The sequence below is a fragment of the Thermostichus sp. OS-CIW-29 genome (genome assembly GCF_054058195.1).
The window spans coordinates 1-50,570 of the sequence record NZ_JBSSAB010000024.1 but is presented as its reverse complement, the minus strand read 5'-3'; the positions used below and the strand labels follow the sequence as shown (position 1 = coordinate 50,570).

General features: G+C 58.5%; 42 protein-coding genes and 3 pseudogenes. 23 read left to right on the top strand and 22 right to left on the bottom strand.

The features are described 5' to 3' along the window. Window positions 1-185 precede the first annotated feature (185 nt). Window positions 186-1,328, top strand: coding sequence for an AI-2E family transporter (locus ACVWZJ_RS09540; protein WP_238376832.1), 1,143 nt, complete (start codon window positions 186-188; stop codon window positions 1,326-1,328). A gap of 245 nt (window positions 1,329-1,573) precedes the next feature. On the opposite strand, the gene ACVWZJ_RS09535 is transcribed toward ACVWZJ_RS09540, so the two are convergent. Continuing rightward, window positions 1,574-3,154, bottom strand: a complete 1,581-nt coding sequence (locus tag ACVWZJ_RS09535) for a hypothetical protein (RefSeq protein WP_457395916.1) — start codon at window positions 3,152-3,154, stop codon at window positions 1,574-1,576. 99 nt (window positions 3,155-3,253) lie between these two features. On the opposite strand from ACVWZJ_RS09535, the gene ccsB reads away from it, so the two are divergent. The 3 genes from ccsB (at window position 3,254) to tig (ending at window position 6,516) form a co-directional block, all read left to right on the top strand. Then, window positions 3,254-4,306 carry a c-type cytochrome biogenesis protein CcsB gene (ccsB, locus tag ACVWZJ_RS09530; protein ID WP_011431756.1) on the top strand — a complete coding sequence of 351 codons (1,053 nt, stop codon included), beginning with the start codon at window positions 3,254-3,256 and terminating at the stop codon, window positions 4,304-4,306. A gap of 84 nt (window positions 4,307-4,390) precedes the next feature. Next, window positions 4,391-4,774, top strand: a complete 384-nt coding sequence (locus ACVWZJ_RS09525; protein WP_011431755.1) for a LapA family protein — start codon at window positions 4,391-4,393, stop codon at window positions 4,772-4,774. 71 nt (window positions 4,775-4,845) lie between these two features. Further along, complete coding sequence (tig, locus tag ACVWZJ_RS09520; RefSeq protein WP_011431754.1) at window positions 4,846-6,516, top strand: trigger factor; 1,671 nt, start codon at window positions 4,846-4,848, stop codon at window positions 6,514-6,516. Between the two features lie 17 nt (window positions 6,517-6,533). Here the strand turns inward: tig and ACVWZJ_RS09515 are convergent, their stop codons facing one another. Beyond that, window positions 6,534-7,688: an RNA-guided endonuclease InsQ/TnpB family protein gene (locus ACVWZJ_RS09515; RefSeq protein ID WP_457395915.1), complete on the bottom strand. Its 1,155-nt coding sequence runs from the start codon at window positions 7,686-7,688 to the stop codon at window positions 6,534-6,536. Between the two features lie 280 nt (window positions 7,689-7,968). Between ACVWZJ_RS09515 and ACVWZJ_RS09510 the strand changes: the two genes are divergently transcribed. Next, a complete protein-coding gene (locus ACVWZJ_RS09510; protein WP_011431752.1) occupies window positions 7,969-9,468 on the top strand; it encodes a S41 family peptidase in 1,500 nt (499 codons plus the stop codon). Between the two features lie 211 nt (window positions 9,469-9,679). Next, entirely contained in the window at window positions 9,680-11,029 is a 1,350-nt protein-coding gene (locus tag ACVWZJ_RS09505) for an adenylosuccinate synthase (protein WP_011431751.1), read from the top strand. Window positions 11,030-11,307: 278 nt separating this feature from the next. Here ACVWZJ_RS09505 and ACVWZJ_RS09500 read toward each other — a convergent pair whose 3' ends face one another. Beyond that, window positions 11,308-11,907, bottom strand: coding sequence for a pseudouridine synthase (locus ACVWZJ_RS09500; protein ID WP_041436950.1), 600 nt, complete (start codon window positions 11,905-11,907; stop codon window positions 11,308-11,310). A 147-nt stretch (window positions 11,908-12,054) separates the two neighbouring features. Between ACVWZJ_RS09500 and ACVWZJ_RS09495 the strand changes: the two genes are divergently transcribed. Further along, window positions 12,055-12,468 carry a hypothetical protein gene (locus ACVWZJ_RS09495; protein WP_011431749.1) on the top strand — a complete coding sequence of 138 codons (414 nt, stop codon included), beginning with the start codon at window positions 12,055-12,057 and terminating at the stop codon, window positions 12,466-12,468. Window positions 12,469-12,534: 66 nt separating this feature from the next. On the opposite strand, the gene ACVWZJ_RS09490 is transcribed toward ACVWZJ_RS09495, so the two are convergent. The 8 genes and pseudogenes from ACVWZJ_RS09490 to ACVWZJ_RS09455 form a co-directional block, all read right to left on the bottom strand. Beyond that, window positions 12,535-15,087: a glycoside hydrolase family 10 protein gene (locus tag ACVWZJ_RS09490; RefSeq protein WP_011431748.1), complete on the bottom strand. Its 2,553-nt coding sequence runs from the start codon at window positions 15,085-15,087 to the stop codon at window positions 12,535-12,537. A 246-nt stretch (window positions 15,088-15,333) separates the two neighbouring features. Next, window positions 15,334-15,747: pseudogene (locus ACVWZJ_RS09485) on the bottom strand (RNA-guided endonuclease InsQ/TnpB family protein); the annotation flags it as partial. A gap of 75 nt (window positions 15,748-15,822) precedes the next feature. Then, window positions 15,823-16,576, bottom strand: a pseudogene (locus ACVWZJ_RS09480) (RNA-guided endonuclease InsQ/TnpB family protein); the annotation flags it as partial. Window positions 16,577-16,754: 178 nt separating this feature from the next. Then, entirely contained in the window at window positions 16,755-18,068 is a 1,314-nt protein-coding gene (gene hisD, locus ACVWZJ_RS09475) for a histidinol dehydrogenase (RefSeq protein ID WP_011431745.1), read from the bottom strand. Between the two features lie 247 nt (window positions 18,069-18,315). Next, window positions 18,316-19,059, bottom strand: coding sequence for a hypothetical protein (locus tag ACVWZJ_RS09470; protein WP_238376831.1), 744 nt, complete (start codon window positions 19,057-19,059; stop codon window positions 18,316-18,318). Between the two features lie 115 nt (window positions 19,060-19,174). Next, a complete protein-coding gene (locus ACVWZJ_RS09465; RefSeq protein WP_011431743.1) occupies window positions 19,175-20,359 on the bottom strand; it encodes an LL-diaminopimelate aminotransferase in 1,185 nt (394 codons plus the stop codon). Window positions 20,360-20,408: 49 nt separating this feature from the next. Further along, window positions 20,409-20,993: a TolB family protein gene (locus ACVWZJ_RS09460; RefSeq protein WP_457395914.1), complete on the bottom strand. Its 585-nt coding sequence runs from the start codon at window positions 20,991-20,993 to the stop codon at window positions 20,409-20,411. A 58-nt stretch (window positions 20,994-21,051) separates the two neighbouring features. Beyond that, window positions 21,052-21,336 (bottom strand): DUF427 domain-containing protein, encoded by a 285-nt coding sequence (locus ACVWZJ_RS09455; RefSeq protein ID WP_414328853.1) that lies wholly within the window; start codon window positions 21,334-21,336, stop codon window positions 21,052-21,054. A gap of 534 nt (window positions 21,337-21,870) precedes the next feature. Here ACVWZJ_RS09455 and ACVWZJ_RS09450 point away from each other — a divergent pair. From ACVWZJ_RS09450 to ACVWZJ_RS09410, 9 genes are all read left to right on the top strand, one after another. Further along, entirely contained in the window at window positions 21,871-23,280 is a 1,410-nt protein-coding gene (locus tag ACVWZJ_RS09450; protein WP_414328677.1) for a DUF697 domain-containing protein, read from the top strand. Between the two features lie 48 nt (window positions 23,281-23,328). Further along, entirely contained in the window at window positions 23,329-24,093 is a 765-nt protein-coding gene (locus ACVWZJ_RS09445; RefSeq protein WP_011431739.1) for a proteasome-type protease, read from the top strand. A gap of 52 nt (window positions 24,094-24,145) precedes the next feature. Beyond that, window positions 24,146-25,132 carry a glycine--tRNA ligase subunit alpha gene (gene glyQ, locus ACVWZJ_RS09440; RefSeq protein WP_414328660.1) on the top strand — a complete coding sequence of 329 codons (987 nt, stop codon included), beginning with the start codon at window positions 24,146-24,148 and terminating at the stop codon, window positions 25,130-25,132. A 150-nt stretch (window positions 25,133-25,282) separates the two neighbouring features. Further along, on the top strand, window positions 25,283-25,810 hold the full coding sequence (locus ACVWZJ_RS09435; protein ID WP_457395913.1) for a LabA-like NYN domain-containing protein: 528 nt from the start codon (window positions 25,283-25,285) through the stop codon (window positions 25,808-25,810). Between the two features lie 331 nt (window positions 25,811-26,141). Then, the gene (lepA, locus tag ACVWZJ_RS09430; protein ID WP_414328663.1) at window positions 26,142-27,953 is read left to right on the top strand and encodes a translation elongation factor 4; all 1,812 of its coding nucleotides are present in this window, start codon (window positions 26,142-26,144) and stop codon (window positions 27,951-27,953) included. Then, window positions 27,946-28,551, top strand: coding sequence for a bis(5'-nucleosyl)-tetraphosphatase (symmetrical) YqeK (gene yqeK, locus ACVWZJ_RS09425; protein ID WP_457395912.1), 606 nt, complete (start codon window positions 27,946-27,948; stop codon window positions 28,549-28,551). The genes lepA and yqeK overlap by 8 nt, the downstream gene beginning before the upstream one ends. 42 nt (window positions 28,552-28,593) lie before the next feature. After that, window positions 28,594-28,965 carry a ribosome silencing factor gene (gene rsfS, locus ACVWZJ_RS09420; RefSeq protein WP_011431734.1) on the top strand — a complete coding sequence of 124 codons (372 nt, stop codon included), beginning with the start codon at window positions 28,594-28,596 and terminating at the stop codon, window positions 28,963-28,965. 596 nt (window positions 28,966-29,561) lie between these two features. Further along, on the top strand, window positions 29,562-29,882 hold the full coding sequence (locus tag ACVWZJ_RS09415) for a hypothetical protein (protein WP_457395911.1): 321 nt from the start codon (window positions 29,562-29,564) through the stop codon (window positions 29,880-29,882). Between the two features lie 57 nt (window positions 29,883-29,939). Then, window positions 29,940-30,851 carry a histone deacetylase family protein gene (locus ACVWZJ_RS09410; protein ID WP_414406999.1) on the top strand — a complete coding sequence of 304 codons (912 nt, stop codon included), beginning with the start codon at window positions 29,940-29,942 and terminating at the stop codon, window positions 30,849-30,851. Here the strand turns inward: ACVWZJ_RS09410 and ACVWZJ_RS09405 are convergent. The 6 genes and pseudogenes from ACVWZJ_RS09405 to remA form a co-directional block, all read right to left on the bottom strand. Continuing rightward, window positions 30,848-31,999 (bottom strand): NAD-dependent epimerase/dehydratase family protein, encoded by a 1,152-nt coding sequence (locus ACVWZJ_RS09405; protein ID WP_457384670.1) that lies wholly within the window; start codon window positions 31,997-31,999, stop codon window positions 30,848-30,850. The two genes, ACVWZJ_RS09410 and ACVWZJ_RS09405, sit on opposite strands and share 4 nt — an antisense overlap. 93 nt (window positions 32,000-32,092) lie before the next feature. Beyond that, window positions 32,093-33,031 (bottom strand): fused MFS/spermidine synthase, encoded by a 939-nt coding sequence (locus ACVWZJ_RS09400; RefSeq protein WP_457395910.1) that lies wholly within the window; start codon window positions 33,029-33,031, stop codon window positions 32,093-32,095. Window positions 33,032-33,150: 119 nt separating this feature from the next. Continuing rightward, window positions 33,151-33,609, bottom strand: coding sequence for an adenosylmethionine decarboxylase (speD, locus tag ACVWZJ_RS09395; protein ID WP_414328672.1), 459 nt, complete (start codon window positions 33,607-33,609; stop codon window positions 33,151-33,153). A gap of 96 nt (window positions 33,610-33,705) precedes the next feature. Continuing rightward, window positions 33,706-35,016: pseudogene (locus ACVWZJ_RS09390) on the bottom strand (RNA-guided endonuclease InsQ/TnpB family protein). Window positions 35,017-35,226: 210 nt separating this feature from the next. Next, window positions 35,227-35,874 (bottom strand): guanylate kinase, encoded by a 648-nt coding sequence (gene gmk, locus ACVWZJ_RS09385; protein WP_369791759.1) that lies wholly within the window; start codon window positions 35,872-35,874, stop codon window positions 35,227-35,229. Window positions 35,875-35,974: 100 nt separating this feature from the next. Further along, entirely contained in the window at window positions 35,975-36,244 is a 270-nt protein-coding gene (remA, locus tag ACVWZJ_RS09380) for an extracellular matrix/biofilm regulator RemA (RefSeq protein WP_011431727.1), read from the bottom strand. A gap of 359 nt (window positions 36,245-36,603) precedes the next feature. Between remA and ACVWZJ_RS09375 the strand changes: the two genes are divergently transcribed. Further along, a complete protein-coding gene (locus ACVWZJ_RS09375) occupies window positions 36,604-37,620 on the top strand; it encodes a phosphotransferase enzyme family protein (protein ID WP_187147247.1) in 1,017 nt (338 codons plus the stop codon). A 239-nt stretch (window positions 37,621-37,859) separates the two neighbouring features. Here ACVWZJ_RS09375 and trmFO read toward each other — a convergent pair whose 3' ends face one another. Further along, window positions 37,860-39,239, bottom strand: coding sequence for an FADH(2)-oxidizing methylenetetrahydrofolate--tRNA-(uracil(54)-C(5))-methyltransferase TrmFO (gene trmFO / locus ACVWZJ_RS09370; protein ID WP_414329729.1), 1,380 nt, complete (start codon window positions 39,237-39,239; stop codon window positions 37,860-37,862). A 469-nt stretch (window positions 39,240-39,708) separates the two neighbouring features. Here trmFO and trpD point away from each other — a divergent pair, with 469 nt between their 5' ends. Further along, a complete protein-coding gene (trpD, locus tag ACVWZJ_RS09365; RefSeq protein ID WP_457395909.1) occupies window positions 39,709-40,740 on the top strand; it encodes an anthranilate phosphoribosyltransferase in 1,032 nt (343 codons plus the stop codon). 51 nt (window positions 40,741-40,791) lie between these two features. Here the strand turns inward: trpD and ACVWZJ_RS09360 are convergent, their stop codons facing one another. From ACVWZJ_RS09360 to ACVWZJ_RS09350, 3 genes are all read right to left on the bottom strand, one after another. Next, window positions 40,792-40,959 (bottom strand): hypothetical protein, encoded by a 168-nt coding sequence (locus ACVWZJ_RS09360; RefSeq protein ID WP_457395908.1) that lies wholly within the window; start codon window positions 40,957-40,959, stop codon window positions 40,792-40,794. Continuing rightward, window positions 40,946-41,068 carry a hypothetical protein gene (locus tag ACVWZJ_RS09355; RefSeq protein ID WP_457395907.1) on the bottom strand — a complete coding sequence of 41 codons (123 nt, stop codon included), beginning with the start codon at window positions 41,066-41,068 and terminating at the stop codon, window positions 40,946-40,948. The genes ACVWZJ_RS09360 and ACVWZJ_RS09355 overlap by 14 nt, the downstream gene beginning before the upstream one ends. A gap of 271 nt (window positions 41,069-41,339) precedes the next feature. Further along, window positions 41,340-41,711, bottom strand: a complete 372-nt coding sequence (locus ACVWZJ_RS09350; RefSeq protein ID WP_457384674.1) for a nitroreductase family protein — start codon at window positions 41,709-41,711, stop codon at window positions 41,340-41,342. A 275-nt stretch (window positions 41,712-41,986) separates the two neighbouring features. Here ACVWZJ_RS09350 and dapA point away from each other — a divergent pair, with 275 nt between their 5' ends. Next, entirely contained in the window at window positions 41,987-42,907 is a 921-nt protein-coding gene (dapA, locus tag ACVWZJ_RS09345) for a 4-hydroxy-tetrahydrodipicolinate synthase (RefSeq protein ID WP_414424319.1), read from the top strand. A 219-nt stretch (window positions 42,908-43,126) separates the two neighbouring features. Next, a complete protein-coding gene (locus ACVWZJ_RS09340) occupies window positions 43,127-44,962 on the top strand; it encodes a ribonuclease J (RefSeq protein ID WP_011431719.1) in 1,836 nt (611 codons plus the stop codon). A gap of 29 nt (window positions 44,963-44,991) precedes the next feature. Here the strand turns inward: ACVWZJ_RS09340 and ACVWZJ_RS09335 are convergent, their stop codons facing one another. Continuing rightward, window positions 44,992-45,993 (bottom strand): SGNH/GDSL hydrolase family protein, encoded by a 1,002-nt coding sequence (locus tag ACVWZJ_RS09335; protein WP_457395904.1) that lies wholly within the window; start codon window positions 45,991-45,993, stop codon window positions 44,992-44,994. 160 nt (window positions 45,994-46,153) lie between these two features. On the opposite strand from ACVWZJ_RS09335, the gene ACVWZJ_RS09330 reads away from it, so the two are divergent. The 3 genes from ACVWZJ_RS09330 (at window position 46,154) to purD (ending at window position 50,100) form a co-directional block, all read left to right on the top strand. Continuing rightward, window positions 46,154-47,443, top strand: a complete 1,290-nt coding sequence (locus ACVWZJ_RS09330) for an HD domain-containing protein (protein ID WP_457395902.1) — start codon at window positions 46,154-46,156, stop codon at window positions 47,441-47,443. A gap of 113 nt (window positions 47,444-47,556) precedes the next feature. Next, window positions 47,557-48,702, top strand: a complete 1,146-nt coding sequence (locus ACVWZJ_RS09325) for a glycosyltransferase (protein WP_457395900.1) — start codon at window positions 47,557-47,559, stop codon at window positions 48,700-48,702. Window positions 48,703-48,804: 102 nt separating this feature from the next. Next, window positions 48,805-50,100: a phosphoribosylamine--glycine ligase gene (gene purD / locus ACVWZJ_RS09320; RefSeq protein WP_011431715.1), complete on the top strand. Its 1,296-nt coding sequence runs from the start codon at window positions 48,805-48,807 to the stop codon at window positions 50,098-50,100. The last annotated feature ends 470 nt before the right edge of the window (window positions 50,101-50,570 follow it).

Sequence of the window (50,570 nt, the reverse complement as noted above, 5' to 3'; positions counted from 1 at the left end):
CTTGGCTCATAAGTTCATTGTACTTCATCAAAGCGCATTCCTCCCGACACCGACCCTACGGGTACAGTGCGGGGCTCCTGCGATTTCTAGCTGAAGGGACAGGATCGCGCATCCAGGGTTCTCGAATAGCGATGGGACTTGTCGGGATCCCATCTAGAATAGGCGACAACCGGGCGAGAGAGGAGGTGAGCTGGCGGGTGACCTTCGCCCAGTGGCTGGGGCTAGGGGCGCTGTTGGGCCTGCTAGTTCTGCTTTGGCAGATCCGGCAGATCCTGCTGTTGGTGTTCGCGGCCATTGTGTTGGCAGTAGCATTGGATACCTTGGCCCAGATCCCACAGCGCTACGGCTTTCGGCGTGGCCCCTCAATTGTCATCACCAGTTTGACGGTTTTGGTGGCCGCGATCTTGGTGGGGCTAATCGTGGTGCCCCCCCTGGCGGAGCAGTTGCGGTGGCTGTTTACCGATGGGGTGCCCGCCGGGATCGTGCAAGCGCAGCGGCTGTTCGAGAGCTTGATTCTCTCTTTGCCGACGGATATTGAGCTGCCGACGCTGCGGGAATTGGCCAATAGCTTGGTGCCCCAGGCCACCGAGTTGGTGCGACAGGTGCGCGACTTTTTCTCCGAGTCCTTCACTGCCTTTTTTGGCACCCTGCTCAACCTATTGTTTGTAATCATCCTCACCATTTTGTTGTTGGCGGATCCCCAAGCCTACAGTCGCGCTTTTGTCTCGGTTTTCCCGGCCTTTTACCGTCCCCGCATTCGCTACATCCTCAAGCGCTGTGAGCTGGCGCTGCGAGGGTGGCTGATGGGGATCCTCTTCACCAGCACCTTGGTGATGCTGCTGAGTGGGATCGGGCTGTGGATTTTGGGGGTGCCCCTGATCTTGGCCAATGCGGTGCTGGCGGGATTGTTCAACTTCATCCCCAATATCGGCCCCACCTTAAGCGTGGTAGCCCCCATGCTGGTAGCCCTCACGGATGCCCCTTGGAAGTCCTTGGCAGTGCTGGGGCTGTATATCCTGATCCAGCAGTTGGAAAGCAGCGTCTTCACCCCCATCGTTATGTCCCGACAGGTGTCGCTCCTGCCCGCCCTAACCCTAGTAGCTCAAGTTACTTCAGCCTTTTTCTTTGGGGTGCTGGGCCTGTTCCTGGCCGTGCCTTTGGCGGCAATCCTGCAGGTGTGGATTCAGGAGGTGCTAATTCGGGATGTCCTGGATCCCTGGCAGGGATCCCGATTGCGGCCCTTGCTCAGGTTGGAAAGTGGAGAGAATGGGATCCAGAGCTCCACCCAGGATCCCATCCCGCCGCCGCAATCGGTGCGAGATGGTTAAGGGAGCAATGCTCCTGACTTGGCTCAGCCACACCAGCCTAGCTACGCGACCAAGAGAGCAGAAAGCGGTTCTTGCCCTGAAGGACTTGACCGGTATAAAGGCCCCGCACCGCTATCGCGAGCGAGAATCCAACAAGCGGCAACCGTGCGCCCAGGCAGAGGGGCATTGGGAGAACAGTGAGACCTACGGCCCGCTGCGCGAAGGGCATTCTATCAACTTTCTATCAACTCAAGGACTCCGTCCCGCTATTGCTCACCTGGCAAGGCCGGACTGTGGAGTCCCGGCGGGAAAAGCCGCAACCCCTGCTGGCGCACTCGCCGCTCCTGGAAAGGGATAGGGGTCACGCGCGGCAAAGGCGTAGCCACAGGCTGGGGAGTTGAAGTGGGCACAGCTTGCGGAGAGGGCTCTGGGCTGGGCTCAGGCGTAAGCTCAGGTTCGGGAGTGGCTACTACGGGCGGTGGCGTTGGAACAGCCGGGATCCCCTCTGGTGTCGGACGGGGGCGGCCCAGTTGAAAGCGCGGCTGGCGACGAGGTGCAAGCGTGGGCGTCGCCTCTGGCGTTGGAGTCGGAGTGGGTGTGGGCGTGGGCGTCGGGCTGGGTGTTGGCGTCGGAGTAGGAGTGGGCGTGGGCGTCGGGCTGGGTGTTGGCGTCGGAGTAGGAGTGGGTGTGGGCGTCGGGCTGGGTGTTGGCGTCGGAGTAGGAGCGGGCGTGGGTGTCGGGCTGGGTGTTGGCGTCGGAGTAGGAGCGGGCGTGGGTGTCGGAGTTGGCGTTGGCGTCGGAGTAGGAGTGGGCGTCGGAGTAGGAGTGGGCGTGGGTTCTGGAGTCGGGGTGGGCTCCGGTGTCGGAGTTGGGGTAGGGGTGGGCTGGGGCTGGACGATGGCCAGGGCCTCTTCGGCTTTTAGCTCCCCCCGAACCAGCTTGGAGAGGGTGTCTTGGCCGCCAGGGGTGTAGGTGATCTCGCGGGCGGCGCTGTTGAACACATTGCGGATGGGATCCCCTTTGCTGTCCACCAGTTCCAGCACCATCACATTGCGACCGGGCCTGAAGCCCTTCAGATAAAAAGACTCCCAGCGATCCAGCAGGCCAGATTGGCCGTTGAGGGTGTAGCGGATCCGCCAGTCCCGTGGCAAGTCACTCAACAGGCTCTCCCGCACTGGGGCATTGGCCAGCCAGAAATCCACCAAGATTGGCTCGGCCCCGTAGCTGCCTGTGGGGCGGTTGTAGGTGAGCAGGGGCAGTTGCGGCTGTGGCACGTACTCGGGGGTGGGAGCTAGCACGTGGAAGCTAACCTGGGCATAGGCTTCAGAGTTTTTGAAGCTCTCGTGCCAGGGTTTGCCGGCAAACACCCGCAGAGTATGGGATCCCGGCTCCAAATCCTTGAAAACGAGGGGAGCATCGGCATCGTAATGGGCGATGTAGGGCCGGTTGTCCAGCACCACGTGCAGATGAGGGCCAAGACCCAATTGCGGATCTTTGAAAAGTGGGTACCCTTGCACCGCGAAGCGAACGGTTACCTGCCGCTCTGGCAACACCTCACCTGGCTTGGGGCTGAGGATCTGAACTTGCGGGCGACAATACTGCAAATGGGCATCCAGCTTGGCAATCTCCGGGGGAACCGGCACGCGCTCTAGCTGGGGAAGCTGTTCCTGCGGGGGTTTAGGCGGGGATCCCCCACAAGAGGCCAAAACGAGGGCGGTCAACAGACAGATCCACCATCTCAACAACCCCCACCTTCTCAACCTGGCATTTCCCGCGTGTTCTTGCATGAGCCTTACATCCCAATGCTCTTTGTATCCTGCCGAGCCGCAGACAAGCCATCCCCACATTACCAGCATGTGTCCTTTGGGGAAGATCCCTTCCCCCGCCCTAGAATGGGATCAACTGGCCTGGCTCAAGCCGGGTCGGAGACACTTTTGAGGTCGTGTATGGCTCTGTTGGCGATAACAGCTCTTGCGGGCATGGATCTGGCCCAGTGGCAAGCTCTGCTCAACAACGTGGCGTTTGCCATTTCTCTGGGGGCCATGCTGTTCTACTGGGGTGGGGCAGCTTTTCCCCAGATGCAGCTTTTGGCCGAATTGGGCCTAGCGGGGATGATCGGGGCAAACTTGACGATGGCCGCCCTGTTGACGGCCCGCTGGATCGATGCAGGCTACTTCCCCTTGAGTAATCTGTACGAGTCTTTGTTTTTCCTGGCCTGGGGGATCACCGCTTTGCACCTGCTGGCCCTCCACTGGAGCCGCAGCCGCTGGGTGGGGGTCATGACTGCCCCAGTTGTAACCGGGATCGTAGCCTTTGCTGCCTTGGTGCTGCCGGAAGATATGCAGGTAGCCCAGCCCCTCGTGCCGGCTTTGCAATCCAACTGGCTGATGATGCACGTGACTGTGATGTTGCTGGCCTACGCGGCGCTGCTGGTGGGATCCCTTCTCTCCATCAGCTTTCTCATCGTCACTCGCGGTCAGGAAGTGCATCTCAAGGGCAACTCCCTCGGCCTGCAATTTCGCCCTCCCCAACCCCAAACCCATCCCGAATGGGCGGAAGCCACCCTGCCTTCCCCGGCTTCAGAACTGGCCTACGCCGGCCTCCGCTCCCCCCGTCCTGCCCCCTCGTCGGCTGAACTCCCCCCCCAACCGGCCCCCGAAGGGATCCCCTGGCAACGGCTGAGCCTGGCAGAAATCTTGGACAACACCAGCTACCGGCTGATCGGGCTGGGGTTCCCCCTGCTCACCATCGGCATTATTGCCGGCGCCGTTTGGGCCAACGAAGCCTGGGGTACCTACTGGAGCTGGGATCCGAAAGAAACCTGGGCTTTAATTACCTGGTTGGTCTTTGCCGCCTATTTGCACGCCCGCATCACCAAAGGCTGGCAAGGCAGACGCCCCGCCCTCTTGGCCAGCTTGGGTTTTGGAGTGGTTTGGGTATGTTACCTGGGGGTCAACTTTCTGGGCAAAGGCTTACACAGTTATGGCTGGTTTTTCTGAGGGAATTTTTCTCAAAAACCGGCCCGAGTTTATGGGTATTCTGGTGCTGGCAAGCCGTAGTGGATCCCTTCGAGGAGAAAAACGATGCGACTGTTCAACTACCTGATCTTGTTTTCAGCCCTCCTGGCCATTGCCCTCTTTGCCATGCAAAACGCCACCCCGGTCACGGTTACTTTTGCCCCCGGCGTCAGCGTTGAAAGCCCTCTGGTGATGGAACTTCTGGCATCTGCCGGGATTGGGGCCGCCCTCGCCTGGCTGTATAGCCTCTGGATGCGCGTACAGTTCAGCATCGAAGCCCGGGAAAAAAATCGGCAACTGCAGGAGAAGGAGGTCACCATCACCGAACTCAAGGAAATGGTGGTGGAGCTGGAAGCCAAAGTGAAGCAACTGCCCCCCAGCAAGCGCGCCGAACCCCAAGAAGACATCCAGGACGTAAAAGAAGTGGCCACTGAGGGATCCCCTGCCTAGAATCTCCAGGTTGACCCACAGGCCGTTGAGGTAGAATTGAACTTCTGCTTGCCCACTAGCTCATACTTCCTATGCAGGTCACACAAGAAAAACGCCCTGGCAGCCGGGTTGGCCTCAAAATCGTGGTAGAAGCCGACCGGGTGAAGCGCTCCTACGAAAAAACCTTGCGTCAACTGGAGCAGAATATCCAAATTCCGGGATTCCGCAAGGGCAAGGCCCCCCGCAATCTTGTTGTGCGGCAGGTGGGCCGCGAGCGCATCCTGGCCAGTGCTGTCGATGACCTAATCAACGAGGCCATTCAACAGGCTTTCAAGGAAGCTCAGCTCACCCCCATCAGTCGGTTCGAGCTGGATGACGAGGTGGGGCAGCTCTTGGCTCAGTTCAACCCCGAAGCAGACTTCAGCTTCTCAGGATATGTTGAGGTGTACCCCGAAGCCCGCGTTGGCCAATACAAAGGGCTGACCGTTACGGCAACCCGTGTTGACGTCAAGCCTGAGCAAATTGACCAGCTCATCGACCGATGGCGGGATCAGCGGGCCACCCTCTTGCCGGTAGAAGATCGGCCTGCTCAGTTGGGGGATGTGGTGGTGATCGATTTTGCAGCCCGCGATGCAGAAGGCAATCCCCTCGACGAGATGACCACCCAGGACTTCCAGCTGGAACTCAAGGAAGACAACTTCATCCCCGGTTTTGTGGCGGGCATCGTGGGCATGCAGCTCGACGAAACCAAGGAGATCGCAGCCACCTTCCCCGACGACTACTTCAGAAAAGAGTTGGCCGGGAAAACGGTTACCTTCATCGTCTGCCTGAGGGAGATCAAGGCCAAAGAGCTGCCCGAATTGGATGATGCCTTTGTGCAAGAGATCAGCAGCTTCCAAACGGTAGCCGAGTTGCGGGAACACCTGCAAAAGCGCCTCGAACAGGATGCCCTGAGACAATCCGAGGAGAACCTGGAAACCGCCATCCTCAACGCCATCTTGGAGACTACTGAGGTGGATTTGCCGGAAACCCTCATCGAACAAGAAACGACACAACTGCTGGCCCAGAGTCTCCAGGCCCTGCGGCAGGAAGGCATCAAGCCGGGGGAGCTCCGTAAGTTCTTGTCCGAGTTGCCTCCCGAAACCCTCAACCAGTTGAAAGAGCGCCACCGACCCGAAGCCATCGACCGGCTGCGGCGCACCTTGGCCCTGAGCGCCATCGTTCGGCAAGAGCAAATTGCCGTAGGTTCCACGGAGTTGGACGTGGAGGTGGAAGAGGTGATGGCGGCCTATGCCCAGCAAGGCCAAAAGCTGGATCGGGAACGAGTACGCCAAGCCGTCTATGAAAGCTTGCTGACCAACAAGGTGATGGCTTGGCTGAAGTCTCAGACCACAGTCAACTGGGTCGATAGCGAGGGGAATCCAACCCAGGCGCCCACTTCTTTGGCAGGCTCGGAGGAGAAGGTTGAAGTGCCAGAGGCCGAGTTTGAGGCCGATGAGCCAGAAGCAGAGGTATCTGGGATCCCTGAGGCAGTTGAATCCTCATCAGAGACGGCTACGGGGGCGGAAACGGATGGAGAAGCTGCAGCTGCGGAAGCCGAGCCAGCTACAGAAAAGGCTGTAGAAGCATCCCCTGCTGAAACCGTCTCAGCCTCTGCGGCAGAGGCAACGCTCCCAGTTGAGGAGAAAGCGGCAGAGACCGCTACAGAGATCCCGGCAGCAGAAAAGCCCAAGCCAAGCAAAAAGGACAAAAAAGGCAAGTAAACTACCCGACACCCGCGCTACGCGCAGGGTGCGGGCTTTATCCCAATCCCCAGCGGCCCCAGAGGACAGCTAAGTTTCGGAATTTCAGGCGAGTTTACAGTCGCCCCAAGGAGAGAGATTACTTGAGCAGCGTTATGGTCAGCATCCCCTTCCCACCCGCAGTGTCCACACTTGAACGACTTACCATTGCGGTAGGACTTACCCCGCTCAGGGTGGATGTGCAGGCATTTGTGGCAGGTCTGACTGGTGTAGGCAGGCGGCACCAGCACCACAGGTACTCCAGCAATGGCAGCCTTGTAGGCTACAAACATCCTGAGCTGGTAGAACGCCCAGTTGTTAGTCCTGCGCCGCTCAGCCTTACTTCGAGACTTCTGATTCAGGCAATCTCTGATGCCTGTCAAGTCTTCAAAAGCCAGTGCCGCACCAATAGCCTGGGCATCCCTGACCAAGGTTTTGCTGATGTTATGGTTCAGCCATGTCTGGTAGCGCCGTTCTCTCCCAGAGAGCCTTCTCAGCAGCCTCCTAGAGCTGCGAGTGCGTTTGGATTGAACCTTGGCGCGTACACGGCTGAACCGGTCACGGACGGCCTGGATGTGTTCTCCACTCCAAGAGCGTCCATTGCTAGCGGTGGCGATATCTCGCCTGCCCAAGTCAACTCCGATTACCTTGGGAGTTTTGCCGGTTAGGGGAGTATCCAGCTCAACAGCAATGTTGATGTAGTAGTCCCCTTGCTTGGTCTTGGACAGAGTAGCGCTGGTGGGCGTTTGCCCCCGCAGCAAAGCGATTTGATAACCGCCAATCTTGAGCTTGAGCCAAACCCGTCCGCTCATCAGGGTCACGCCCACGGCCTGGTCGGACTCTCGGTACTTAAAAGTACGAGCGTCCAAAGTCAGACTGGTGGGGCGGAACCTGTGGACTTGCTTCACCGCCTTGGCGTTGCTAATCACCCGACGGAGCGCCTGACAGACGTGGTTGGCTTTCAGCCCCGTTGCTGCTCTTACCGGTCGATAGACCAAGTGGTGCAGCTTAGCGGTGTTCCAGCAGTTCTTTTGTTTGGCGGTGTCGAGAATCTGGTTGCAAGCATTCGCAAAGCCCTGCAAAGTGCGGTCAATTTCTTGACGCAACTCTTGTGGGACTATCAGCTTGCAACGTACAGAGATAGTCTGGCTCATGGGATTATTGTAGTTTATCCAGACTTTTGACCGGCAAACCTATATAGAGGAGGGCTTTCCTCCCGACACCAAGCCTGCGGCTATGGTGCGGGCCTCCAGCCCGAAAATTTGGTGAATGCGCTGGGGATTTTCTGGCTGAGGGCATTTCCTTCAAAAGCAAGGGGGCGCAGCCCCTAGTGTTCCAAGTCGCAAAAAATAGATATCTACCACTGCTGGCAGTGGCAAAGGGGAGCGTTTAGGGTTTATCCTATTCGCAACATCTGCGAGAGGGCAGGCTGCCATGAAGGGATTTGCGCGCGTACTTGGGGCTTGGGGGATCCTCACCCTGATCGCCGGGATCTCGCCCGGCAGCGCTGTGGGCCAATCGGCCTTGCCTCCTGTGCCCATCATGCCCTCGGATCCCCAAGGTTCGTTTCCCGATCCAGGGATCCCGGCAGCCCCTTCCCCTCCCCGTGAGCCGGTCGGGCTGGATCTCCGCCATCTAGTGGGATTGTTCATCAACGAGTCCTTGGGTGCAGGCAACCAAGCTGCCGCAGTCAGTTACAACGACCTCTACACCCGCCTGTTGGCCCGAAGCTACGGGGATCCCCGCCCCCCCATTGAGGTGGAGTACGAGTTCATTCAAGAGATCCTGCGGGAGTATGGGGATCCCGCCGATCGTTTCTGGGATCCGCAAGCTTTTAAGGACTTGCTCAACCGTCCTCGTCCTCCCGTACAAGCCCGCGGGATCGGCCCGCGCCAGGTTTACTTGGCTGTGCCGGATCTCACCCCGGCCACAGCTCAGCAAATCCGCCAAACCCTCTACACCCAAGACTACAGCCAGGGCATTGTCCTCGACCTGCGCGGCTCGGTGGGCTACAACCCCCAAGTGGTGGCCGATGTGGCGCGCCTATTTCTGCCCCGCTCCGTCCAGCCGCTGCTGATTACCGAAGACCGATTCGGGCAGCCCACCCTCTGGAACAGCGAAAATCTGCCCATTGCCGCCGGGATCCCGTTGGCCGTTCTCGTGGATGGTAACACCCGCCAGGGGGCCACCCTCTTGGCTGCCCAGTTGGGATCCAGCGGTAGCACCCTTATCTTGGGACAGCCCACCCAAGGCAGCGAGCGACAAACCCGCTTCTTTGCTCTCCCCTCCGGCGCGGCGGTGGAACTGGCCGTGGCCACCTGGAAGACAGGAGATGGTCGCTCTTTGGAGCGGGGTCTGGTGCCCTTGCAGACCGTGGAAGGAGATGACAATGCTTGGCTGAATGCCGGCCTGCAAGCGCTGGCCTTGCCCCCCCGGCGACCCACCCTGCCCCCACGGCCTACAGTGCTGGTGCAAGAGGGTCGAGTCGGTCGCTTTGAGCTGGGCATGGATACCCGCAACGTGGATACCCACCTGCTGGGCAATGTCGATCAGATCCCAGCGGCCTCCGGAGCTAATGTGTTTCAGCCCAACAGCGACTTGAAGATCTTTTACCTGCAGGACTACATCCTCTTCACCTACCGTCATCCGGGCATTGTGGATAGCTTTTTCGCCAACCGCATCTACACCACCCACCCGGAAGCCATGACCGGCGAAGGGATCCGCATCGGCTCCACCTACTCGGAAGTGATCGCCGTTTACGGTGGGCCCGGCGAGAACGGCTACAACGAGGTGGTGCCCTATCCCAAGGGGAGCCGAGAGTATCTGCGCGACGACCGCTACTACGTCAACTACGATGCCCTGGGCCTGGCCTTTGCCTTTGAGGTGGGATCCAACCAGGTCACGGCCATTGGCCTGTTCAAGCCGGGGAGCTGAAGGCGAGGGCAACTGGGGAATCTCTGTTGGCTTGCCAGAGGGTTCGGGGATCCCGCCCATCTCCACGTTGTCCCCTGCCGGAGAAAAGTTAATCGATTGTTAATCTTTTTGTCCTGATCTCTCAACATCGCCCGGAGCGATGCGGTAGATTAGTGCAGCAACCCCCGCAAAGGGGATTTTTTGTGCCATCTACGGACTGTAGGAGAAGCTCTTGGCAAACGTCGTGGTTGTCGGTGCCCAGTGGGGCGATGAAGGAAAAGGGAAGATCACCGACCTCCTCAGTGAAAAGGCCCATGTGGTCGTCCGCTATCAAGGTGGGGTGAATGCAGGGCATACCCTGGTGGTGGGGGGCCAAACCTTCAAGCTACACTTGATCCCCTCTGGCATTCTCTACCCCGACAAACGCTGCATCATCGCCAGCGGCACGGTGATCGATCCCGAGGTTCTGCTGGCCGAGATCGACCAACTGCATCAATTGGGCATTTCCACCGACAACCTGTTCATTGCCGAAACGGCCCACGTTACCCTGCCCTACCACCGGGTCATTGACATCGCAGAAGAGGAGCGGCGTGGCATTTACCGGCTGGGCACCACCGGTCGGGGCATTGGCCCCACCTATGCCGACAAGGCCGAGCGCATGGGCATTCGCGTCGTGGACTTGATGTACCCTGACCAGCTGCGGGAGCGCCTCAGTTGGGCCATTCCCTACAAAAATGTCTTGCTGGAAAAGATCTATAACTTGCCGCCCTTGGATCCCGAGCCAATTATCGAGCAATACCTGGCCTATGCCGAGCGGCTGCGCCCCTATGTTACCGACGCTGCTCTGCTTCTCACCCAAGCCATCGAAGATCGGGAGAACATCCTGTTTGAAGGGGCTCAAGGCACCCTGTTGGATCTCGACTACGGCACCTACCCCTACGTCACCTCCTCCCATCCCATTGCCGGTGGCGCTTGTATTGGCGCTGGGATCGGCCCCACCAGCATTGACCGGGTGATCGGGGTGGCCAAAGCCTACACCACCCGCGTTGGCGAAGGCCCTTTCCCCACCGAGCTCAAAGATGAGATCGGGGCGTACCTGGGGGCAACCGGTGCTGAATTTGGCACCACCACAGGGCGACAACGGCGCTGCGGCTGGTTTGACGGGGTAATTGGGCGCTACGCGGTGCGAATCAATGGCCTAGACTGCCTGGCCATCACCAAACTGGATGTGCTGGATGGCTTGGATGAGATCAAGGTGTGCGTGGCCTACGAGTACCAGGGGCGGGAAATTCGTCACTTTCCCAGCGATGCCCGGGTTTTCGCCCAGTGCAAACCCATCTACGAAACCCTGCCGGGCTGGAAATGTTCCACCAAAGATTGCCGCTCCATCCAAGACTTGCCCCCCGAAGCCCATGATTACCTGAAGTTTTTGGCACAGTTGATGCAGGTGCCGATTGCCATTGTTTCTCTGGGGGCCAGCCGCGACCAGACGATCATTGTCGAAGATCCCATCCACGGCCCCAAGCGGGCCCTTCTCTACCCCAATGGTGGCAAGCGCGCCCACGCCCTCATGCCCGACTGAGTGGGCTCAAGAACAATTGGGAACAAGGGCAATCATAGGGCAATCATTAACAATGTAGTGATCAAATGCTCAGTAATGATCAATGTGAGTTAAGTTATGGTCATTTCAGGTTAGGGTGAAACGCCTAAGCTACGGAGAAAAGCCTTCCGGCCCTGTGCGTTCAACGTCTTAGGTGTGGATGCAGTGTCCTAGTTTATAGTCATTTAAGAGGGAATAAAACTGTTCCGTTGTCTTGCTTCCCAGCTCCTCACTGCCGAGCGAATAGGAAGCGTCTTAATCTAACTTGAAATGACTCTAATGGTTTGAGAAAAACAATATTGCCGCAGTTGGGCCAGTTCTACCTCACTGAGATCTTGCCACTGGCCAGGAGCAAGCCCCGCCAGAGAGAGGGGCCCCAGTCCAACCCGAACCAACCGCAAAGTTGGGATCCCAACAGCGGCAGTCATGCGGCGCACCTGGCGATTGCGACCCTCCCGCAGCGTCAGTTCCAGCCAGGTGGTGGGGATGGAGCGGCGAAAGCGGATGGGGGGATCCCGTGGCGGCAGGGTGGGTTCCTCAGCCAAGACTTTGACCTGGGCCGGGCGCGTTTTTCGCCCTTGGATGATCAGCCCCTGTTGCAGCTGTTGCAGGGCTTGGGGGGTGGGGATCCCTTCCACCTGAACCCAGTAGATGCGCTCATGGCCGAACTTGGGGTCGATCAAGCGGGCATTGAGGCGACCATCATCGGTCAGCAGGAGCAGCCCTTCGCTGTCGCGATCCAGTCGCCCCACCGGATAAACCCTGGGCACCGGGATAAAAGACTGGAGGGTGGGCCGTCCCTCTCGATCGGTGAATTGGGTGAGCACGCCATAGGGCTTGTAGAACTTGAGATAGCGCATGACACACAAAACAACAAAACTGTGAACCCAACCTTTCCAATCTTTAAGATTTGGCAGAAAGATTTGGCAGAGCGGCTTCAACGGTAAGATCAAGCCTTAAGGAGCAATATCCCTCCATCGCCAGCAGCGTTTGACGGAGCTCAACCCATGACCATAGACAACAACTTACTCTGGGTTTTGGTTGGAACAGCAGGGCTCTCTCTCCTCAGCCTGGTGTACGTGCTGGTGGATGAGGGCAACAAACGTCGCCGCTACGAACAGCAAAAGGAAAAAGAAGCTGCTCAGCCACCTGCGGTTGTTCCTGCAGAAGAAGCCGGGATCCCAGCTGCACCTCCTCCTTCTGCTCCTGAACCTGTTGCTGCTCAGCCCGCTTCAGCGCCACACACTGCTGACGGGTTCCCAGAAGCGTCGCGTAGCGATGACGAGGAGCCAGAAACCTCCCCGGAAGCGGTTCGCGCCAGCAGGACAGAGTCCTTGCCCAGCCCTGAGGACTCTGCTCTCCCCAAGGAGCCGGATACAGGGCCTGACCCCGCAGAGGAAATGCCGAAAGATACCCCATAACAGTTTTTTTCGGTTCTGGGGAAGTTCTGGGGATAGATGGGATCCCCATCCCGCAAGAGGGGAGCTTCATGCCCTCATCAGGGTTTGCTCTCCGTAGCGCAGCATCATCTCCAAAGCCGCGAGACGGTTGCCCCAAACTTGAACTCGATAGGGGTTGCGCAGAGATTCCAGCCGCATCCAAGTGGCAAGATTGGTTTTCAAGTTGCCCAGTTGCTGACGGGCTTGTTCCAGGGCTTCCGGGGTGGGATCCGCTGCCAAGGCCGCCAGGGATCCCTGCACCCGCTCTATTTGCTCCATCCATTGGCTGTGCTCCCACAACCCCAACCGTTTCTGCTCGAGCAAAAACATCCACTCCTGCCGCAGCGCCTGGAAGCGATCCCGAACAGCCCCAAAGGGATCCCGATAGGGAATGCGAGTCGAGGCAATGGCGGAGGACCTGAGGATGGCTTCCAGCTCTGGGGTAAGCTGCCGCACCGAGAATAAAGCAAACCCCCCGGTGGGCAAATCCCGCACCACCTGCAGTTGATCCAAGAACTCGACGGGCGGCAAGTTCAACAAATTAAGGCTGGGGACGAAGAGGGTGGAGAAGCGGCTGACAATTTCCAAATTGGGCTGCACCAGTTGCGCCAAACGCCGTGTATTGCCCGCATAGGTGAGGGGGATCAACAAATCCAGCTCCCCTGCCTGGATCCACTCTTCCCAGTTCTGCTGCAGCCTTTGCAGGCGCTCCTGCTTGGGCAGAGCATAGACAGCTGCCGAGAGGATCACGCGCGGGTTGAGGGAGCGGGCGGTGCGGGCAATGGCCTCCACCACCTCGTTCACCTGCTGGGTGCGGTAGCGGGTCCACAACTGCCAGAGGGAGCGATCCCTCAAGGGATCCAACTCCAGCGGATCGACGCCGGACAACTGCTGAAACCCCTGACGAGCGGCCCGACCGAAGCCAAACACCTGGCGGCTGGCAGCGTTTTGGAAGGGATAGCGGATGTAGTCCAGGTGGATCCCGTCTACCTGGTAGTCTTGCACTAGCTCGCGGGTAAGAGCCAGGAGATAGCTGCGCACCTGCGGATTGGCTGGGTCTAGCCAGGTTTCCGGCTGCCCGCGCGGGAACAGACGGCCACGATTGTCCAGATTGGCCCAATCGGGGTGAGCCGTCAGCACCGGGCCGATGTAGTCTTGGGGCAAGTTGATCTCCGGCAGCAGATTGTGGCGGGTGTTGCCCACCGCAAGAGTCCAAATCCAAGCGTGCAATTCGAGGCCCCGCTCATGAGCCAAGCGCACCGCCGCCCGCAAGGGATCCCGGCCACGGGTGAGGGGGTTCTGTTGGGGGGCGACGCGGCTGGGATGAATGGCAAAGCCAGCATTCATCGTCTCGAAAAAGACGGTGTTGAGGCCAGCCTGAGCCAGGCGATCGAAAATCTGAGCCAGCCCTGCCTCAGAGCCTGCCTCGACAATGGTGCTCCGATCCAGCCAAATGGCCCGTACCTCAGACAAAGCCGTCAACCGATCCACCGGGTAGTGGGCCCACAGATCCGCCCGTGCCTGTTCAAAAGCCTGCCGCGCCTGCTCGTATTGCCCTGCCTCCACCCAGGCCGGTAGCTGTTGCAACACGCTGCGGGCTTGCTCCAAAATGGGCTTGTACTCGGCTGCTTCTACCCCCCCTTGAGTGGCCCGAGCCAGCAACAGGGATCCCTCTACCCGACCCAGCAAGCTCCCCAGCTCTTGGCGCATGGCCAGCAACTCCAGGGTGTTGATGGTGCTCCGCACCGCTGGCAAAGGGGATGGGGTGGCAGCAGCCTGTCTGAGGGCAGCGAAACGGCCTTGGGCCCGGCGCAGAGCCGCTTGCAACCACTCCCGATCCAACTGCGCCGTCTCCTCGGGAAACTCCCCCCAACGCCAACCCAGGTACACACTCTGGCGGCTGGCAATCACCGCATAGGCATTGTCCCCCATGTCCACCTCTTCCCAGACGGCCACCAGACGACTTTCCGGGCCGGTGGGCAAGAGGGCTCCCCCGGCAACCACAAAGTGCTCCGCACCGCTGGCGCGATCGGCCGCCTGAACGCTGCGGGCCCATGCTTCAGCAAACTCTGTCAGGCGCACCGTACTGGCCAGAGGAATATCTCCGCTCCAGTAGGCGCCAATCAGGCTGCGTAAGGGATCCCGTGCCTCAGCAGGGATTTCCAGCGGGCCGCTGACGATCAACTGACCCCCTTCCTGTTGCATCCATTCGGCGAGAGCATGGGCTTGAGCAACGGTTAGGCGATTCACGTTTGGCAAAAAGACTGTGCTGCGCCCCCGCAAACCTGCTGGCTCGATCCCGTCGATCACCTGGTAGCTGAGGCCGCTCTGCTGCAGTTGCCGCTCGATATTGGCCCAGTTCTGCCCTGGCAAGCGTACCACCGTCAGAAAGTGCTCCGCAGCGGGGACAGCGCTTTGGCCGTGGGCAACCGGGGATCCCGTCCAAACCAGCAGACCCACCCAGAGGAAACCCAGACAAACTGCCAGGGGCTTGAAGGATCTTAAGATGAAGCCCCAGAAACGATCCCTCACCATCCCAGACCAGCCTGCTTGAGGACTCCGTCCCGCCAAAGGACTGGGGAACCGAACCGCCAACAGCATTGGATCTCCTTTCTTTGAAGACCATCCGTCAGGAGCGCGGATATGAACCTGCACCCGCCCAGACCATTCAACATTATTCAATTCAACAATGATGTTGGTGAGGATCCCTGCCAGTGGAAGGGGGAAATCCCCAGGCGGCGCTAGGGCAGGCGAGGGATCCCGTTGCTTGTCCAGGTTGAGAAATAGGGCTTATTTTGGAGTGTGACATACTCCCGCACTCATGCTGACGCAAAGCGCTCCGCGCCGCTAACGCGAAAAGGACGTTTCCTGCGCTTGAGGACTACGTCCCGCTGACGCGAAAAGAACGGGATGCCCCACCGCCCTGTGCTTGATGTTGATGGCCGCATGGTGGTCGCGCTCTAGTTCTAGCCCACAATGGGAACAAGAATGCCACCTGTCTTGAACCGCTTTCGGTACTCTTTGACCGCACCGAGAGCAGTTTTGACTGCTGCCGTTGGGGTTCACTGCAATCGCCCTCAGCCCAGCTCTTTCAGCCTTGACTGCCAGCATTTGCAGAAATTGTCCCCACCCAGCATCATAGGTGGATTTTGCTAGCTTCGTCCTCGCAATACCTTTGATATTCAGGGCTTCGTACCCAATATGCTTGCCCTTGCTTACCAGCCAGTTCGCTGTTTTGTCATGAAAATCTTTGCGCTGAGATAGTGGTTAGTGGATAGTCACTATTCACTATCCACTGGTCACTATCTACTGGTCACTATCCACTAGTCACTAGCCATAGGCGGTTTGACCCCTTCTTCTCGCGAGACAAGGCTCGCTGCAACCTCTTGAGCCTGAGCTCTGCCTTGCGATAGTACTGGGGAACTGGAACAGACTCCCCCGCATCGGTCACCAAAAAGGAGTCCAGCCCCACGTCGATCCCCATCGTGTTCTCCAGTGTTGGCGGGTCAGGGGTAAATACGGGGACAGATGAATCTTGCAGGCTCAAGGTCACATACCACCCGTCTGCCTTGCGGCTGATGGCAGCGGTCTTAATCACAAAGCCCTCAGGCAAAGGACGGTGCTGAATTATCCGAACAGCACCGATTTTGGGCAGATGGATAAACTGCCCGCAAATGCAGTCTTGTTTCATCTGGGGGAAACTGAAGGAGCGATACCGCCCAACTCCCTTGAATCTGGGTTTCCCTGCCCGCTTGCCGCTACCGTCACCCTTCAGCCAGCGGTCGAATGCTTTGTGCACTCGCTCTATGCAGTTCTGGAGGACTTGCGAATGGACTGCTCTGTACTGCGGAAACAGGGCTTTCATCTTCACCAAATCCCGTTTCTGGGAGTAGAAATCGGGATTGTCTTTTAACTCAGGCAAGTGACAGATTAAGGGACAAGCATTGCTATCACAGCGATTGTGTTGCCACCACGCAAAGCGCTCTGCCAAGCGGTAGTTGTACTGCTTGCGTAACAAGTCTAGCCATTGGTCCATCAGAGCAACTTGGCTAGAAGTAGGGCGTAAGCGATACTGGTAAGCAGTTCTCATGATGAGGGTATAAAATCCTGCTACGCCGGTCATAGCACCAGTAAGGACGAAGCATCGTGTCCTCGCCTTTTATCCCGACCCTCACCCTGGATAGTGGTGAGTGGATAGTGACTAGCCACTAGTCACTAACAGAGGGTGGGGCTTCCCGGCGGTCTAGCTAACTGCGACCAGGGCTTGATTAGCGCTCCTCCGCCAACCGCACCTGTACCGACTGGCCGTGGGCGGGCAACCCTTCCGCTTGTGTGAGAGCCTGAATGGCGCTGGCCACCTCCCGCAAAGCCGCTGAGCTGTATTGAATCAGACTGGAATGCTTTAGGAAAGTTTCCACCCCCAAAGCCGAGGCATAGCGGGCCGCACCGGCGGTGGGCAAGGTATGGTTGGGGCCGGCCAGGTAATCTCCTACCGCCTCCGGAGTATGGTGGCCCAAGAAAATGGCCCCCGCATGGCGAATGGGATCCAGCAAAGCCCAGGGATCTGCCACCTGCAGTTCCAAATGCTCTGGCGCAAACAGGTTGGACAAAGCCACCGCCGCCGTCAGATCCGGCACCACCGCAATCAGCCCGTAATTCACCACCGACTTTTCCACCATCAGACGGTTGGGATGGGCCTCCATCTGGGTGGCCACCGCCTGCTGCACCTGCTGGGCCAGCTGGAGATCGGTGGTCAGAAGGATGGCCGCCGCCAAGGGATCGTGCTCGGCTTGGGCCAGCAAATCGGCAGCCACATAAAGGGGGTTGGCGCTCTCGTCGGCGATGATCAACACCTCCGATGGCCCGGCCAGCGAGTCGATCCCCACCGTGCCGTACACCAGCTTTTTGGCCAAAGTTACGTAGATGTTGCCGGGGCCGGTGATCACGTCCACCTTGGGGATGGTCTCGGTGCCGTAGGCCAAAGCCCCTATTGCCTGAGCCCCCCCAACGCGATAGATGGTGTGGATGCCTACTTCTTGGGCGGCCACCAAAATGGCCGGGCTAATCCCCTTGCCCCCCAACCCGTCAGATCCCGGTGGCGTCACCATCACAATCTCGGGCACCCCTGCCACCTGGGCCGGGATGGCGTTCATCAACACCGTGCTGGGATAGGCGGCTCGCCCTCCCGGAATGTAGAGGCCGGCGCGATCCACAGGGCGGTATTGCTTGCCCAAGACGATCTCAGGGCCGGGAAAGCTTACCCAACTGCTGGGCACCCGCTGCCGGTGAAAAGCTTCAATGCGCTGCTTGGCCAGCCGTAGGGCTGAAAGCAATTGCGGAGATACCGCCTGGTAAGCTGCCTCTAGCTCGGCCCCAGACACCTTCAGCTCGGCAACGCTCAGCTCCACCTGGTCGAACTCAGCCGTATAGGTCAGCAGGGCCCGATCCCCCTGACGGCGTACCGCTTGCAGGATCTCCCGCACAGTTGCTTCGCGGTGCAGGTTCTGGTCAGCCTGAGTGCGCTCCGAGATCCGTCTGAGCTCGGCTTCAGCCTCGGCTAGCTGGGTGACGATTCTCAGCATAGCGACTCCTTCGCGTAGAGTGCCGCAACCCCATAGTAACGAGGGATCCGGCGGCATCGCGGTAGCAAAGCGGATCTTTCGCTGGGTCGGCTTGCGGCGACAAGAAGGGACATCCCCAGGCAGGGATCTTGTCTGCACCTGGCGCGATCCGGGTTGATCATGGTCATAGCTTAGCCTGGATTTTCCTCGACCAAGAGCCGGGTAGAGTTCGCCGATAGCCCTACTTAGGAAAAAGCCTGCCCCTTTTTCATAGGCCCAGTTCTGTCGATTTGATCAAGTTGCGAAAATCGTGGATTACCTCTTCACAGCGACGGAAAAAAGCCAGCACCCAATCCCGTAGCACCCTTTGCTGAGATTCGTCCAGTTCCTTGAGGGATCCCCGGTAGTGGATCTGGCCACTGCGCTCGATCTCGAACTGGTTCAGCCATTCTGCTTTGGATCCCTGGCGTTCCACCACTTCCTGCCGTGCTGCCTTCCAATAGTTGACGATCACCGCCTTGCCCAAATAGCCGGTTGTAATCTGGCAGAGACGGTTCAGAGATTGCACGAAGACATCCATCTCCATGCGCGGGCCCGCCGCAGGAGCGGAACTGGGCTGGGTAGCGTTCCGGCCTGCCTCCGCCTGGCTGGTAAATAGACGAAAGGTGGCCAAGCCCTTTGGCGTATCCTGCTGCAGCTCGGCTCGCAGGCGGTTCACGGCCAAGGTGTAAACCGGCATCACCAGCTCGTCATTCACCGCCACCAGCAACGCCCATTCCGGCCCGAGGGGGTAAACGAAGACCCGCTGCTCGGCAAACTGAAAATCAAAATAGTCAAGTCCTGGGGGCATGGTCTGCAAAACTTGAAACAGCCCTTCGGTGAGGGCCTGTTGCTGTCGGCTATCCAAATCCTGAAAAGAGCGGTAGAAGAAAGGGCGACCTGCCCGACTCAAGAGCGCCACCCCCATCACCCCACGGATGGACAAAAAACTGTCGAGCGTTTCCTTCTCCATGCCCACTCAACTTGGATAACACTCTTACTCTTATCCTGACTTAGATTGCCCGACGGTGGGCGAGCACAACCAACCGAGAGCTGGATGCTCGATGTTTGGGATTGATGTTTGGGATTTAGGAAATGCACCGGGACAAAAACGCCTCGATCCGTCCCACCGCCTCCTCCAGACGGGATCCCTCGACCACCAAAGCAAAGCGGACATAGCCTTCCCCACTGGGGCCAAAGCCAGAACCCGGAGACAGGGCAACCCCTGTGGCTCTCACCAAGTCCAAACAAAACTGGGCAGAAGAGCCGCGATAAAACTCCGGCAAAGGCGCCCACAGATACATGGTGGCCTCCGGCAAAGGCACAGGCCAACCCATGCGGTGCAGAGCCGCCACGGCTATATCCCGTCGCTCGCGGTACACCTGCCGCCAGCGCTGCAAAAAGCTATCGGGAACTGTCAAAGCTGCTGCTGCCCCCCGCAGAATGCCCTGGTATTGGTGGAAGTCGATGGTGGATTTCACCCATCGCAGGGCTCGGATCAGCTCTCGGCTGCCAATGGCGTAGGCCACCCGGAACCCTCCCATGTGATAGGACTTGGAAAGAGAAAAAAACTCGATGGTGCGGGTTTTATCGGGATCCGCCTGCAGCGCGGAAGGGGCTACCTGGCCGTCGAAACGCCAGTCCACATAGGGAAAATCGTGGGCCAGAACGATGTCGTACTGCTGACAAAACTGCAGGGTTTCTTGCCAAAACTCCGGGGTGACGGTGGCAGTGGTGGGGTTGTGGGGGTAGTTCAACACCAGCAGCCGCGCCTGCCGGCAGATTGCCTCCGGGATCCGATCCCACTGGGGCAAGAAGCGGTTTTCCGCCCGCAGGGGCAGGTAGTAGGGGATCCCGCCCGCCAGATGGATCCCGCCCACGTGAGAGGGATAGGCCGGATCCGCAACCAAAGCAACATCGCCGGGGTTGAGCAGGGCCAGGGGCAAGAGGGCCGTTCCCTGCTGGGATCCGATCAACGGCAGCACCTCTGTTTCCGGATCGATCTCCAGGCCGAACTTGCCCCTGTACCACTTGGCGCAGGCAGAGCGAAAGTCCGCCGTGTCGTGAAACAGCGTGTAGCCATAGGTAGAGGGATCCGACAGAGCCGATTGGATGGCCGCCAAGGAGTCTGAAGGTGGGGGCAGATCGGAGGATCCCAGAGACAGATCGATCACATCCAGGCCAGAGCGACGAGCCTCTCGCTTGGCTTGATCCATTTGGTCAAACACATTGCCGCCGAGGGGCTGAAGTCGCTGGGCGAGGGGAATCGACATGCAACAACTCTTGCAAAGCAGGGGGGTCTATCCTAGCTTGAGGATCCCCTCAGGGATTGTCGCCAGAAGTGGGGGAAGAGAGTGAGGTTGGGCGCGTGCTGGCTGCCGGCCCCCGGTCGAAAATCTCGATGTGCCACTGCCCTTGGCCGTTGCTCTCGAAGGCGATAAACCGGCCATCGCCGCTGATGGTGGGGTTGCGCACATCTCCCGGCACCCGGCTGCTGATGTTTTCTATCCTGCGGGTTTCGCGGTCGTAGAGAAAAATCTCAGACTTGCCCAGAGCATTGGACACGTAGACGATGTAGCGACCATCGGCGCTGATGTCGGGCGAGGTGGCCGCCACGTCGCTGGAGTTGAGGCCGGGCAGATCCACCAAGCGACGTTCCACCGTGTCGTAGAGAAAAATATCCTGGCTGCCGCTGCGGGCCGAGGAAAACACCAGGTAGCGGCCATCTCCGTTGAAAGCAGGCTCCCCATCGGGGAAGATGCTGTTGAGGCCACTGTTGGTCAGGCTGGGACGCGGGGTGCGAAAACCTGCGGGGCTGCAGCCCAACAGCACCAAGCTCAATCCGGCCAGGCCCAGCTTTCTCGCCCACCGGGCCGCGCCAAACAGGATCCAGCCATTGGTCAGCATGGCATCGCCTCTCCAACCCACTCTTCCCATCATACCCGGTTGACAAACTCGGCTCCGGCTAGGGCTCCACCTTGACACCCTTCCAGAAGGCCACATAGCCCCGGATGTTGGCCGCAGCGGGTTTGGGATCCGGGTAGTACCAGGCGGCATCTTTGTTCTCCTGGCCGTTGACCACGAGGGTGTAGTAGCTGGCCTCCCCCTTCCAGGGGCAGGTGGTGTGGGTAGAGCTGGGCTGGAAGTATTCCCGGCGCAGAGATTCCGGCGGAAAATAGATGTTGCCTTCTACGGTTTCGTAGCGGTCTGTCTCCGCCACCACTACCCCATTCCAGATAGCCCTGGGCATGGAAAACCTCCTCTTGCCAAGTTTTGGATATCGGATTTTTGAGTTGCGGATCCCGGCGGCTGAGGCCGCCTTGCTTTGAGCTTAACTCTTCCCTTCCTCTTATGATCGTCTTGTATTGTCCCTTGTATTGTCCGATGAGAAGCTCTCTGTCCGGTGGGGAAGCCTGCCGATCCCGAGAGCAAAGTGGAGCATGACTCTAGTCAATAATAAGCTCAACTATACTGAAAATAATGTATAATATGTTCAGTACGGATTACTACCAGTTGATCTTTCTGTTTACTTTCGAGTCTGCCAACATGGTAGCCAAAGCAAAGCAGAAAATTGGTAGTAAGACGACACGGAAACTGCGCTTTGGGTATTCTACTCAAAGCTTTGCGGGATACCGCCATTCTGTTTGGACTCCGTCCCGCTAACGCGAATGGAAACAAACAGAATGCTATCGCTGCATAGTTGAACAGTGATGTTCAGCAGTGTTCAGCGTAAATGTATCAGTCTTTTAAGGGCTGCTTCCTACCGCTATTGAGCGCTACGGCTATGGCTCGCCGCAACACCCTACAAGATGACCTCAACTACCAACAAGCCAAGCGCAGCCTGCGCCAGTGGGTGGCCCAACTGGATCTGCGCCCCCAAGAGGTCGCGGGCTTAGAAGGGGAGTTGGAGAGCTTGCAAGCGCTCTTGGACAAGCTGGAAACCGAGGTCATCCACATCGCCGCCTTTGGTCTGGTGGGGCGAGGCAAGTCTTCCCTGCTCAATGCCCTGCTGGGCGAGCCAGTCTTTGAGACGGGGCCCACCCATGGCATCACCCGTACCCAGCAAGCGGCAACTTGGAACATCAGCTGGGAAACCCGCCCCCAGTCCTCCTTCTCTGGCACATCCCTGCAGGGATCCCGCCTCCCCCCTTCCTCGGTGCAGTCGGTACAGGTCGCCCATTGGCAGGGATCCCGTCTGGAGCTGATCGACACTCCCGGCCTGGATGAAGTAGACGGCGAAGAGCGGGCGCGGCTGGCCCGAGAAGTGGCGCAGCGGGCGGATTTGATCCTGTTTGTCGTCTGCGGGGATCTGACGCGGGTGGAGTTTGAGGCTCTGGCCACCCTGCGGGAGGCGGGCAAGCCTATGCTGCTGGTGTTCAACAAGATCGACCAGTACCCAGAGGCAGATCGCCAGGCCATTTACGACAAGATCCGCAACGAACGGGTGCGGCAGCTCCTTTCTCCCAACGAGATCGTCATGGTGGCGGCCTCCCCTCGCGTACCCCGCCTGGTGCAAAGGCCGGATGGGAGCTTTGCTGCCCAGATGGAAGTGGGATCCCCGCAGGTGGATGAGCTGCGCCTGAAAATCCTGGAAGTCCTGCATCGGGAGGGGCGTTCGCTGCTGGCCTTGAATGCCCTCCTGTTTGCCGATCGGGTTAACCAGCAGGTAATTGAGCGCAAGCTGCAAACCCGTGCCCAGCAAGCCCAAGACCTCATCGCCTCAGCCGCCCGCACCAAAGCGCTGGCGGTTGCCCTCAACCCCATCACCCTGCTCGATACCTTGGGAGGGCTGGCCATCGATGTCACCCTGATCCTGCGCCTGGCCCGCCTGTACGGCTGGCCCATGAGCACTGCAGGAGCCACACAACTGCTGCAGAAGATCATCCTCAGCATGCTCAGCCTGGGCGCCGGCGAGTGGGTGGCGCTGTTGGGCCTGGGATCCCTGAAAACCTTGCTGGGGGGATTCTCTCTGGGAGCCTACGGTTCCGTGGCCCTGACGCAGGCGGTGTTGGCCGGGTTTTCCTGCTATGCCATCGGCGAGTCCGCCCGCCGCTACCTGGCCCAGGGAGCCAGTTGGGGGCCAGAGGGGCCCAAAGCCGCCATAGCCCAGATTTTGGCCGATTTGGACGAAGCCTCGATTACCGCCCGCCTGCGGGAGGAAATCCGCCACAAAATCGGATTTGCTTTCCCCTGAACCTCTACAATCGCCTCTACCATCAGAGAGCCGAGCCGCATCGTTCGCATGACCTACTGCCTTGGCATCATCACCCGCTTTGGCTTGGTGATGGCGGCAGATTCCCGCACCAACGCCGGGGTGGACTACGTCTCCACCTACCAAAAGCTGTTCGATTTTTCCGTGCCCGAAGAGCGGGTGATCTTGATCTGCACCTCCGGCAACCTGTCCATCACCCAGGGCGTTTTGACCGAAGTGCAGCGGGATCTGCGCCAACAGGAAAGTTCCAATCTCCACACCTTCCCCCATCTCTACGACGTGGCCCGCTACCTGGGATCCAAAATTCGTTACATCCAGGAGCAAGACCGACCCTGGCTGGAAAAAGACGGCATCGACGCCCAGTGCAGCCTGTTGTTGGGGGGACAGATCCGAGGCGAGGAGCCGGCCCTCTTTTTGATCTACAGCCAGGGCAACTGCATCCAGGCCACCCCGGAAACCCCTTTTTTGCAGGTGGGGGAAACCAAATACGGCAAGCCAATCTTGGATCGCACCCTCTCCTACGAAACCTCGCTAGCAGATGCGGCCAAATGCGCTCTCCTCTCCATCGACTCCACCATGAAATCCAACATCTCCGTCGGCCCCCCCATCGATTTGGTGATGGTGCAAGCGGATCAGTTCAAGGTCACCCACCGTCTGCGCCTGCGCACCGGGGATCCCTACCTGGCCAAGATGCGCAAACTGTGGGAAAGCGCCCTCAAACAAGCCTTCGACCAAATGCCCCCCATCGAGTGGGACTACTCGGATCCAGCTGATCGGGAAGAGCTGCTCGACTGAGAGGAGGAGATTGGTAGGATAGGGGTTAATCCATCTCTGCCCAACCCCTGCCATGTCAGCCCACACCTTTCAAGACTTGATCTTTCGCCTGCAACAGTTTTGGGGGGAGCAGGGCTGCTTGATCCTACAACCCTACGACCTGGAAAAAGGCGCCGGCACCATGAGCCCCCACACGTTTTTGCGCGCCTTGGGGCCGGATCCCTGGCGAGTGGCCTATGTCGAACCCTGTCGCCGCCCCACCGATGGACGCTACGGTCAAAACCCCAATCGCCTGCAGCACTATTTTCAATACCAAGTGTTGATCAAGCCCTCCCCCGATGACATTCAAGATGTGTACCTAAATAGCCTGCAAGCTTTGGGCGTGAACCCGGCAGAACACGATGTTCGCTTTGTGGAAGATGACTGGGAATCTCCCACCTTGGGGGCTTGGGGCGTGGGCTGGGAAGTGTGGCTGGACGGCATGGAAGTAACCCAGTTCACCTACTTTCAGCAGGTGGGCGGACAAGATTGTCGCCCGGTTTCTGTAGAAATTACCTATGGGCTAGAGCGCCTGGCCATGTATCTGCAGGGGGTGGATTCGGTTTTCGATCTCTGCTGGAATGAGCATCCTTCTCTGGGACGGATTACCTATGGACAAATCTATTTCCAAAATGAGGTCGAGCAATCTTATTACAACTTCGAGTATTCCGATCCGGAGATGCTACTGGAATTGTTCCGGCTCTACGAAGCCGAGGCCAAGCGTTTGATCGAAACCACCCAACAGAAACTGCAGAAACAGGTGTTGCCGGATCGGTTGGCCGTGTCTCTGCTCCTGCCCGCCTACGACTATGTGCTCAAGTGCTCCCACACCTTTAACCTGCTCGACGCTCGTGGTGTCATTGCTGTAGCCGAGCGCACCCTCTACATTGGGCGCATCCGTAACCTGGCTCGACAATTGGCGGAGCTGTACGTTAGCCAAGCCGATCGACCGGGATCCAGCTATGCCCTGCGGCAACCGGAACCCGCTTTGGTTTACAGGGGTGCCTCTCCCCAGAGTTAATTCTTGAGAAAGGGATCCCACCTTTGGCTATGATAAGAGATTGGTGTCAGCAAGGTGCTGGCTGCCCAAATGGCTCTTGTGGAAAGTCAGTGACCTCGTTTTCATCCTCTTTTTCTGACCAGTTCACCTTACTTTTTTCGGAAAATCTTTATGTTTTACCATCATCCCATCACTCGGGTTTCCATCTTTATTGATGGCAATAATATGTTTTATGCTCAACAGAAAAATGGCTGGTTTTTTGACCCACGCCGGGTGTTGGATTATTTTGTTAGATCACAGCCGAATGTTGAATTGGTCAACGCATTTTGGTACACCGGCATCAAGGATCCCCATGATCAGAGGGCCTTTCGAGACGCTCTGATCAGCATGGGCTTCACTGTGCGCACCAAGATCCTCAAAGAATATCGAGATGAAGACTCCGGTCGGTACTCCCAAAAAGCAAATCTGGATATCGAAATAGTAATCGATATGTTCAACACCGTTGGCCAGTACGATAGGATCATTCTATTTAGCGGCGATGGAGATTTTGAGCGGGCCGTCGAGCTGTTGCGTTCCAAAAACACGCTGATTACAGTTGTCTCCACCGAAGGGATGATCGCCCGCGAGCTGCGCAACGCCACCGACCGCTACATCGACCTCAATGACATTCGCCCCTACATTGAGAAGTTAGACAAGTAGTGCTTTGGGCAGGGTTCTGGACTGCTTCCTCTGCCGTCGGGTCAGACCCATAGCCTCCTGGCGAGCTGGCGACAACACCGCCTAAGTTCGTTCTGGCTTTTTCCATCTTCACGGATCCCATCCCTGCCACACAAGCGGCACGTCTGTTGTACCGGCTCTAGTCAGCGCTGCCGGAAAGGAGCTGTCCCGGCCAATTCCAGTAGGGTGCTCTGGTGTCCGGCAGAAGGGCTGTGTCTTCTCCCCTTGGCAGCCAACTTCTGGGCAACCTCAGTTCAGGCAGGGGAGCAGAGAGGCTAGCATTGTAAAAAATCTTTGCCCTGATCAGGTTTTTATGACCGGCGTTCCTGTCTCCCGTATTCGCAACTTTTCCATCATCGCCCACATCGACCACGGCAAATCCACCCTCGCCGATCGCCTCCTGCAGGAAACGGGCACCGTTTCAGCCCGCGAGATGAAGCCACAACTGCTGGACAGCATGGAACTGGAGCGGGAACGGGGCATTACCATCAAGCTGCAGGCGGCCCGCATGAACTACCGTGCCCAAGACGGCCAAGACTATGTTTTGAACCTGATCGACACGCCGGGGCATGTGGACTTCACCTACGAAGTCTCCCGCTCCCTGGCCGCCTGTGAAGGGGCGCTGCTGGTGGTGGATGCCTCTCAAGGGGTGGAGGCCCAAACCCTGGCCAACGTCTACCTGGCCCTGGAGAACAACCTGGAAATTATTCCGGTGATCAACAAAATCGACCTGCCGGGCGCCGAGCCGGAGCGGGTCATTGCCGAGATTGAGCAGGTAATCGGCCTCGACTGCAGCGGGGCAATCCTGGCCTCTGCCAAGGTGGGTATTGGCATTCAAGAGATTCTGGAGGCCATTGTGCAGCGGGTGCCCCCCCCACGGGATACAGTGGCGGATCCCCTGCGGGCCTTGATTTTCGATAGCTACTACGACGCCTATCGCGGCGTGATCGTCTATGTGCGCATCATGGACGGGGAGGTGAAAACGGGGGACAAGATTTGCTTTATGGCCTCTGGCCGAGAATACGAGATTACCGAGCTGGGGGTGATGCGTCCCAACCAAGAGCCGGTGGATGCCCTACATGCGGGCGAGGTGGGCTACATGGCCGCCGCCATCAAGAGCGTGGAACACGCCCGTGTTGGGGATACCATCACACTGGTGAATCGCAAAGCTCCTGAGCCCCTGCCTGGCTACAAAGAAGCCAAGCCGATGGTGTTTTGTGGCCTGTTCCCCAGCAGCTCCGATCAGTACGCCGAACTCAAAGAGGCTCTGGAAAAGCTCAAGCTCAACGATGCTGCCCTGTACTTTGAGCCAGAAATTTCCAGCGCCATGGGCTTCGGCTTCCGCTGTGGTTTTCTGGGCCTGCTGCACATGGAGGTGGTGCAGGAACGCCTAGAGCGGGAGTACAATCTCGATCTGGTGATCACAGCTCCGACGGTGGTGTACCAAGTTACCCTCAACAACGGCTCTGTGATTCGGGTGGACAATCCCAGCAAGCTGCCTCCCCCCAACGAGCGCACCAGCATTGAGGAGCCGATTGTCAGGGTAGAGGTGATTCTTCCTGAGGAATTTGTCGGTACCGTGATGGAGCTGTGTGAGACCAAACGCGGCACTTTTAAAGACATGAAATATCTGGCGCAGGGTCGGACTACGCTGGTGTATGAGCTGCCCCTGGCGGAAGTGGTCACCGACTTTTTCGACCAATTGAAATCACGCACTCGTGGTTATGCCAGCATGGACTACCAAATGATTGGCTATCGCGCCGATGATTTGGTGCGTTTGGACATTTTGATCAACGGCGATGTGGTGGATTCTCTATCCACGATTGTGCATCGGGATAAAGCTTTTTATGTAGGCCGTTCCCTAGTTGCCAAGTTACGGGAGCTGATCCCACGCCATCAATTTGAAGTGCCCATTCAGGCGGCGATTGGCTCTAAAGTGATTGCTCGTGAAACCATACCGGCCCTGCGCAAAAACGTCTTGGCCAAATGCTACGGAGGAGACGTGACCCGCAAGCGCAAGCTTTTGGAAAAACAAAAAGAGGGGAAAAAACGCATGAAGGCGGTGGGAACAGTGGATGTGCCCCAAGAAGCGTTTATGGCCGTGCTGAAGCTGCAGAATGACTAGGGCGATGGGCACTCAACTGGGGCGGGAAGAGGTGTTGGCCTGGCTACAGGAGCGGGTGTCTCCTCCTCGCCTCCGCCATATCTTGGGGGTAGAGGCGATGGCCCGGCAACTGGCGGCCCACCATGGGCTGGATGAGCAGAAAGCTGCCTGGGCAGGCCTGATGCACGACTTGGCCAAGGCTTTCCCGCCGGAGCAACTGTTGCAAAGGGTGGCTCAGGAACGGGAGCTGGATGAAATTGAGCGGGCCGAACCTCACATCCTGCATGCTGAGGTGGGATCCCTGGTGGCGCGGGAGCAGTTTCAGGTACAGGATCCGGAGATTTTGGCGGCCATTGCCAACCACACGCTAGGGCAGCCCGGCATGGATCCCCTCAGTTGCGTGGTTTTCGTGGCCGATGCCCTGGAGCCGAATCGGGGCAACAGCCCAGAATTGGAGCGGTTGCGGCAGATGGCTTTTGTAGATTTGTCTAAAACCGTAGTGGGAGTATGTGACTTGAGCCTAAAATTTTTGCTAGACCGGAATCAGGTGGTTCATCCGCGCACACTCATGACTCGGAATCATTTTTTGTTACATCCTTTAGAAAAAGCGGTGTCCTAGGTTAACTCAGTCGTTTCAGGAGGGTTTTAGTTGCTACATCTCATGCCTGCCCCTGCTGGGGATCCCATCTATTGCATGGCGCTGAGTGCAGCTCGCGCGGCAGAAGAGAAAAAAGGTGGCGATATCGTTCTGCTGGATGTATCCCAAGTCTCCACTTTGGCAGATTACTTTCTTCTGGTCAGCGGCTACTCGCTTACGCAAGTCCGCGCCATTGCCCGAGCAATTGAGGAAAAGGTTTGGGACGAGTGGAAACAAACTCCGCGCCGCATCGAAGGGCAGGAATCGGCCTCTTGGATACTGATCGACTATGCCGATCTCATTGTCCATGTGATTATGCAACAGGAAAGGGACTACTATGACCTAGAGTCTTTCTGGATCCAGGCTCAGCGAGTCGATCTGCCCATAGCAGGCTAAATCTATTTGTTTTGGATCCCTGGATTTGGCAGTTCTTCAGAGCTTGGAGCCAAGGGAAGAGTTGCTCTTTACAACTCTTTAACTGCCTTCCAGGGCCTCCTTGACAGACAGAAGTTTTAGTCAATTGTCAAGAAATATGTAAGTTTCTTAATATTCCCGCAATTTCTTACACAGTCACGTGTTAGGGTAGTGAATGACAAATAGCTGAGTAAGATCTTCCTGCCTTTTGCAGTCGAGTTTCTATAGTCTTTGTTAAACGCTCTACCTTGTTTCTCTTGAACGCTGATAATTCTTCGTTGGTACTGAATACCAGCAAAAAGATTTTCCAGCTGCTGATGGCTCCTATTGGCTGCTTTCAGCGGCAAGTGGAAAGGCAAACGAGGCGAATAGAGGAGGCAAGGATTGGCTGCACAAGAGGATCTTACGAACGAAACCGCAACTTCTTCCCGACGGCAGACTTAACTGCAACCGGCTTAAATGGTCGGCCTGTAGGCAAAATCCGGTGCCAAAAGCAGCGGAGGAAGATGGGGAAGCAGCGTTTTTTGTTTAATGTCTGTTTTTAAGAGCGACAGGGATTTTTAGGAGGGACATTCATCATGGAAAAGATGTTGGTTAATATCGTCGAGTACCTGGCATTGGGAGAACTGGAAACTATCCTCTCCACTGAGCACCCCCATCAACAGGTGTTTCATGACGCTAGGGAGCGGGAAGGGATGATGCAGCAGATCCTAAACCGGGTCCCCGCCATCTACATGTGGCTGGCTGCCGATGAGTGTCCCAGCCGCGATCAACTCAATTCCTCTGAGCTGGAATTGCTGCGGTCGGTAGTGCGGGATGTGGTCAATCAAAAACTCCAACAAGCCTCTTTTGGCCTTGACCCCTATGCGGGATCCATGTCAGAGGTCTTCTACGGATAGAGGGGGCGGGCTTAAGCTACACTGCAAAGGCGTTGCCTTAGCTTGTTGCCTCTGCCCATGTTGCCTGTTTACTATTCTGATATTTTCCTCAGCCACGATACTGGGCCATTTCACCCCGAGCGTCCGGCTCGCTTGCAGTCCATTGTTAAGGCGCTGCGTGGTGCCCCTTTTGCCAACCAGTTGGAATGGCGGGATCCCCCCTTGGCGGAGCTGGCAGAGCTGGAGCGAGTACACTCGCGTCGGCACATTCAACAGGTGGCTGAGTTGGCAACAGCAGGTGGGGGACACATCGATGCCGACACTGCTCTCTCGGGGAGAAGTTTTGAGGCAGCGCGCCTGGCTGTGGGAGCTTGGATTGCCGGCTCTGCTTCGGTTTTGGCCACCGCTCAGCCGGCTTTGGTGCTGTGTCGTCCGCCTGGGCATCACGCAGAGCCAGAACGGGCAATGGGGTTTTGTTTATTCAGCAACGCAGCCATTGCGGCGCTGTGGGCGTTGGATCAGCCGGGGGTAAAGCGGGTGGCGATTTTCGATTGGGATGTTCACCACGGCAACGGCACGCAGGCGGTGGTGGAGCGCTATCCCCAACTGGCCTATGCCTCCATCCATCAGTTTCCCCTCTACCCCGGCACCGGCTCCGCTCGCGAAACCGGGATCCACGGCAACCTCTGCAACGTGCCTTTGCCTGCCGGCTCGGATTGGTTGGCCTACAAAAAGGCCCTCGACGAGAAGATCTTGCCGTTCTTGCAAGCGTTCCAGCCGGATTTGCTGCTGGTGAGCGCCGGCTTCGACTGTGCCAAAGGGGATCCCTTGGCCGGTATGCGGCTAGAGCCGGAAGACTTTGGCCGCATGGCCCGCCTCTGCCTGGAGCAGGTGACCCGCAAAACCCTCTTCGGCTTGGAAGGCGGCTATAACCTGGACAACCTGGCGCGCGGCTGGCTGAGCCTGGCCCAAGCTTGCCTGGAGAGTTAACCTTTCCACTTCACCTTGGGTAAAATCTGCCGCACATCCACCCGATCCTTGTACTTGAGAGCAAAGTTGAGCAGCGAATCCAAGAGGGAATCGGACAGATAGTGGGGCTGGAGGCCCAGGTCTAGGAGCTTGGTGTTTTTGGCGTTGTAGTAGTGCTCTTCCAGCTCGACGCGGGGGTTCTCCAGGTGGTTGATTTCCACCTTCAGGCCCATGGTGGCTCCCGCCTTTTGCACCAGCAACGCCAGTTGCTCAACACTAAATTGCTCTGTGAACTGGTTCATCACCCGGAATTGGCCCGGCTCGGCAGGGTGAGCAATGGCCAGCTCCACGCAGCGCACCGTGTCGCGGATATCCAGGAAACCGCGGGTCTGGCCGCCCTTGCCATACACTGTCAGCGGATGGCCCACGGCCGCTTGAATGCAGAAGCGGTTCAGAGCTGTGCCGAATACGCCATCGTAATCGAGACGGTTGATCAGCACCTCGTCCATGCCGGTTTCTTCTGTGAGCACGCCGTATACCACCCCTTGGTTGAGGTCGGTGGCCCGCAGGCCCCAGACGCGGCAGGCGAAGTGGATGTTGTGGCTGTCGTGTACTTTGGAGAGGTGATACATGGATCCCGGCTGCTTGGGGTAGGGCAGGGTATCCTTGCGGCCATTGTGCTCGATGGTGATGTACCCCTCCTCGATGTCGATGTTGGGGGTGCCGTACTCGCCCATGGTGCCCAGCTTCACCAGGTGGCAATCGGGAAATTCCTCCTTGATGGCGTAGAGGATGTTCAAGGTGCCCACCACGTTGTTCACCTGGGTCATTACCGCGTGTTCGCGGCTGATCATCGAGTAAGGGGCAGAGCGCTGCTCGCCAAAGTGAACAATGGCCTCCGGCGGGAAGCGGCGCATGCAGGAGATCAGGGCTTCGTAGTTGGTAACGTCGCAGACAAAGATGGGAATGTCCTTGCCGGTTAGCCCCTTCCAGCAATCCACCCGTTGCTCTAGCTGGGCAATTGGGGTCAGGGTAGAAACCCCCAGTTGCAGATCCCAGAGGCGGCGGACGTAGGAATCGAGAATGGCCACCTCATAACCCCTGTTGGATAGGTATAGGGCCGTCGCCCAGCCACAGTATCCGTCACCACCAATAACCAGGACTTTCATCAGGGAAGCAAAATTCGGCTGCTGACGAATCTACCAAGTTATGGCACCAAAGACAAACTCTCCTGGGATCCCTTCGGGGTGCTGGATAGCCCCTTATTCGATGCGAGGCGGGTTGTCCAGGGTATAAACCGTGGTCTCGGCGGCAATGGCACGGCGCAGGTGAGCTGGGACTTGGTAGAGGCCCAGAAGGGTGATGCCATCGATGAATTGCAGTGCCCCTCGCTCGGGATCCAACTGTTGGCTCAGAATCTGGTCGATCTGCTCCGGTTCTGGCCTGGGGGAGATGGGATCCTGAGCTGCCAGGGCAAAACCCAGCGGGCCACCGTAGGTGGGGGCATAGATGGAGTAGGGCTGCACAGCGGCAAACACCGTTTTCAGGGTGCGAACAATGCGGGTGTGTTGATGAAGCTCAACCGGCCCCGTCGGCCCGGCTTGGATGGTGAAAGCCCCATCTGGCTGCAACTTGGAGCGGATCTGGCGGAAAAACTCCTGGGTGAAGAGGCGATAGGCAGGGCCGGACTCAATGGGATCGGAGAGATCGGAAAGGATCACATCCCAAATGGGGCCTGTTTCCTGGAGAAAATCCAAGGCATCGGCAATCACCACCTCCACCCGCGGATCTTCAAAGGATCCCTGGTGCATTTCCGGCAGGTGCTCTCGGCAGGCTGCCACCACCTCCCCATCGATGTCCACCATCACCACCTGCTCCACCGAGCGCCAACGCAGCACCTCCCGCAGCGTTGCCCCTTCTGCCCCCCCCAACACCAGTACCCGCCGGGGGATCCCGCCCGCTTGGACAACCTGCACCATAGCCGGATGAACCAAAGCCTCGTGGTACAGAAACTCATCCACGGTAGTGGATTGCCAATGCCCATCCAGCATCAGACCCTTGCCGAAGGCCCCCGTCTCGGCGATCAGCATCTCCTGGAAAGGGGTTTTTCGGTAGGCCAAGATGCGCGTGACGGCACGGGCGGTGTAGTCCCAAGGGGTAAAGTACTCCTGAACCCAGAAGAAACTTCTCGGGCTGCTCATAAGCACCTCGCTACAGCTTTTTCCAGCAACATAGACCGACCTCTGGGGTGAATCGGATCCCACCCAGCCTACAGATGGCCCCCATGACAGTCTGGAAAAAGCTGCGATTGGCGAAGATCTCAGCGCCTTCGTCGGGTCGCTTCACAGGTGAGCACCTCAGCCGAGTCTGGGGCCTCTTCCAGGAGTGTCGGTTGCGCGGTGCGGCGGGGCACCTTGCGCAGGGAATATCGTCGCGCTTGAAACACGTCGATCAGATATTCACAGGCCGCTTCCGGTCGGGTGTGGCGACCACAGGTGAACACATCCACCGCCGCGTAGCCCGCTTCGGGCCAGGTGTGAATGGAGATGTGGGATTCCCCCAAAAGAGCGAGGGCTGTAATCCCCTGTGGCTCAAATGGATGGCACAGCTCTCCCAAAAAGGTGGAGTTGGAGCGTCTGGCTGCCTCTCGCAAAGCCTGTTGCACCAGAGAGGCATCATCCAAAAGTTTGGCCGGGCAGTCGTAAAGCTCCAGGATACAGTGGATCCCGATCAGAGCTGGAGACCTATCCCCTAATTGGCCAGATAGTGTGTGCAGCATACTATCCCCTAATTGGCCAGATAGAACTGATTAGAACCAGAGGCTGCACAGAAAGCGCAGCTTTACCATTATCTCACAATTGACATACTCCCCTGCCTAAAGGCAGGGGATTCTGGTTCCTGGTTCTGCGACAGCACTTACCGTGTCAGGTTGCCCCTCCACAGCAGCGGTGCTCATCGCGGCAGCGGGCCGTAGGCCTTTCTCCCCAGGCGTTCCCCCTTTCGGGGCGGTTCCCTTTTGCCCAAAGGTACCGTTGTTCCACTCCTCACCCAACAACTCCAACCCTTTGCGCAGGATGTTGATGGCCGCATTCTCATCCCGGCAAAGTACCACCCCACACTGCGGGCATTGATGGGTGCGAGTGGACAGCGTCTTCTTCACCCGGTGGCCACACCGAGAACAGTCCTGACTGGTGTACTGGGGCGGCACGGCCACCACCACCTTGTTGAAGACTTTCCCGTAGGAGTCCAGCCACCCGGTGAATAAACTCCACCCGGCATCGTGAATAGTGCTCCGCACCGCTTACGCGAGCGACTTGGCCAAGTGGTGATTCCGTACCAAGTTGCGCACCTGCAAGTTCTCATACGCCACGACGTCGTGAGACGCCACCACGCACCGGGCCAGCTTCACAGCCCAGTCTCTACGCTGGCGTTGGACTTTGAGATGCACCTTGCCCAGTCGCTTCCTCTGCTGGTGGTAGTTCTTGGATTGGGGTTTGGCCCCTCTCCGAAACTTCCGACTTAACCTGCGTTGCTCTCGCTTTAACCTCCTTTCGGCACGACGCAAAAACTGGGGGCACTCTACCTTGTGGCCGTGGCTGTCGGTGTAGAAGTGCATCAAGCCCACATCCAGCCCCACCGCCTCGCCGGTGTAGCCCACCTTCTCCCGACGCTCCACGTCCAGGCAGAACTGGGCGTAGTAGCCATCGGCTCTCCGCACTACCCGCACCCGATTGATTTTCAGGGTGAGGATGTCCCGCCGCGCCTCGCCGTTGCAGTACAGGGCAAAGGTGCCTGCCTGGAAGCCGTCCGTGAAGGTGATGGACATTCCATCTTGGGAGAGCTTCCAGCCGGAGATTTTGTACTCCACGGAGCGGCAATGTTTCTGGAACCTGGGATAGCCCTCCCGGGCTGCCTTCTCCTTGCAGCGGCGGTAGAAGTTGGAGATGGCAAACCAGGCTCGCTCCGCACTGGCTTGCCGGGCAGAGGAGTTCAGCTTCTGAGCGAAGGGGAACTCTCTGGCCAAGTCTTTGCAGAGGGAGTACAACGTGGCCCTGTTCACCCCCTGGTTATCCATCCAGTGGCGCAGGCATTTGTTGCGGACAAACTGAGCAGTCCGGATGGCCTCGTCCAGGGCTTGGTACTGTGCTGCTGTGCCGTTGAGGAGCTTGGCTTCGAGGACGCGCATGAGTGCATCTTAGCAAAGGTCTAACGAGATAAAAGCCGCCCTAGTCGCGTCAGCGGGCCGTAGGCCTTAGAGCGGGGCTTCAGACCCAGTTTTTTGGTAAAGCCAAACTACCCTCCCCAGCAGCTTTTTTCTTAACCGAAAGTTAACCCTAGGCCCAATCTGGAGCCACTGCACCACCGACACCAGCGTTCCGGGAAGGGGCTGGAGAAGCTAGGGCTGCTGCTCCTTTGAAGAGGGAGAGGGGGGATAGAGCAGGGCTTCCAGCTCCTGCAGCGCTTGCTCCAGGTTGTCGTTGACAATCACGTAGTCAAATTCGTCTTGGGCATCCAATTCCTTGCGGGCCTGTTCCAGGCGGCGCTCGATGCTGGCCTCTGAGTCTTGTCCGCGCTCGCGGATGCGACGTTCCAGCTCTTCCAGAGAAGGGGGACAGAGAAAGATGCGAATGGCATCTGGGTACTGTTGCCTCACCTGACGGGCCCCCGCCAGCTCAATTTCCAGCAGCACATCCTGACCCTGATTGAGTTTTTGGAACACGATCTCGCGGGGAGTGCCGTAAAAGTTGCCCGCATACTGTGCCCATTCCAACAGCTCGTTGGCTTCAATCAAGTTGAGAAATTCCTCCCGGCTGCGAAAGTAGTAGTTGACACCTTCCTGTTCGCTGGGGCGGGGGGGGCGGGTGGTGACCGAAACCGAGAGATACAGCTCGGGGTGGCGCTGGCGCAACTGGTTGACCAGCGTACCCTTACCCACTCCGCTGGGCCCTGTCAAAACCACCAAGCGACCGCGCGGGGTAGGAGCCGGAAGGGATCCCTGCTGCTGCGTACACTCAGAGGAAACCGGGGTAGGAGAGGTTGGCATAGACAGAGACCGACGCAAGACGGCTGGGCAATTGACTTGTTTGGGTTGGTTTTAGGATATCTCACTTCTGGTTTCTCAAACGGCTCACAGCGATGGGCTTTCACTCGGTCTCCTCTGACAAACCGGGCTTGGCCGTGAGGAAGCGGTTGGCAACGGTTTCGGGTTGGATGGCGGAGAGGATGACGTGCCCGGAATCGGTGATAATGACAGCGCGGGTACGACGACCATAGGTGGCATCTATCAACTGGCCCCTCTCGCGGGCATCGCTGATGATGCGTTTGATGGGAGCTGACTCGGGACTGACAATGGCGACCACACGCCCAGCGGCGACGATGTTGCCAAAGCCAATGTTGATTAGGCGGGTATCCATGGGGTGATGAGGGAACCTAACGGTTGTCCGGCCAGCAACCTTCATTAAGGTAGCAAATGGGGCTCTTTCGCGGGTTTGCCACAACGACACCTGAGTTCTCGGCCAATTGGGCAGTGAGTTCTGGCGACAAGTCCCGTTCGGGTGAGCCGCAAAAAGGCTGTGGTTGCATAACAAGCTGCACCCTCCCAAACAACTTGCCCTGTTTATCGAGGACGGTAAAATCGTCAACATGAAGCCACTTCAATAGAACTTGAACTGTAAGCCTCAAAGGCCGCCGCTGTGGTAAGCAGTTTGAGGCAGCTCTGAAAACGAAAAGATCGACCCAGCACCCCAAGCTTGAATAGATTTCTTCCTTGCCTATGCTTGACCTGACTTGGCTGGATCCCCTTGTCCAGCACTTTCAACTGGGGGATCCAGAGCCACCCGAAGCCATCCGAGTGGGCCTCATTCACCAAACTTGGAAACTCAACACCTCTGAGGGATCCTTCATCGTCCAGCGCCTTCACCCCCGATTTGATCCTGCTGTCACTGAAGATGGTCAAGCCATCGGCCAATGGCTGAGACAACACGGCTTCCCCGTCCCCCAATTCCGCCGCGCTCGCGATGGATCCCTGCACTTGTCCTGGGCAGAAGGGCTGTGGCGGGTCATGGATTGTCTGCCGGGATCCTGTCACCCAACTCCTCCCAATTGGGGCTATCTGGAAGAGGCGGGGGCAGCCGTTGGACGCCTGCATCGACTCTTGGCCCAGATGGACTATCGTTTTCGCTTCCAGATCCCGCATTTTCACGATACGGCTCACCTTTGGCAACAGCTACGCCAGTATGAGCCGGCCCCAGAAGTGCAGGCAGAATGGCAGTTTTTAATCGAAACTGTGCCCAATCTTCTGCTGCCCTCGGGGATCCCAACTCAAATCATCCACGCCGATCTCAAGTTCAACAACTTTTTGTTCGATGAGCAGGGGCGATTTGTGGGCCTGGTGGATCTGGACACCTTCATGTATCACAATCTCTATGTTGAATTGGGGGATGCCCTGCGCTCCTGGGGCAAACGAGGAAATACCCTTCAGCCAGAGGCGATCCTGGCCGGGTTGCGGGGCTATGCCCAAACCGGGAACTTGCACGCCCTACAACCGGAACTCCTTCTCCAAGGGATCCAACTGATTACCCTGGAATTGGGGATGCGCTTCTTGCAGGATTGGTTTGAAGACGCCTACTGGAATTGGGATCCCCAGCGCTACCCCAGCCGCAAAGCCCATAACCTGGCCCGCTGCCAACAGCAAATTTGCCTCTATCAAGACCTCACCCAGAGGGCACCCCAACTGTTGGAGTCCATGCGCGCCCTTTTGTCTTGTGAGCAGCGGAAAGAGGGAAGGTAGCCAACAGGTTTGCCCAGCTTTTGACAGCTCGTTTTGGGATCTGCTACCGCGGCATAGGAATGAAACATTTCTAAATATTTCTGTGGCATTGCTTCCCGACTCTCCTCCCCCAGAGGGAGAGGGGCTGGGGGCGGTCGCGAAACGCCTAGGAAGTGTCTCAATCTAGTTTCAAATGACGATAACGCTCAATCTCGACTTTGACTTGGATCGCAATGGTCGGGAACACGCTCCAAGCTCCCCTAGGCGGTTTGCACTTGGCGCACCAACCCAGTCGTTTTCAGAGCAGCCAAAGCCCGATCCCGGTAACGGCCATAGCGCTCCTGCTTGTTGCGAAGCTTGCGCCCCTCCAAATCCGGCAACAGCCCAAAATTGGCCGGCATCGGCTGAAAGTGCCTGGGATCGGCGCTGCTGATGAACTGAAACAGGGATCCCATCATTGTTTCGGGGGGCAGCGTGATCAAGGGCAACCCCAGAGCCAGGCGGGCGGCGTTCTGTCCGGCCAACCATCCCCCTGCCACCGCGCAGGCATAGCCCTCGGTGCCCACCAACTGGCCGGCGGCAAACAGCGTGGGTCGGCGACGAAATTGCAAGGTCGGCCACAGAAGCTGGGGCGAATTCAAAAATGTATTGCGGTGCATCACCCCAAAGCGGACAAACTCCGCCTGTTCCAGGCCGGGGATGAGGCGAAAGACCCGCTGCTGTTCTCCCCATTTCAAGTTGGTTTGAAAGCCCACCAAGTTCCACAGCTGCCCTGCTTTGTCCTCTTGCCGCAACTGCACCACCGCGTAAGGACGGGATCCCGTGCGCGGATCCACCAGCCCCACCGGCTTCAAGGGGCCGAAACAGAGGGTGTCTTTGCCCCGGCGCGCCATTTCTTCAATCGGCAAGCAGCCCTCGAAAAACTTGCGCTCCTCCCGTTCAAAATCCTTGAGGGGCGCCTGCTCTGCCTCCACCAGCGCCCGCCAAAACCGTTCGTACTCCGCTTCCGTCATGGGGCAGTTGAGATAGGCTGCTTCCCCCTTGTCGTAGCGGGAAGCCTGAAACACCACCGCTCGGTTCAACGAATCCCCGGTAACAATGGGGCTAGAAGCATCGAAAAAGCTCAGGTACTCCAGGCCCGTAAAGGCTTGCAGTGCCTTGGCCAGGGGATCGCTGGTCAGAGGGCCGGTACAGAGGACGGCAATGCCCTCCGGGATCTCCGTCACCTCCTCCCGACGCAGGGTGATGCGGGGATGGTTTTGAATGGCTTCCGTGAGAGCCTGGCTGAAGCGGGCCCGATCCACTGCCAATGCCCCTCCTGCCGGCACTGCATGGCAATCCGCCGTCGCGATCACCAGGGATCCCAGTTGTCGCAGTTCTTCCTTGAGTAGCCCTGCCGCCCGATCGCTGGCTGCAGCCCCAAAGGAGTTGCTGCACACCAGCTCCCCCAACTGATCGGTGTGATGGGCCGGGCTCTGACGCACGGGGCGCATCTCCGAAAGGATGACAGGCAACCCTGCCTGGGCAATTTGCCAAGCAGCTTCTGTCCCCGCCAACCCCCCGCCCACAACATGGATGGGGGCGAAGGCTCCCGCTCGTGCAAGCGGGCTGCAAGCCCTTGGGTTAGTTGGAGGGTTCATCACAACCTCCGGGAGGGAAGAGAAGAATGGAGCGCACCCTGCTAGGGCCGGAAACGGCTCAGGTCAAACCCACTATGGTGACATACTCCCGCACTCATGCTGACGCAAAGCACTCCGCGCTGCTAAAGCGAAAGAGTGTGCGCTTCTCGCTTCAACGGGGAGCTATCACAAGAACCCTCAGCGAGCAGACACGGAATGTCCCACCGCGTAGCTGTACCAGATTCCGGCAAAGCCGTTTTGTACAGCCAGGTTGATTATAGAACAAAGACCGCCTTTCATCCCGACCCTTACGCTGAGGCATAGCGCTCCGCGCCGCTAAAGTGGTTGCGTCGCGTTGCGTAGCAATAAGGAGGGCGGAGCTTCTGGGCGGATTAGCTAACCCTCAGCATGGCCCGACCTGCACGAGGCAAGTGACCCAGAGGCGGGATACGCTACTATAAGTACCCGCTGACACCCAGGATCCCGACCCATGACGGAAACGGCTGACCTTTGGCCACAGCTTTTGGGGCAGTTGCTGGATCGGCAATCTCTCAGCGAAGCCCAAGCTGAACAGTTGATGAACGGTTGGCTCCAGAACCAAGTGCCAGATGTGGTGTCGGGGGCGATTCTGGCGGCCCTGCAAGCCAAGGGTGTGAGCGCTGGTGAACTGGCCGGCATGGCACGAGTGCTACAGCGGGCTTCGCTGGGATCCCCGCTGGACTTGCCTCTCCTGGTGGATACCTGTGGCACCGGCGGCGATGGGGCCGGCACTTTTAACATTTCCACGGTGGTGGCCTTTGTGGTCAGTGCAGCCGGGATCCCGGTGGTTAAACATGGCAACCGTTCCGCCTCTGGCAAGGTCGGCTCGGCGGATGTGCTGGAGGCCCTGGGGGTGAACCTCAACGCTGAGCCAGAGCGGGTGCGGGCGGCTGTGGCGGAAGTGGGCATCACCTTTTTGTTTGCTCCCCAGTGGCACCCGGCCATGCGGGCGGTGATCCCCTATCGGCGGGCCCTCAAGGTTCGCACCATTTTCAACCTGTTGGGGCCCTTGGTCAACCCCCTCTATCCCAACCGCCAGGTGATCGGGGTTTACGCCCAGGAGCTGGTGCCGGTAATGGCAGAGGCCCTGCGCCTGTTGGGACGGGAAGGGGCCATTGTGTTGCACAGCCGCGAAGGTCTCGACGAGGCCGGTCTGGATCAACCCACCGATCTGGGCATCCTGTCCGGTGGGCTGGTACGGACGGAAGTCTTGAACCCTGCAGATTACGAGCTGACCCTGGCACCCACCCAAGCTCTCAAGGGGGGGGATGTGGCGGAAAATGCCGCCATCCTCACCCAAGTTCTCCAGGGATCCGGGACGCCTGCCCAGCAGGATGTGGTGGCCTTGAATGCTGCTTTGGCCCTGCAGGTGGCCGGAGTGGCCCCCGATTGGAGAGCCGGGATCGCCCAAGCTCGCGAGATTCTCGCCAGGGGTGCCGCTTGGGATCGCTTGCAACAGCTGGTTCATTTTCTCAAGGCTTGATGCCGGTAGGAGTCCAGGAGAGGGCGACAGGGATCCCACCTGAGCCTAGGGCTAAAACTCCCGCCCTCGCCCAAAGGCCAGAACTTCATCCACCCCCAAGCGAGGCTTGCGCGGCAGGTTACCCGCTGCCGCATATCCAACCGCCAGCAGCATCACCGGCACGTAGCGGTCGGCAATGCCGAACTCCCGCTTTACCCCTTCCGGATCAAAGCCGATCATCGGGCCCGCTCACCAAACCCTTGGCCTGAGCCGCGATCATCAGCGCCATGGCAGCCATCGCCCCAGAGCGAATCGCTTCATCCCGCGCCAAGGTGGGATTGTGGAGCATGCCTCTAACCCCCAAAACCCTGAACTTTGCTGAATTTACTGAGCTTTAGGCGGTTTGGCAAAAGTCATTGAGAGGGATATAGTAGACCAAGTTTCCCCCTGATCCTTGAGTCCACCGCAACGGTTGCCGGGAAGTGAAGGGGGAAAGCGCTCGGGGGGTATTCCTCAGGGCTTTGCGGGATACCGCCTTCCTGTTTGGACTCCGTCCCGCTGACGCGAACAGAGGTAGGCAGGATGCGATCGCTTCTTTCCTGAACCATGTTCAGGAGAGTTCAGCGTGAATGTATCAGATAGGTTGCCTGGGCCATGTTCACCCAGCCTTCCGCTTTTTCGGGCGAGAGGATCCCGGCAGCAACGCTTCTTTGCACAATTTCAGGCAGTTTCTCATACCCCCGCAGATCCCCCAGGATGATAAACACCACCGATGCATCCGCCACCTTCTGTTGGTTGTAGGCCAGAGATTTGAGGCGCTCTTTGTCTTCCGGGTCGGTGACCGCAACAAACCGCCAGTGCTGAATGTTGAAGGAAGAAGGAGCTTCCGTAGCATAAGCCACCAGCTCTCGGATCTCCGCTTCCGATAAACGGCGGCTGGGATCCAATTTGTCGGCGGAAATGCGCTCTTTCAGGGCAGTTAGGGCGTCCATAGGGATCCTCAAGTGTCGGTAGAAAGGCTGCTCCCCCCAAAGGTAGGGGCAGGATTGGCAAATGGCTATACATTCCGTGTTCAAACGGTCTGTCTTCTTTGTTATCTCCCTTTTATCCAGCCTGTGACAACCGGGTGAGGCACAAACTGGGCCTTGGCAGGGCAGGCAAGCGGGATCCCTAACGCAAAGGCAGGTATGATGGAAAAACAAACTGGTCTCATCTGGGTCGCCCGGTTAATCGTCGGATTGGTGTGGTTGATGGGGAGAAGCAATCGGTGAACTTCGGTCGAGTGCTGACGGCCATGGTTACCCCCTTTACTGATGAGGGGGAGCTTAACTACGATGAGGCCGCTCGTTTGGCCGATTACTTGGTAACCCACGGCAGTGACGGCTTGGTGGTCTGTGGCACCACAGGCGAATCTCCCACCCTAACCTGGCAAGAGGAGTATGAGCTGTTCCGCGTGGTGCGAGATGCCGTAGCCGGTCGGGCTAAGGTGATCGCCGGGACGGGATCCAACTCCACCCGTGAGGCCATTGAAGCCACAAAAAAGGCCGCTCAACTCGGTTTGGATGGCTCTCTGCAGGTGGTGCCCTACTACAACAAGCCTACCCAGGCCGGCCTTTATGAGCACTTCAAGGCCATCGCCCAAGCCAGTGACCTGCCCATCTTGCTCTACAACATTCCCAGTCGGACAGGGGCCAGTTTACAGCCGGAGACTGTAGCCCAATTAGCAGAATTGGAAACGGTTGTCGCCATCAAAGAAGCCAGTGGTATGATGGATGTAGCTTCGGAAATTCGGCGACTCACTCCCTCGCGTTTCGCCATCTATTCAGGGGATGACTCTCTGACGTTGCCGCTCCTATCTTTGGGGGGGAGCGGGGTGGTCAGTGTAGCCAGCCACCTGGTTGGGTTGCAGTTGCAGGAGCTGATCCAGAGCTACATCAGGGGGCAACACGATCAAGCTTTGGCCCACCACCTGCGCCTGTTTCCGTTGTTCAAGGTTTTATTCATCGAGACCAACCCAGTTCCGATTAAGGCCGCATTGGAGATGCAGGGTTGGCGAGTGGGTCGGGCGCGCCTTCCCCTAGCGCCTCTACAGCCCAGTTCTCTGCAGGTTTTGCGACAGGTGCTTGAAGAGATGGGCCTACTGGCTGAATCGAAGGGATCCGAACAAATGGCGACAAAAGTTTCATGATTGCATTTTTAGACTTTGCTTCTGCCATGACCACGGTTTTCAGGGGTTTGCAAGGGGCTCTTTTGTGGCGTTTGACCTGTGGGTAGGTAGCTTTTTCCCTGAAAAGCTCTTCCCCGGCCTGGGAAATGGATGAGTTGCGGCTTTCGCCCACAACTTTGTCGGGGATAGCTTGTGCCTATTTCTGTTTTTGTTTTTTTACTGTTGAGGATCTAAACCCATATGCCAACACCACGTTCTTCAGTTGCTTCTCGTTCTGTGATCCCACAATCCACCTCTTCCGTTCAGATGATTCCGCTGGGCGGCGAGCGGGAGATCGGCAAAAACACATGGGCCTTCCGCTACGAGGACGACATTATCCTCTTGGATGCCGGTTTGGCTTTTCCCGATGAGAGCATGCACGGCGTGAACATCGTGCTGCCGGACATGACCTACATCAAGCAAAACCGCGACAAAGTGCGGGGGATGGTGGTTACCCACGGCCACGAAGATCACATCGGTGGCATCCCGTATCACCTGCGGGAGTTCGATATTCCGGTCATCTACGGCCCCAGATTGGCGCTGGCGCTGCTGGAAGAGAAACTGCGGGAGGTGGGCCTGCTCAACCGCACAGAGCTGCGTCCTGTTGGCCCCCGTGAAATCGTTCCCTTGAGTAAGCACTTTTTTGCCGAATTCATTCGCAACACCCACTCTTTTGCCGATAGCTTTACGGTGGCTCTGCACACGCCTGTGGGCGTCATTATTCAGACCGGCGACTTTAAGATCGACCATACCCCCGTGGATGGGGAGTACTTCGACCTGCAGCGGTTGGCCGAACATGGGGAAAAGGGAGTGCTCTGCCTGATCAGCGACTCCACCAACGCTGAAGTGCCGGGGTTCACCCCCTCTGAAGCCTCAGTGGTGCCCGGTCTCACCAAGGCCATTGCCGGAGCCAAAGGGCGGGTGATCATCACTACCTTTGCTTCTTCGGTGCATCGTCTCAACTTGGTGCTGCAGATCGCCGAACAGCAGGGTCGGGTGGTGTCTCTGCTGGGCCGCTCCATGCTGAATGTGGTGGCTCACGCGCGGCGTTTGGGCTACATCCGCTGCAAGGACGAGACGCTGCAGCCGATGCATGTGATCAACAGCCTGCCGGATGACCGGGTGATCATCCTCACCACCGGATCCCAGGGAGAACCTCTAGCTGCTCTCACCCGCATTGCCAACGGCGAGCACCCGCAGTTGCAAATCAAGCCAGGCGACACGGTGGTGTGGTCGGCCAACCCGATCCCTGGCAACACCATCGCGGTCTCGCGGGTCATCGACAAGCTGATGGAGCTGGGAGCCAATGTCATTTACGGCAAAGACAAGGGCCTGCACGTTTCCGGCCACGGCTGCCAGGAAGACCAGAAGCTGATGATTGCCCTGACCCGCCCCAAGTTCTTCGTTCCCACCCACGGGGAATACCGCATGCTGGTCAAGCACGCCGAAACCGCCATGAGCATGGGGATCCCGCGGGAAAACATTGTAATCATCGACAACGGCGATGTGGTGGAGGTGAACCGGGAGCGCATTGCCATCACGGGCCGCGTCCCCTCTGGCCTGCAGATGATCGCCGCTTCCCACGATGGAGTGGTGATGGATGAGATGCTGCAGGAGCGGCAGCAGATCGCCAAAGATGGCATGGTGACGGTGGTGATCAGCCTGGACGGCAGCGGCCAGTTGCTCTGCACCCCGCAGGTGCAAACCTTTGGCTTGGCGGGGGAAGGGAACCAACTCAAGGGATCCGACCTGAAACCCCTTCTGGAGAACACCCTTCGGCAAGCGTGGCCCCAATTTGCTCGCTCGCTGGAGCGGGGCAGCCTGGACATCGACTGGGCCGGCCTTAAGGGCGAAGTGGAGCGGGTGGTGCGCCGTTTCTTGCGAGAACAATTGCCCGGCAGGCCCACGGTGGCGGTTTTTGTGCAATCCCCTGAAGAGGAGTCTGTGTCTTCTTTGGGTGTGGAAACCCAACCGGAGCCGGTAGCGGGTGCTCTGGGCCGGCGGCGGCGTTCCTCGGCAGCGGTAGCTGCTTCCTAAAACTGGCCCGTTCTCCGTGGCTGGATCGTCTAAGCGCCTTTGGGATCCCTTGCCGAGCGCAGGGATCCTTCCTGTTGTGCCGGCTTGTATCCATCCGTGAGAAAACTGCGGAGGGCGGACTCTGCCGCCGCATCTGGTTGCAGGGATCCCACCTCGCTAAAGGGAGGGCAGCGGGTTTGGGGAGGGAGCGGTTGCCGAAGGGCGCTCAAGAAGGCATCGGCCAAATCGGCGTAGCCCCGGTCGTTGGGGTGAAAGCCGTCGGCCAGCGGGCCGGGAAAGAAGGACTCGCGTCGGTAGGAGCGGGGATCGCAGAGCAAGTCCACCACTGGGATCCCCTGTTGGCTTAAGGGGTTGATGGCCCGTTGCGTGAGGCCAACCGAGATCAGGGAGAGCAGTTGGCGCACGCTGCTGGGTTGCTGCTGACCCAGAGGAATCAGGGCGAAGTTGGGCAGGTTGGCCACCGCCAGGCGAGCTTGAGGGGCACGGGCACGCACCGCTTGCAGCAGGGTTTGGTAATCGGCGGCGAATTGTCGGATCTGCTGATCGACGAAGGGCAAGGGATCCTCACCTTGGAGAGCCTGTTGAGCCGCCGCCAGAGCGATGGCGTTGGTATCGTTTCCGCCCACCCAAATGGTGATCAGGGTGGCATCGGGGGGAAGGCGCGGCACTTGATCCTGCAGCAAATTGGCCGGGATCCCCTGCCTCAGGGCTTGCATGGCGGGGCTGAGCACCGCTCCCGAACGGCCCAGGTTGATAAGCTCCACTGGGCCGGGCAGCAAGCGAGCCAGGCGGGGCACATAGCCCGTTCCATTGGGGCAGTCCAGGGGCTCTGAGCGCTGGGGTCGAGTGCCGGCGGCGTTGGCTGGGCCATCACAGGAAATGGAGGCGTTGTAGCCAACGGCATCGCTGGCTCCCAGGGCAACGTAGCGGGTGAGGGTGGGTGGGCTGGGCACAACAGGGGATCCAGAACTGGCAGAGCAGCCGGTTAGCCCCAAACTGAGTATCAAAATCAGCAGGGAGAGGAGGAACACCCAGCTGTCTTGTTGTCTTGGAGTCGAGTTTTCTGGGGTTCGGGTGCTGGCATCCTTTGCAGAGAGAGGCATGGGAAAGCGGGCATAGATAGGGCGAGGCGGGAAGCACCCCCAGACAGGCTAGCCAAGGATCCCAAAATTGGCGAGGTATGGTGGGAGTATGCCGCTACGGTTTTGCAAGTCCCGCACCTACCACGATCCCCTGCATGGCGCCATCAGCCTGAATGGAGGGGACGCGGTTGAGGCTCTGCTCATTCGCCTGATCGATACACCGGCCTTTCAGCGGCTGCGCCGCATTCGCCAGTTGGACACGGCCTTTTTTACCTTCCACGGGGCAGAGGGATCCCGCTTTACCCATTCGGTGGGGGTGCTGCAGGTAACGCGGCGGCTGTTCGACAAATTGGCCCATCGCCACCCGGAGCTGCGTCCCTATCGGGCGGTAACCTTGGCCTCGGCTCTGCTGCACGACATTGGCCATGCCCCTTTTAGCCATGCCGGGGAAGAGATCTTCGGCTGCCGACACGAGGTTTGGACGGCCCGCATTCTCCGGGAGGATCCCCAAGTGGGGACGCTGCTGGCGGAGTTTGATTCCCAACTGCCGGCCCAGATGCAGCAGGTGTTGCAGAAGCAATTTCCCCTGCCGCTGGTGGGGCAACTCATCTCCAGCCAACTGGACTGCGACCGCTTCGATTACCTGATGCGGGATAGCCTGCTCACGGGCGCCCAATACGGCCACCTGGACTTGGATCGCATCCTAACGGTGCTGGATTATGACCCGGAGACGGGATCCCTGTCCATCCCCGCCCGCAAAGGCCTGGGGGCCATCGAGCACTACCTGGTGGTGCGCTATTTCATGTACACCCAGGTCTACCAACATCCCAAAAGCTTGTGCGCCCGCTTCATCTTGGATCGGCTGTTCAAACGGGCGCAGGTTCTCTTGCAAAGGGGGGAGATTGAGCTGGATCCCATCCTCAGCGCTTGGTGCTGGGCCTCGCTGGCGGCTCAAAAAGGGGATCCCTTCGAGTTGCCGCTCCCCCTCTACTTGGCTGCCGACGATATCATCTTCAGCTACCCCATGCGCCTCTGGGCCATGTCGGGGAAGGATCCCATCTTGGCGGATCTGTCGCGGCGCTACTTGGAGCGGGATTTGTTCAAGGCCCGCAACATTACCCAGTTGTCTGAGGAACAACGCCAAACCCTGGTGGCCGCCGTGCAGGCCAAAATGCTGCAGGACGGGCTGGATCCTGAAAGTTACTTGGGCATCCGCTCTGCCCATGTCCAGGGCTATAGCTTTTATGACCAAGGGATCCAGCTCAAAACCGAGCGTGGCTATGAAGAAATTGCCCATCTTTCCCCTTTGGTGCGTGCCTTGGTGGAAACCCAGCGCCAGGTCTGGCTAATCTTTCCCCGGCCCTATGGCGATATCGTAGAAGGGGTTTTGTCTGCCTAGAAAATCATTGGGCCATCCCAGAGCTAGAGCATTAGAGGTGGGAATCTGTTCCTGAGCACATCTAAACAACGAGGGAAGCAGGAGTGGGGATCCGAGAAATCCTAACGGGGGTATTGTCCTTAACAGCTTTGGCGATTGCCCTGGTGGCTCTGCAACTGAGGCGAGCGTTGCGGGCTTCCCCCTGGCTGAGGGATCCCCCGGCGGAACAGGCAGGGGAAATCGCGGCCGGGATGGAGCGGCTGGCGGTGATCGTGCCCGCCTACAACGAGGCCGAGAACGTGGTGGGCTGCCTGAGCAGCATTCTGGACAGCACCTCTGCCCCTTTACAGGTGTGGTTGGTGGACGATGAATCCACGGATGCCACCTGGGAGCTGGCCCAAGCCCTGGCTGCCGAACGGCAAGATCCGCGCCTACACCTGCTCAAGGGGGATCCCCGTCCCAAAGGCCAAAGGTGGGTGGGCAAAAACTGGGCCTGTGCCCAAGCCGTCGCCCGCGTAGAAGCCGACTACTTGCTGTTTCTGGATTGCGACGTGCGGCTGGGATCCGGTGCCATTGAAGCGGCCTTAGGACATTTGCTGGCAAGCGGCAGCGGCTTGGTGAGTGTAGGGCCGCAATTGGTGTGCGGTTGCCTGGCGGAGTGGCTGGTGCAACCCATCATGATGACCATCCTGGCGGTGGGTTACAACTTTGCCGCCGTCAACGATCCCGACAACCCCAAAGCCTTTGCCTTTGGTCCCTTCCTGCTGTTTCGCCGCTCTGCCTACGAGCAAGTTGGCGGGCATGCCGGAGTGGCCGATGTGGTGATCGAGGATGTGGCCCTGGGGCAACGGATCAAAGCCCAGGGGTTGGGCCTGCAAATTTGCCTGGGAGGGCCGCGGGTGCGCAGCCGCATGTATGCCAACGGGGCTGCCCTTTGGGAAGGGTGGACCAAAAACTGGTTCCTGGGCCTGGAGCGCAACTGGGCCTTGGCGGTGTTGGCAATGGGTACGGTCTTGGGGATCTGCAGCTTGCCCTGGTTGGGGCTGATCCTGGCTGGGGCTACGGGATCCCTGGAGGTGCTGTTGGCCAGCTTTGCAGGGATCCTGGCCCAATTGGCCATCCGGCTTCTGCTCCGGCATTGGGCGCATCTGCCCCTCTGCTACTGGTGGCTAACGGCAGTGGGGGGTTGGGCGACAGCGGCCATCATCTTGGCTTCGGCCATCCGCACCACCACCGGCCGCAACTGGACTTGGCGGGGCCGTTCTCTCGCCGTCCACTGACCGGAGTGCGCCAACACCCCAGAAATGGTACAAGAACATGGTCTAATGGGGGATGTTCGGAAAACAGGCAAGCTGGGTTTAGAAACAGCGGAATAGCACACCATGCAGGCTCTGGTCATCGGATCTGGGGGGCGAGAACACGCTCTGGCCTGGAAGCTGTTGCAGTCTCCCCAGGTTACTCGGATCTACTGTGCCCCCGGCAACGGCGGCATGCAGCAGCTGCCCCGCTGTCAATCCGTGGCTTTGGCGGCTACCGACATTGAAGGCCTGGTGCGGTTTGCTACCGTACAAGGGATCCGCCTGACGGTGGTAGGGCCAGAGCTGCCCTTGGTGCAGGGGATCGTGGACGCCTTCCAGGCAGCAGGGTTGCCCATTTTCGGGCCTAGCCGCGCCGCTGCCCAACTGGAAGGAAGCAAACTCTGGGCTAAGCAATTGATGCAAGAGGCGGGGATCCCGACTGCTCGCGCTACCGGCTTTGCTGAGCTATCTGCCGCTGTGGCCTATCTCGACTCCCAGAGTTTCCCAGTGGTCATCAAAAAAGATGGACTGGCTGCCGGCAAGGGGGTAACCGTTGCCCAAAACCGGGAAGAAGCCGTGCAAGCCCTGGAAGCAGCCCTGGCCAAGCCGGGCGATCAGGTGCTGATCGAGGAGTTTATCCCCGGCCAGGAGGTGTCGGTTTTGGCTCTAACCGATGGCCAGATCTGTGTGCCGCTGCCACCTGCCCAGGACTACAAGCGCCTTGGCGAGGGCGATACTGGCCCCAACACCGGCGGTATGGGAGCTCATGCCCCTGCGGATCACCTGGTAACTCCAGAACTGTTGGCCCGCATCCAAGCCCAGATCCTGGATCCCACCCTGGAGGCTTTGCAACGGCGGGGCATCCGCTACCAGGGGGTGATCTATGCCGGTTTGATGATCACGCCCAGTGGGGATCCCTACGTGTTGGAGTACAACTGCCGCTTTGGGGATCCAGAGGCTCAAGTCCTCCTGCCCTTGCTGGAAAACCCTTTGGACGAGGTGCTGCTGGCCTGTATAGAAGGACGGCTGGCCCAAATCCAGCTCAAATGGAAACCCGGCTATGCCGCCTGCGTGGTGATGGCAGCCCCAGGCTATCCCGATGCCTACGAGCGAGGGATCCCCGTCTCCGGCTTGGATGCAGCTGCCACCACGGGGGCGTTGGTGTTTCATGCGGGTACCCGCCAGGCAGGCAAGCAGCTCCTGAGCGATGGCGGGCGCGTTCTCTGTCTTACCGGCCAAGGGGCAACCCTATCCGAGGCCCTGCGCCAAGCCTACGCAGCTGTGGAGCAAGTGCAGTTTCCCAAGGCCTACTATCGTTCTGACATCGGCAGCCACGCCCTGGGGCCTGCCGTCCGCCGAGGAGTGATCCCTACCCCATAAAGCCATCCCTTGCCCTCTCAGCTGCAGCCGGATGGAAGAAGCCCCAGAGGGGTCGCTCCTCCAGGGCCCATAAAGCAGCTTTGAAAAAAGCTTTGATGCTTAGACGATAGCGCTTTCGGTAACAAGACGGCAACAGTGATATCAAAAGCTCAACTTTACTTTAGATTCCTTAACAATAGCCCTCTGCTTTGACTAGGCACGGATATTGCTGAGCTGAGTCTCTCCCCTCTCGAGGGGGATCCCCCATTAGCCCACTTGAACTGTTGCGGACCCGGATCCCCTAGAGCAGGCATTTCCTCTCCCAGGGTGGAAGAGGGGTTGGGGGTGTTCGTCTGGGGCAGCGCATGGCAGAGAAGACTATCTCTCTCAAATAGATTCAGCTAGAAATCGCAGGAGCCCCGCACTGTACCCGTAGGGTCGGTGTCGGGAGGAATGCGCTTTGATGAAGTACAATGAACTTATGAGCCAAG

What these genes read in the sequence shown, in the direction of transcription:
- ACVWZJ_RS09460 (WP_457395914.1), bottom strand. Translation starts at nt 20,993, where the DNA reads ATGCTGACCAATGGCTGGATCCTGTTTGGCGCGGCCCGGTGGGCGAGA.
- ACVWZJ_RS09415 (WP_457395911.1), top strand. Translation starts at nt 29,562, where the DNA reads ATGGAAAAGATGTTGGTTAATATCGTCGAGTACCTGGCATTGGGAGAA.
- ACVWZJ_RS09525 (WP_011431755.1), top strand. Translation starts at nt 4,391, where the DNA reads ATGCGACTGTTCAACTACCTGATCTTGTTTTCAGCCCTCCTGGCCATT.
- ACVWZJ_RS09515 (WP_457395915.1), bottom strand. Translation starts at nt 7,688, where the DNA reads ATGAGCCAGACTATCTCTGTACGTTGCAAGCTGATAGTCCCACAAGAG.
- ACVWZJ_RS09435 (WP_457395913.1), top strand. Translation starts at nt 25,283, where the DNA reads ATGTTTTACCATCATCCCATCACTCGGGTTTCCATCTTTATTGATGGC.
- ACVWZJ_RS09400 (WP_457395910.1), bottom strand. Translation starts at nt 33,031, where the DNA reads ATGAGCAGCCCGAGAAGTTTCTTCTGGGTTCAGGAGTACTTTACCCCT.
- ccsB (WP_011431756.1), top strand. Translation starts at nt 3,254, where the DNA reads ATGGCTCTGTTGGCGATAACAGCTCTTGCGGGCATGGATCTGGCCCAG.
- ACVWZJ_RS09350 (WP_457384674.1), bottom strand. Translation starts at nt 41,711, where the DNA reads ATGGACGCCCTAACTGCCCTGAAAGAGCGCATTTCCGCCGACAAATTG.
- ACVWZJ_RS09465 (WP_011431743.1), bottom strand. Translation starts at nt 20,359, where the DNA reads ATGTCGATTCCCCTCGCCCAGCGACTTCAGCCCCTCGGCGGCAATGTG.
- ACVWZJ_RS09470 (WP_238376831.1), bottom strand. Translation starts at nt 19,059, where the DNA reads ATGGAGAAGGAAACGCTCGACAGTTTTTTGTCCATCCGTGGGGTGATG.
- purD (WP_011431715.1), top strand. Translation starts at nt 48,805, where the DNA reads ATGCAGGCTCTGGTCATCGGATCTGGGGGGCGAGAACACGCTCTGGCC.
- speD (WP_414328672.1), bottom strand. Translation starts at nt 33,609, where the DNA reads ATGCTGCACACACTATCTGGCCAATTAGGGGATAGGTCTCCAGCTCTG.
- ACVWZJ_RS09330 (WP_457395902.1), top strand. Translation starts at nt 46,154, where the DNA reads ATGCCGCTACGGTTTTGCAAGTCCCGCACCTACCACGATCCCCTGCAT.
- yqeK (WP_457395912.1), top strand. Translation starts at nt 27,946, where the DNA reads ATGACTAGGGCGATGGGCACTCAACTGGGGCGGGAAGAGGTGTTGGCC.
- ACVWZJ_RS09340 (WP_011431719.1), top strand. Translation starts at nt 43,127, where the DNA reads ATGCCAACACCACGTTCTTCAGTTGCTTCTCGTTCTGTGATCCCACAA.
- hisD (WP_011431745.1), bottom strand. Translation starts at nt 18,068, where the DNA reads ATGCTGAGAATCGTCACCCAGCTAGCCGAGGCTGAAGCCGAGCTCAGA.
- remA (WP_011431727.1), bottom strand. Translation starts at nt 36,244, where the DNA reads ATGGATACCCGCCTAATCAACATTGGCTTTGGCAACATCGTCGCCGCT.
- trpD (WP_457395909.1), top strand. Translation starts at nt 39,709, where the DNA reads ATGACGGAAACGGCTGACCTTTGGCCACAGCTTTTGGGGCAGTTGCTG.
- ACVWZJ_RS09490 (WP_011431748.1), bottom strand. Translation starts at nt 15,087, where the DNA reads ATGCTGTTGGCGGTTCGGTTCCCCAGTCCTTTGGCGGGACGGAGTCCT.
- ACVWZJ_RS09500 (WP_041436950.1), bottom strand. Translation starts at nt 11,907, where the DNA reads ATGCGCTATCTCAAGTTCTACAAGCCCTATGGCGTGCTCACCCAATTC.
- ACVWZJ_RS09405 (WP_457384670.1), bottom strand. Translation starts at nt 31,999, where the DNA reads ATGAAAGTCCTGGTTATTGGTGGTGACGGATACTGTGGCTGGGCGACG.
- ACVWZJ_RS09375 (WP_187147247.1), top strand. Translation starts at nt 36,604, where the DNA reads ATGCTTGACCTGACTTGGCTGGATCCCCTTGTCCAGCACTTTCAACTG.
- ACVWZJ_RS09355 (WP_457395907.1), bottom strand. Translation starts at nt 41,068, where the DNA reads ATGCTCCACAATCCCACCTTGGCGCGGGATGAAGCGATTCGCTCTGGG.
- lepA (WP_414328663.1), top strand. Translation starts at nt 26,142, where the DNA reads ATGACCGGCGTTCCTGTCTCCCGTATTCGCAACTTTTCCATCATCGCC.
- ACVWZJ_RS09455 (WP_414328853.1), bottom strand. Translation starts at nt 21,336, where the DNA reads ATGCCCAGGGCTATCTGGAATGGGGTAGTGGTGGCGGAGACAGACCGC.
- ACVWZJ_RS09445 (WP_011431739.1), top strand. Translation starts at nt 23,329, where the DNA reads ATGACCTACTGCCTTGGCATCATCACCCGCTTTGGCTTGGTGATGGCG.
- gmk (WP_369791759.1), bottom strand. Translation starts at nt 35,874, where the DNA reads ATGCCAACCTCTCCTACCCCGGTTTCCTCTGAGTGTACGCAGCAGCAG.
- rsfS (WP_011431734.1), top strand. Translation starts at nt 28,594, where the DNA reads ATGCCTGCCCCTGCTGGGGATCCCATCTATTGCATGGCGCTGAGTGCA.
- ACVWZJ_RS09450 (WP_414328677.1), top strand. Translation starts at nt 21,871, where the DNA reads ATGGCTCGCCGCAACACCCTACAAGATGACCTCAACTACCAACAAGCC.
- tig (WP_011431754.1), top strand. Translation starts at nt 4,846, where the DNA reads ATGCAGGTCACACAAGAAAAACGCCCTGGCAGCCGGGTTGGCCTCAAA.
- ACVWZJ_RS09510 (WP_011431752.1), top strand. Translation starts at nt 7,969, where the DNA reads ATGAAGGGATTTGCGCGCGTACTTGGGGCTTGGGGGATCCTCACCCTG.
- ACVWZJ_RS09360 (WP_457395908.1), bottom strand. Translation starts at nt 40,959, where the DNA reads ATGATCGGCTTTGATCCGGAAGGGGTAAAGCGGGAGTTCGGCATTGCC.
- ACVWZJ_RS09495 (WP_011431749.1), top strand. Translation starts at nt 12,055, where the DNA reads ATGACCATAGACAACAACTTACTCTGGGTTTTGGTTGGAACAGCAGGG.
- trmFO (WP_414329729.1), bottom strand. Translation starts at nt 39,239, where the DNA reads ATGAACCCTCCAACTAACCCAAGGGCTTGCAGCCCGCTTGCACGAGCG.
- glyQ (WP_414328660.1), top strand. Translation starts at nt 24,146, where the DNA reads ATGTCAGCCCACACCTTTCAAGACTTGATCTTTCGCCTGCAACAGTTT.
- ACVWZJ_RS09410 (WP_414406999.1), top strand. Translation starts at nt 29,940, where the DNA reads ATGTTGCCTGTTTACTATTCTGATATTTTCCTCAGCCACGATACTGGG.
- ACVWZJ_RS09535 (WP_457395916.1), bottom strand. Translation starts at nt 3,154, where the DNA reads ATGTGGGGATGGCTTGTCTGCGGCTCGGCAGGATACAAAGAGCATTGG.